This window comes from Aminivibrio pyruvatiphilus, assembly GCF_004366815.1.
GTDB lineage: Bacteria > Synergistota > Synergistia > Synergistales > Aminobacteriaceae > Aminivibrio > Aminivibrio pyruvatiphilus.
In genome coordinates, this window is sequence record NZ_SORI01000003.1 from 173,015 (window position 1) to 229,367 (window position 56,353).

Consider the following 56,353-nt stretch of genomic DNA (forward strand, 5'->3'; position numbering starts at 1 on the left):
AGCGGTGGCATTCGTCGGTCACCACAAGGTCGAAGTATCCGTGGCCGAAACCGTTGCCTCCAAGCTGGGAGGAAATGGTGTCGAGGGTACCCACGACGATCTGCCCCTCCAGGCTGCGCTTGCCTCCATACAGGATGGTCGTGGGCCAGCCGCCCAGGTATTCGTCGAAGGTTTCCCGGGCCTGCTTGGCCAGCTCGATGCGGTCCGCCAGGAAGAGAACCCGGGAGATAACCGCCGCCTGAAGCCACCGTTTCATCAGCATGGCGATGGTCAGGGTTTTGCCTGTTCCGGTGGCCATCTCGAATAGCATCCGCCGGCGGCCGGAAATCAGGGCTTCATCGGCCTTTTTAAGACATTCGATCTGGTAGGGCCGGGCCTCTATTTCCTCGCCCCGGAAATGGAACCGGTAGGGCATCGGATGCAGCGAAAGACTCTGCCCGAGATCCCCCTTGCGGTGAATCCGGATGTTCGCCCGCCGCTCCAGGTCTGCCCGGCTTGGGAACCCCATTACCGGGCGGGCGTCACCGTCGGTGTAGTCCCAGAAATAGTGCTCCTGGCCGTTGCTCAGCATCACGAAGGGCGCCCGGAGCGACAGTGCATAAGTCCTGGCCTGCTCCTTGGCCGAGTAGGGATCGACGGTAAATCGCTTGGCTTCGAGGACGGCGAGGGGACGGCTCCGGGTATCCTTCAGAAGATAGTCGGCACGCCCATCGGCGGCGGCCTCTTCCGTGGAAACCTGTGCCTTGTCTGCAATATCCCAGCCTGCCTGCTCAAGCAGCCTGTCAATCAATATTCGGGCATCGGCTTCTGTGGTCATTTTTCCCCATTTCCACTCGGCTGTTTTTCCAGGCTGCAGGGACGCTGGAAAGCTCAAGGACACCGCAATTACTCCACCGCCGGGCATTCCGGAAGAAGACGTCACTCAGTCTTTTTTTTCTTTTTCGGGTCAGCCACCTGTCTCTCACATATTGACTCGTCCACCCGATAATATCAAATTCTATCAAGTATAACACCAAGAATCCGAACATTTCGTCAACCTTCTGTTATGAATGTCTACTGCCATTCTCGGATTTCCGGTTGACAGAAACGGAGCGCTCCGTTACCATAATTTTATACAATATTACGCCGAAGCAGGGGGATCCGCCCATGACATCGCACTTTAACGCCGCAGTGTTCAACGCTCTTTTCGTCATAATGATGCGCAGCGACCCTCCTGGAGCCGCAGGCGCCTGATTTTGCGTGCCTTTGAGCTTCAGCCGGGGGGCTTCGGAACATCGAAGGTCCCCGGCTTTTTTATGACTGAAAAAACGACAGGGAGGGATTTTCCATGCAGAATTTCGGATTCCAGATCGGCGAAGATACCGTCCGGCAGCTGAATGCCTTTCTTTCCGACCCGGGGAACGGGGCAATCGGCGACCTGAAAAGAGTCGTGGCCAAATACGGCTCGGTGAGCGAAATCAACGAACGGGCCCGGGAATCGGGAAAGGTGGAAAGCCTGGTCAAAAAGCTGGAGCGGATGAACTCGCCCTACGTGAAGGACCTCGAATGGCTCGCGGAGATCCGTGACGAGGGGAAGCTGGTCTCCCTGTCGGACTACCGGGCACGGGTCAATCCCGGCCGGCCTTCGTGGGACTACGACCATTCCAGGGCGGCGACCCTGGAGATCAGCGCCATGCAGTATTTCCCGTGGCTTCTCGCCGAGGTGCGGCAGTGCGTGGAAAAGGGGGAGGTGCTCCCCGGCAGGTTCATCCGGGTACGGAAGATGAAGGAGCAGGAAGCGGACGGAGGCGACCTTCCCGCCGTGCGTGCCGCCACGAAAATTCTTGGCGCCTCCTGCGTGGAAACCCTGGATACGAAGGGCGTGGACGGGTCGAACATCCACCTCGGCGGGCCCGAGACCATCACAGGCTACTTCGGCGGCATCGGCCAGCCCAACAGCCATCCTCTCCGGTGGGTGGAAGAAGCCCTGTACTACTACGTGAACTACGGCGTGGACGAGGTGCTCAACATCAACCCCGGAACGGTGTTCCTGGGCTACCTGCTCTACCGCATGGGCGTGGACATCCGGTTCAAGATCTCCGTCTTCATGGGGAACGACAACCCCTACGCCGTGCTCTGGACCCTGCTGGCAGCCCGGATGTTCGCCCGGGAGGACGGAAGCACCCCCCTGGCGGGCTTCAACCTGTCCAACTCCATCGACGACGCCCATCTGGCGAAATCCGCGGAGATCCGCAGATCCCTCGGCCTGGAGGACCAGGTGCGGATCGAACACCATATTACGGAGACCTGGAAGAGCATCGTCCGCCAACCCTACAACCGCCGTGACGGACTTCTGGAGCTGGTGAAGACGGTACCCAACATTTCGGCGAAACACGAGGGAGGCAACCCGGAGGACGAGCAGACCCTCGCCCATCCGTCGGATATCCTCGACTACTTCCGGGAGAAGAAGGAGATCGAGTCGTCCGGGGAGATGGACGCCCTGACCCGGAATTACCTGCTGAAGCACAAGGCGGTGAACGACACGGCGGCCGCCCTGACGAAGGCGGGACTGTCCTTCGTGGCGGCGGGAGCCCACAGACTCTAGAAACCGACGGCTATTCGGGGGGGCGGCAGAGTCCGCCCCCTCTTTTTTCCCCTTCCCTGCTTCCGGCCTGTAAATCCTTTCTTTCCTTTTACAATGATCAGAATTGACAGAATCAAATCGATTTTATATGATGCCTTCCGTCATATCCTGACAGCGATCTGTTCATCAGATGACCGGACGGGAGGGCGATACGACGAAGAAAAGCCTGGCACCACCTGCGGAACCATGTTGTGATTCTCACGGGAACTGTTTCGGACAACACGCCGGGAGGTGAAGCACGTGCAGGTAACGTTCGCTTTTTACTGCGTCATAGCCTATCTGCTGGTCATCACAGTCGTCGGAATTTATTACGGGAAAAAGGTCAAAACCCAGGAGGACTATTCCGTGGCGGGGCGGTCCCTTCCGACTCCCATCCTCATCGGAACCCTCATGGCTACCTGGATGGGAGCGGGAACGGTCCTCGGCGGACCCGCCGCAAGCGGATACCAGTACGGCCTCATGGCCGCCATCGCCTTTTCCATGGGGTCCCCGGTGGGCCAGTTCGTCCTCTCCTTCGTCGCGAAGAAGATCCGGCGGATGAACGCCCAGACGGTACCTGAAGTTATCGAGAAGGTCTACGGCAGCCTTGCCCGCGTCCTCGCCACAGTCATCATCATGCTCGCCTACATCGGGATCGTCGCCTACCAGTACAAGGGCGTGGGTCTCATCCTGAACTCCATACTCGGCGTTCCCGAGAACATCGGGACCCTCATCGCCTTCGGCGTCATCGTGGTGACCGCCCTTTTCGGAGGCCTCTACTCGGTGGCCTACACCGACTTTCTGAGCTGCTGCATGATGATGGCCGGCCTCTTCATCGGCGTGCCCATGGCGATCTCCATGGCCGGGGGCTGGAGCTGGGTGGCGGCGAACATCCCTCCGGGACATCTCGGATTCGGCTCCATTTCCTTCCCCCAGCTTCTCGGTTTCTTCTTCCCGGTGTTCTTCTACGTGATGGGCGACCAGAACATGTACCAGCGCTTCTTCGCGGCGAAGGATGAAAAAACGGCCATGCAGAGCGGCATCGGCTGGATGATCGGATGCACGGCCACCTACTTCTTCGTGGCCGCCGCCGCCATCGCCGCCCGGGCCCTCTATCCGAACATCAACGCGGCCCAGTCCTTCGTCCACCTGGCGACCCACGGGATGCCCACCATCATCGGGGGCATCTGCGTGGCGGCCATCACGGCCTTCATCGTGACCACGGCGAACTCGTTCCTTCTCTCCGTGGGAGTGAACATGAGCTGGGACGTCTACGCCCGCTTCGTCAATCCGGATGCGCCCACGGAGAAGAAGCTCTTCGTCTCCAGGGCCAGCGTGCTGGGCCTGGGCATACTGGCCTACGTGGTCATCCAGTATTACCCTGAACTCCTCATCCTCCAGCAGTACACCTACACCATGTACGGCGCCGCCATTACGCCGGCCCTTCTCGCTGCGGTCATGTTCCCCGAGAGGATCACCCCCCTGGGAGGGGTCGTCTCCATCTTCACCGGCGGAGCCGTCACCATCGCATGGGAAACCGCGAAAACCGCGGGCTGGGCCGTGGCGAAAACCTATCCGCCGGTGCTCATTGCGGCTCCCCTTGCCATACTGGCGCTGATCATTTTCAGGAAGAACGGGAAAAAGTAACCATAAGGAGGAAAAAGCAATGAGCCTCATTCTTTTTACCAACGCGACGCTTCTTGACTGTACGGGAAGCGACCCGGTTTTTCCTGCGTGGGTCGTTGCGGAGGACGGTGTCATTCGGGAAGTCGGGACTGGCTCCGCCCCGCACATCGCCGGAGCGGAAAAGACGGACTGCGGGGGAAAAACCCTGATGCCGGGCCTCATCGACGGGCACATGCACGCCTCGCTCTTCACCAACGACCTGGGGGAGCTTCATCGGAAAATCCTTCCCTCGACGGCGTGCTTCAGGGCGGCAAAAATTCTCGAGGATACGCTCATGCAGGGCTTCACCACCGTCCGTGACGCCGGGGGCATCGATGCCGGCTTCCGGGAGGCCCAGAAGCAGGGGCTCATCACCGCCCCGAAAATGCAGGTATGCGGCCGGGCCATCTCCATGACCGGCGGCCATGCGGATCCCCGCCTTCCCACCGAGATAGCTCCTCCCGTCACTGTGGGAATGCTGGGCGTCATCGCCGACGGCGTGGACGAGGTGAGGAAGGCCGCCCGGGAACAGCTCCGCCTGGGGGCCGACTACATCAAGGTCATGGCCGGAGGGGGCTGCGCCAGCGCCGCCGACGAGCCCGACACGGTCCAGTACTCTCCCGAGGAGCTGGCAGCCATCGTCTATGAAGCGAAGGCCGCGGGCAAAACGGTGCTCACCCACAACTACTCCACCCGGAGCATGAAGATGTGCGCCGAGGCGGGAGTTCACAGCATCGAGCACGGCAACTACCTCGACAGGGAGACGGCCCGGATTCTCAGGGAACACGGATGCTGGCTTGTGCCCACCATGGCCACCTACGAGATCATGGCCGCACGGGGGGAGGAGTTCGGCATCCCCTCCTACTTCCTCAGGAAGATGAAGGAAGTGCAGAAGCACTCGGAAAACGCCCTTGCCATCGCCTTCGAGGAGGGACTGAAGATCGGCTCGGGTTCCGACATGGTGGGCTCGGGACAGCCCTTCAAGGCCCTCGAGATCGAACTGAAGGCCCGGGTCATGGGCCCCATGAAGGCCATCCTCTGCACCACCCGGGACAACGCGGAACTTATGGGACTGTCCGACCGGGTGGGGACCATCGAGGCGGGCAAATGCGCCGACTTCATTCTCGTGGACGGAGACCCCCTGAAGGACGTCAGAATTTTCCAGAACAGGGAGAAGATCCTGGCCATCGTCCAGGACGGGAAATTCATCAAGAAAACACTCTGAGGGCTGTTAGAAAGCGCTTCCGGGGGCGGCAGGATCCGCCCCCTCTTTTTTTGCCGCAGTCCCGGGCAGAAAGACTGTCTCCCCGGCTTCCGCCGCCCAAATCCGAAGCTTTTGCTAGCAGAGGGAGTGTCGCTGGGCACAGCGCCCGGACCGAGAAACCGACAAGGATGTCGGTTTCAGGTGCAGTTGTCAAGGACGACAATCTGCACCGGCGGCCCAAGCGAGCACCGGTGACGCTCCCCGCTGCCTGCGGATTTGGGCGCCGCAAATGCACTTGATTTTCTCTCTGCTTTGCTAAAAATGTGAAGTTTTCCCGTTGACAGGGGGCCTTTCGGGGCGTATCATCCTTGTCAATTTCAGCCTGACCGGAAAGGAGACGCCGCCGTGAGCATGAAACCAGCAGTTCCGCATCATCCCGCAGCCTGTGCCATGACGATGACTAGCGGCGACCCTCCTGGAGAGGTCGGCGCCTGATCCGTCGTGCACCGACAGCTTCAGCCGGGGGTCTTCGTACAGAAGGCCCCCGGCTTTTTTTATTCTGCGAAAGGGGGAAAGCCCGTGTGGAACAAGGGAGAAGGCGTAGTGCTCAAGTTCGGGGGAACGTCGGTGGCGAACCCTGAAAGGATCAGGGCCGGGGCAGGCCGGATCGCCGATTTTTTCCGCTCGGGTCTCAGGGTGGCCGTGGTGGTGTCCGCCATGGGAAGCACCACCAACAGCCTGATCGCTCTCTCGGGTGAAACTTCGGGCGGGACGCCGGACAGAAGGGAGCTGGACCAGCTTCTTGCCACGGGGGAGCAGCAGTCGGCGGCCCTTATGGCCATGGAGCTCGGAAGGCAGGGATGCCCTGCGGTTTCCTTCACCGGCGCCCAGGCGGGATTTCTTGCCGAAGGCCCCTGGGGGGAGGGCCGCATCCTGTCCGTGAACCCGGTGCGGGTTGAGGAAGCCTGCGCTTCGGGACGGGTGGCCGTGGTGACGGGCTTCCAGGCGGCTACAGCCTCGGGTGACACCATCACCCTGGGGCGGGGTGGGTCGGACCTTTCGGCCATCGCCCTGGCGGGAGCCCTGGGAGCGGATTCATGCCGCATTTTCACCGACGTGGACGGGGTATTCTCGGCGGATCCCCGGAAGGTCCCCGGGGCGTTGAGGATCGGGCGGATCTCCTGGGAGGAATGCCTCGAAATGACTTTCCTCGGGGCGAAGGTGATGCAGTCCCGGAGCATCGAGATGGCGGAACGGCTGGAGCTGCCCCTGTGGGTGGGCTCCGGCGAAGGGGAGGGAACGTGGATCATGGGAAGAACGGTGGATGAGGCATTTCGGGCGTGTGCTGTGGTGTCGGACGAAAATATCGCCCTTCTTTCAGCGGAGGGATGCGGGAACGGAGGCTGTGACGTGGCGGAGGAGTTTTTCCTGCGGGGCATCCATATTCTGGCCGCCGCGGAACGGGGGTGTCCCTTGTTTTACATCCGCCGGGAGCGGCTGGAGGAAGCGGCGGAGATATGCCGTAGGATGTCGGGGAAATCTCCATCGGTGAACCCCGGTGCGGCGAGGGTCTCCGTGGTGGGGCCCGGGGCGGGAAACCACCCCGAGATCGGCAGGGCCATGCTGAAGGTCCTCGGCCGACTCGGCGCTCCGGCGCACCTTCTGACCTCTTCGGGGCTCTCCGTAAGCTGTTTTGTGGATGAAAAGGACGCGCAGCCCGCTCTCCGGGCCCTGCACGCAGAATTCATCGAAAAGAAAGGGGGATTTCAATGCGCGTAGAAAAAGAATGGGGGCTGTGCTTCGTGGGGTTCGGCAACGTAGGGCAGGGGCTGGCCCGGCTGCTGGTGAAAAAGGAGGAGGAACTCGCCTCCAGGTGGGGCTTTTCCTGCCGCACCCTGGCCGTGGTGGGAAAGACAAAGGGCGCCCTGGTCCGTCCCGAAGGGATCGGCATGGCTGACCTGCTGGCCCGGGTCGGCAGGGGAGAACCCCTGGGCTCTGACTCCGTCTCCCCGGTGGAGGCGGCGCTGCTTCCGGGAGTGGACATGGTGATCGACGTGACCCCCACCAACCTCTCGGACGGAGAGCCGGGGCTGTCGCTCACCCGGGCCGCCCTGGAGGCGGGACGGCACGTGGTCACCTCGGACAAGGGGCCCGTCTCCCTGGCCTTCCCGGAACTGAAGAAACTGGCGGAAGCCCGGGGCTGCAGCTACCGCTTCGAGGGCGCGGTGATGAGCGGGACCCCCTCCCTCAACCTTGCCCTGGAATCCCTGGCGGGCTGCGATGTCCTGGAGGCCAAAGGAATAGTGAACGGCACCACCAACTACATCCTCACCCGCATGGAGGACGGGCTCGAATACGGCGAGGCCCTCCGGGAAGCCATGGAGAAGGGGTATGCGGAGGCCGACCCGTCCGGGGACGTGGACGGGTGGGATGCGGCCGTGAAGGCCCAGATACTTGCCGGGGTGGTGCTCGGATCTCCCCTTTCCCTTGCGTCGGTGGACCGCCGGGGGATCGCGGGGATCACGAAGAAGGACGTGGAGGACGCCCTGGCCCGGGGACACCGGATCAAGCTGGTGGCCAGGGCCTCCTGCAGCGGAGGAACCGTCCGTGCGTCGGTGGCGCCGGAAGAGATCCCTCTTTCCCATCCGCTGGCGGGAGTGACCGGTGCGACAAACGCCCTCACCTTCACCACCGACACCCTCGGCGACGTGACCATCATCGGCCCGGGTGCGGGAAGGGAGGAGACGGGGCAGGCCCTCCTGTCGGACATGCTCGCCATCGCCGCGGGCGCGCGAAAGGAGGAGGAATGCCTAATAAAACAAAGCCATTTCCATTGACTTCCTTTTTATTTTAAGTAAAATAACGAATTATGACGAATAAACAAATTACACTCGACGAAACGGACATCAGGCTGCTGAACGCCCTCTGGAACAGCGGCCGGGCAACCCTTGCCGAATTGGGGAAGGACTGCGGCCTGTCGGCCCCCGGAGTGGCGGACAGGCTCCGCAGGCTGGAGCGGAACGGGGTCATCCTGGGGTACGCCCCCCGGATCGGCCTCGCCGCCGCCGGATTCGGCCTGACGGCCTTCGTGGAGATTACCCTCGGGCATCCTTCCTTCAGGGAAGCGTTCCTTGACCTGGCGGCATCCCTTCCGGAAATTCGGGAATGCCACCACGTAACGGGCAGCTCCGACTACCTGCTGAAGGTGGTCTGCTCAGGCACAGCCCACCTGGAGGAGCTGATCTCCGAGAGGCTGAAGGGATGCCCCGGCGTGGCGGCCAGCAGGACGTCCGTGGTCCTGTCCACTCCCAAGGACCGTCCCGACGCCCCTCTTCCTGACCGGCCATGACTGTTCCCGGCGACGTCCTGCTGTTCTTCCGGGGGGCCATACTGGGCTTTTCCATCGCGGCTCCCGTGGGCCCCATCGGCATCCTCTGCATCCGGCGCACCCTCGAGGGGGGCTTCCGCTCCGGTTTTCTTTCGGGTCTGGGCGCGGCGACCGCCGACGGTCTCTATGGCCTGGCCGCGGCTCTCGGGCTTGCCGCCCTGTCGTCCTTTCTCCTGGAATGGAACGGGCCTCTCCGTACCGGAGGGGGGCTTTTCCTGCTGTATCTCGGCCTTCGGAGTCTCCTGGACCGCTCCGCTCCTCCCGCGGAAGGGCAGCATGCCCGGAGCGCCCCGGGAAAAGGCGACTATTTTTCCACCTTTTTCCTCACCCTCACAAATCCCATGACCATCCTGAGCTTCTCGGCCATCTTCACCGGCCTTGGGCCGGTCCTGTCCCCCTGGGTGCTCGTGGCCGGGGTGTTCTCCGGCTCGGCCTCCTGGTGGCTCATCCTCTGCGGAACCGCCGACAGGCTGGGGACCATGATATCCCCGGCAGCTCTGCTGTGGATCCGCAGGGGATCCGGCATTCTTCTCGCTTCCTTCGGCCTGTCCGTTCTCCTTTTCTGATACACCCCAGGTGATCCGGAAAGGGTTTTTTGCATTTTCCTCTTTTTTCCAGTGAACAAAATGGACGAAAGTCTTTCCCTCACTCTTTTTCAAGGTATACTACTTTTAAATTGGCGATAAATTTACTTTTGAGAGGCCGCCATGTCCTTGCGGAAAAAGGTGTTTCTGTACATCCTGGTCACCATTCTGTTCCTGATCCTGCTGATGAGCCTCACCTCCAACTTTCTGGCCATGAAGGCTTTTGAAGGCGTGGAGCGGCGGTTTTTCGAGCAGGATATGGCCCGCGTGCGCAGCAGGCTGGCCGAAGAGCTCCACATCGTCGGCAGATATGCCTTCGACTGGGGGGCCTGGGACAGCATGTACTTGTTCATGGAGAGAAAGGAACCCTCCCGCTTCCAGGAAATGCTCGACCCCATGAGCCTCCGGGCTCTCGGTCTCGACATCCTCGCCGTGGTCGATACGGACCTCTCGCCGGTCGTGGCCTACTCCGTCACCGAGACGGGGGGAGAGAAAAAGCTTTCCCCGGAAACCATCGCCGGTTTGAAGGCCCTGGCGCCGGATCTTCTGAAAGCCGCTTCGGACGGCTACCTCAGGGACATCCTCTTGCTCGGGGATGATCTGTACCTGGCGGGAGTCAGCCCCATCCTCCTCACAAACCACATGGGCCCTTCCAGGGGCTTTCTTCTCACTGGGTCGGCCCTGAAGAAAAAAATACCCGAGATCGCGGCGAGCCTGGGAACCGACTTTTCAGTCGTTCCGGCTCCCGGGGCCGCCCCCGCAGAGGGAAGTGTCGAGATAACGACCGATTCTTCAGGCATGGCGACGGTGCGGCAGCGCTGGCAGAAATTCCTGGACCAGGCGCCTCCCCTGGAAATACGGCTCACCGAACCGAGGGAAATCTACACCGAGGGACGGCGGGCGATTTTTCACTCCTACCTCTGGATTTTCCTGAGCGGGGGCGGCATCCTCTTGGTGGTCATGGTCCTGATGGATTCCCTCGTGCTGCGCCGGCTGGACAGCCTTCGCTCCGTTTCCGACAGGATCGTCAGCGGCGGAGGCATCGGTATCCGGGTGCCCGTCTCGGGAGACGACGAAATCTCGGTCCTGTCGTCCTCCTTCAATACCCTCCTCGATACTCTCGAAAACCTCGTGGCCGAGATTCCCGACCCCCTGTTCATCTGCGATCCCGACGGCCGGATTCTCACGGCCAACAGGGAGGCCCACCGCGTCCTTGCTCTCGGGAAGCCGGGGGAACTCTCAGGCAAGGACGTCTCTTCGATCCTGAAGCCTGCGGAGAACCCGAAAGAAACGGGGGAGGATTCCAGGACCGGCGTTATATTCAGCAGCGCCGACATGTTCGAGGCGACCTTCGAACGACGGGACGGCACATGCCTTCCGGTGGAGATCAGGAGACAGGAGATCCGGTACGGAAAACGGACTCTCGTCCTCCTCCTCGCGCGGGACCTCACCGAGAGAAAAGGCTTTGAACAGCGCCTCGCCAGGAAGGCCTATTTCGACGACCTTACCGGTCTCCCGAACCGCTCCGCCTTCATCGAGGACCTGAACAGGGCCCTGAAGGGCGGGGAAGGTTCCGGAGAGGTTCTCTGTGCCGCCTCGCTCAACCTCGACCGGTTCAAGCTCGTCAACGAGCAGGTTGGGAACGTCAACGGGGACAGGATCCTGCTTATCATCGGCCGAAGGCTCGAGGAGACCATAGGGGAGGACGCCCGGCTCTACCGCACGGGCGGGGACGAATTTTCCATCCTGACCCCTCTGCCTGCTCCTCCGCGGCTCAGGGAGGAGGCCGAAAAACTCATGGACAGTATCCACAAGTCCGTGGGAGTTCCCTGCCCCGTGGGGAGCGACACCATATTCCCCAGTGTGAGCATCGGCGCCGTTCCGGACATTTCCCGGTGCACCTCCCCTTCGGATGTGATCAACCGCGCCCACCAGGCCCTGAAGGAGGCCAAGAGGGCCGGCCTGGGTTTCACCTCCTACCAGTACGGCGACAATGAAGACTCTGTTCCCGAGACGGTGAACATCCTCCGCCTGAGCGCCGAAATGCACTCCGGGCTGGAGAAGGGAGAGTTCATCCCCTTCTACCAGCCCATCTACTCCGTCTCCGACGGCTCCATCGCCGGCTTTGAAACCCTTGCCCGCTGGATGCACCCTGCCAGGGGACTCCTTCCCCCGTCCGAATTCATTCCCATGGCGGAGCACACCGGTTTTGTGGGGAAAATCGACCTGAACATGATGGAGCACGCCCTTGGAGCCTCAGAGGTGATGCGGAGGCTCACCCCCTCCGCCCCGCCCTTCTTCTCGTCCAACGGGTCTCCCCTTTTCTTCCGGATGCCCTACACCGAGGAGATCCTGGAGACCTTCCTGAACAGGACGGGAGCCGATCCGGCTCTCTTTACCCTGGAAGTCACCGAGAGCCTGCTGATCGAAAATCTCGGGGAGGTGTCCCGGAAGCTGCACCGGCTGAAGGAAATGGGAATCAGCATTGCCCTCGACGATTTCGGCACCGGCTACTCGTCCCTCCAGTACATCAACCAGCTCCCCTTCGACTACGTGAAGCTGGACAAATCCTTCGTCGCCAGGCTTTTCGACTCCGAGAAGGACATGCGCCTTCTCCGGACGATCATCAACATGGCCGGTGAACTCAGGCTGGAGGTCATCGCCGAGGGTGTGGAAACCCGGGAACAGCTTGATTGGCTCACCGGGGCGGGGTGCGGGAAAGTGCAGGGGTACCTGTTTTCGAAGCCCGTTCCCTGGGAGAACGTGAAAAAAATGATGGGAGGTGAAGAAGGACTGTGATGCGGTACGGAAAAATGATTCGTTTCCCTGCGCTCCTTCTTTCGGCGGCTCTCCTTCTTCTTCCCGCTCCTGCCCCGGCGGCGGGATCAACCGCTCGGGTACCCGTACTCTTTCTGGGGGATCTCCACAGCCAGATCCTGCCCGTCTCCCTGAAGGCGAACAAGACCACGGTCCTCTTCGGCGGGCTGGTCAACGGCGCATCTCTCCTGGCAAAGGAGCGGGCGGCGGAACCTTCTGCCCTCATACTCCAGGGAGGGGACGCCGTCTCGGGCATCATGTGGCTTCATTTTGCCGGGGAGCCCGAGTTCACCACCCTGGAAGCCGCAGGTGTACAGGCCTTCCTCCTGGGAAACCATGAGTTCAACTACGGCCCGGACCACCTGAAAAAGGGGCTGGGAAGGACGTCCATGTCCGCCCTGGCATCAAATCTGTATTTTGACGATCAGGATCTGGCGGAACGGGTTTCCAGATACGTGATCCTGGATTCGGCGAAGACGAAAGTGGGGGTCTTCGGCATCGCCTCCCCCAATCTCTTCGCCCAGGCGAGTCCGGGGCCGGGAGTGCACCTCAACCGGAACGTGGAAGCCGTCTCCGTCAAGATGGTCCAGGAACTCCGAGAAAAAGGAGCGGAAGTCGTCATCGCCCTCAGCCGGCTTTCCAGAAAAGAGAACAAACGCCTCGCGGAGTCGGTGGAAGGGATCCACGCCATTCTCGGGGGCTCGTCCCACGAAGAGACCCCGGAACCTCTTTTCGTCCGGGGACCGAACGGATGGGAAACCCTTCTGGCGGAATCGGGCGCCTACGGAGCCTTCATCGGAAAACTGCTGCTCGACGTAAGGAACGGCCGGATCAGCAGGCAGGGGACGTCATGGAATCTCCTCCGGGTCACTCCCGAAGCCGGAAGCCATAAGGAAGTGGAGCGCATCGCCAGGACCTTCGAGGGCAGACTGAACGAAGCGCTGATTTCCACGGTGGGGATCTTCGAAAACAATGCCGACGGCAGGTCTCTCACGGTGAGGTCGGGAGAAAGCTCCCTTGGGAACTTCATCGCCGACGCCCTGCGGTGGCGGTTCAATACGCACATCGCCATGATCAATGGCGGAGGCGTCCGGGGAGACAGGATTTTCCCCGCGGGGAAGGTATCATGGAAGACGCTGCTGGAGATACTCCCCTTCAACAACCCCATCCATGTCGTCTCCCTGAAGGGAACGCAGATCCGGCAGATCCTCGAACTGTCCGCCGGGGCCCTGAAAGGCGGACCGGACGACCAGTACGACCCGAACACCCGTCCCCACACCGGGGCGTTCCTCCAGCTCTCCGGCTTGCGGGTGGAATACTCTCTCCGGGGCATTCCTTCCCTCGTGGACGCAAACGGCGGACTGATCCGTTGGGGGAACCGGCTTCGGAGCGTGTCCGTCCTCAGCGGCGAAGAGTGGGTTCCCCTGGAGGACGACAGGGTATACACCGTGGCGGTGAATTCCTGGACCGCCGGGGGAGGCGACAGGCTCTTCGTCTTTGCGGAAGGAACGGCGGAAAAAACGGACATCAGGGACATCGACGCCGTGGCGGAATATCTCATGAGCAGGAAGGACACGCAGGTCCGCTTCGAAAAGGACGGGAGGATCACCATCAGCGATTTCTGAGGAAAAACAGGTCCTCCCTTCCGGGGATGCTTCGCGATCCGGCTTCGCCGTTGGGAATGACAAAACGCGAGATCCCTCGCATCCGCTCGGGATGACAAACCCCGAGTCGTCCTGAGCGAAAGCGAAGGACCTGGTTTTTGCTGGTGCAACCAGGTCCTTCGTTACTGTGCTCCTCAGTATGACAGCGTTTCCGCTTCCGGTCCTACCAGACCGCCGCGCAGCCGTCGGTCCGCGACTCCGTCGCGCCGCCCAGGGTTCCCTCGGGCGTCCGCCAGATGATCTCTCCCCTGCCGAAAGAATTGGACTCCAGCTCGAACTTCATGGCGTGTCCCCTCCGGGCGAGGCTCTGGGCTATGGCCGGCGAGAAACCGGGCTCCACGGAAACGTTCATGCCGCCCATCCACTGCCACCGGGGGGCGTCCAGGGCCTGCTGGGGGTTCATCTCGAAGTCCACGGTGTTCATCACCACCTGGACGTGCCCCTGGGGCTGCATGAAGCCGCCCATGACGCCGAAGGGACCCACGGGAACGCCGTCCTTCGTGAGGAACGCCGGGATGATGGTGTTGTAGGGGCGCTTTCCCGGCTCGAGCATGTTGGGGTGTCCCTTCTGCAGGGAGAAGCAGTGTCCCCGGTTGTTCAGGGCGATGCCCGTCTCCGGGATGACCACGCCCGAACCGAAACCCATGTAGTTGCTCTGGATGTAGGAGATCATGTTTCCCTCGCCGTCGGCGGCGCAGAGGTAGACTGTGCCTCCGGGCATGGGATTTCCGGCCTTCCTGTCCTCAGCCTCCTCGCCCAGCAGTGCCCTCCTGGCGTCGGCATAGGCATCGTCAAGAAGCTCCTTCACAGGAACGGCGGCGAAGCGGGTGTCCGCCACGTACCGGTGGGCATCTGCGAACCCCATCTTGATGGCCTCGATCTGCCGGTGCACCGTGAGGGGGTCGTCGTGGGACGAAAACCGGAAGCCCCTGAGGATGGAGAGGGCGATAAGGGCCACGATGCCCTGCCCGTTGGGGGGAATTTCCCAGACGTCGTATCCCCTGTAGTTCACGCTGATGGGCTCCACCCACTCGGGGCGGAAGGATCCCAGGTCGCCGGCCGAGAAGTACCCGCCGGTTTTTTGGGCGGCGGCCACGATTCTGTCTGCGATCTCACCCTCGTAAAAGGCTCGGGCGTCCGTGGCCCCGATGAGTTCCAGGGTCCGGGCGTGGGCTTCTGAGGACCAGACCTCTCCGGCCCGGGGGGCCAGGCCGGAGGGAGCGAAGGTATCGAACCAGGCCTTGAATTCCTCTCCCTTCTCCCGGGCGTACTTTCTGTAGGCGAGTTCCCAGTGGTGGGCCGTGGTGACCGAGACGGCGTGGCCGTTCCGGGCGAGGAACACGGCTGGGGCGAGATTTTCGGCCAGGGAGAGCTTTCCCGCCGTCTTCGTCAGTTCAGCCCATGCGGCGGGGGCGCCGGGAACCGTGGCGGGCGTCCAGCCGTAGGGGGGCAGGTGCCCGTCCGACGAGGGGGCGGTCCATCCCTTCGCGTCGGCCACGTCCAGAGAAAGGGCCCGGGGGATGGGCCCGCTGGAGTTGAATCCCCTGAGTTTTCCGTCCTTCCAGAGGATGGCGAAGGCGTCGCTGCCGATGCCGTTGGCCGTAGGCTCCACCACCGTCAGGGCCGCCGCGGTGGCCACGATGGCGTCCACGGCGTTGCCGCCCTTCTTCAGCACATCGAGTCCCGCCTGGGCCGCCAGGGGGTGGGACGCGCAGACCATTCCCCGGGAGGCGTACATCATGTTCCGCCTCGAGGGATAGGGGTAATAATGGGGATCGTATTTCACCATGACTGTGTCCTCCTTCTCATTTCACCTTGTGGCAGGCCACGAAATGGCCGCCGCCCCTGTCCGTCAGGGGAGGTTCCTCCCTGGAACAGATGTCCATCTTCCAGGGGCAGCGGGTATGGAACCTGCACCCGGACGGGGGGTTGATGGGGCTGGGAACCCCTCCGCTGAGGATGAACCGCTCACGCTTCCGGTTGAGCTTCGGAATGGGCACCGCCGCGAGCAGGGCCTGGGAATAGGGATGGAGTGTGTTGCTGAAAAGTTCCAGCGAAGGCGACGATTCCACGATCTTCCCGAGGTACATGACCGCGATGCGGTTGCTGATGTGCTTCACCACCGACAGGTCGTGGGAGACGAAGAGATAGGTGAGCTTCATGGTCTCCTGGAGCTCCTTCAGCAGGTTGAGTATCTGGGCCTGGATAGACACGTCGAGGGCCGAGACGGGCTCGTCGCAGACGATGAAACTGGGCGACAGGGAGAGCGCCCGGGCGATGCCCACCCTCTGGCGCCTGCCGCCGTCGAGCTCGTGGGGGTACTTGTAGAAGAGGCGGGGGCTCAGGCCGACTTTTTCCATGAGAGCGTCCACCATTTCCTCCCGCTCACGCTTCGACCCCATGCCGAAAATCTCCAGGGGCTTGCCGATGGTCTCCCCGATGCTCTTTCTCGGGTCGAGGGAGGAGAAGGGGTCCTGGAAGATGATCTGCATTTCCTTCCGCATGTCGTGGAGGGTCTTTTTGTCCGCCGAGGCGATGTCCCGGCCGCGGTAGAGGATCCGGCCGGACGTGGCCTCGATGAGCCGGATGAGGAGCCGGCCCGTGGTGGACTTGCCGCAGCCCGACTCGCCCACGAGGCCGAGGGTCTCCCCTTCCCTGATGGCGAAGGACACGTCGTCCACGGCGTGGACGTTTCCCGCCGCCACGGGGAAGTACTTGACCAGGTTTTCGACCTTGATGAGATCAGGCATGAGCGGCACCCCCCTTCCCGTAGAGATGGCACATCACCCTGTGCCCGCCGTCGTCCAGCACGCCGGGAACGACGGTCCGGCAGACGTCCATGCACTGGGGGCACCGGGGATGGAAGGGGCACCCCGACGGCAGGTCCAAGGGATCGGGCATGAGGCCTTCGATGGGCCGTATTTTCGACGTCTCCTCCTCGATGTCCGGAATGCACCGGAACAGGCCGAGGGTGTAGGGGTGCCGGGCGTTGCCGAAGATCTGTTCCAGGGAGCCCGTCTCCACGATCCTGCCGGCGTACATCACCGCCACATGGTCGCAGACTTCCCCCACCACACCGAGGTCGTGGGTGATCATGATCATGGCGGTGGAAAACTCCTCCTTGAGGCTCCGCATGAGGTCCAGCACCTGGGCCTGGATGGTCACGTCCAGGGCTGTGGTGGGCTCGTCGGCGATGATGAGCCCGGGGTTGCAGGCCAGCGCCATGGCGATGACCACCCGCTGGCGCATGCCGCCGCTGAATTCATGGGGGTATTCCCGGTACCGCTGACCCGGGATCTGCACCTTTTCCAGCATCTCCATGGCCTTTTTCTCCGCCTCCGCCTCCGACAGATTCTGGTGGGCCACCAGGGCTTCGGAAATCTGGATTCCCACCGTCACCACGGGGTTCAGGGATGTCATGGGGTCCTGGAAGATCATGGAGATGTGGTTGCCCCGGATCTTCTTCATCTCCTTCTCCGAAAAGGAGAGGAGGTTTTTTCCGGCGAAATTGACGCTGCCGCTGGTGATGATGCCCGGAGGGGACGGGACAAGGCCCATGATCGACAGGGCGGTGGTGGTTTTCCCCGCGCCACTCTCCCCCACGAGGCCGAGGGTCCTGCCCGCTTCGAGGGAGAACTCCACGCCGTTCACGGCGGCCACCGTTCCTTCGTAGGTTTTGTAAATGACGTTCAGATCTGCTACTTCCAGCAAGGGACCATTCATGAAAAAACCTCCCGGCGGACTACTGGCGGAGCTTGGGATCCAGCGAATCCCGAAGCCCGTCGCCGAAAATGTTCAGGGCGAGCACCACCACGGAGATGGCCAGCCCCGGAAAAAAGGTGAGATAGGGAGCGTTCCGGAGGAACTGCCGTCCCGAGCTCAGCATGGAGCCCCACTCCGCCGTGGGGGGCTGGATGCCGAGGCCGAGGAAGGAGAGGGCCGCCGCCGAAAGGATGGCCTGGGCCACTCCCAGAGTGCTCTGCACGATGATGGGTGCCATGCAGTTGGGGAGGATGTTCTCCAGGATGATCCTGGCGTCGCTCGCTCCCACCGCCCTGGCCGCCTCCACGTACTCCTGCCCCCGGACGGTGAGGGCCGATGCCCGGACCACCCTGGCGTACCGGGGAAGCTGGCTGATCCCCACGGCGATCATGAGGTTCAGCAGACTCGTTCCCAGGGCGCCCACGATGGCAATGGCCAGGATGATCTGGGGTATGGCCAGGAGCACGTCCATGCACCGCATGATGAAATTGTCGAGCCGTCCGCCGTAGTAGCCGCCTATGGCCCCGAGGATGCCGCCGAACACGGCGCCGATTCCCACGGCGACGAAGCCGACATAGAGGGAGATCCTGCTGCCGTAGATGATCCGGCTCAGCATGTCCCGGCCGAAGTTATCCGTCCCCAGGGGGTGTTCCGACGACGGTCCCTGGAGGCGCATTTTGATGTTCGTCTGGTTCGGGTCGTAGGGGGCCAGGACGGGGGCGAGGACCGCCACCACCACCAGCAGGATGACCACCGACATTCCCACGACGGCGGCCTTGTTGCGCCGCAGGCGCCGCCAGACTTCCCACCAGGGGCTCCGGCGCTTCTCCCTTTCCTTCGTCTGGACGGAAGAGGGAGCAAACAGGGTACCGTTTCCGTTATTCATGACGTTATCCCCCTCTCCGTCATTTCGCCGCCCGGTACTGGGCCTTGATCCGCGGGTCCAGCACTGCGTAGAGCAGGTCAACCAGAAGGTTCACGATCCCCACGCAGAGGGCGAAGAACAGCACGCCCCCCTGCACCACAGGGTAGTCCTGGGCGCGGATGGCGTCCACGATAAGCCTCCCGAGGCCCGGAATGGAGAAGATGGTCTCGGTGATGACCACGCCGCCGAGCTGGTGGCCGAAATATATCCCCGCTATGGTCACCACGGGAATCAGCACGTTGCCGAGAATATGCCTGGTGAGCACCAGCCGGTCGGAAATGCCCTTTGCCCGGGCGGTGCGGACGTAGTCCTGGCGGATAACCTCGAGCATACTGGACCGGGTCATCCTGGCGATGACCGCCATGGTCTGGATTCCGAGGACGATGGTAGGCATGATGAGGTTCTTCCATGAATCGAAGCCCGACGAAGGAAGGACGGGAATGTAGATGGAGAGCAGCAGCATGAGCATCAGGCCGACCCAGAAATTCGGTATGGAAAAGCCCACCAGGGCGAAGAAACTGCATAAGGCGTCCACCCAGGTGTTTTGTTTCAATGCCGCCAGGATTCCCAGCGGCAGGCCAATGACGATGGCAAAGATCATGCCCAGCACCGCGAGAGTGAGGGTGGCGGGAAACCGTTCCATTATCTCGTCCACCACCGGGGCGTTGCTCTTTATGGACCGCCCGAGATCGCCCTTGAGGGCGTTGGTGAGAAAAATGCCGTACTGCACGTATAAAGGCTTGGTGAGTCCGAGCTGTTCCCTCAGGTTGGAAATTTCTTCCTGGGTGGCGCTCGGGCCGAGCATGACCTCGGCAGGGTCTCCCGGCGCCAGGTGGACAATGGAGAAGATCACCACCGAAACGCCCAGCAGCACCGGGATAAGGAACATGAGCCTCTTGAGAAAATAACGAAGCATGGATCCTGTCCTCCGAAAAATGAAGTCCGACGGACCGCGTTGTGGGGCGGCCCGCCGGCGTTCTGTCGATTGGGGTTACTCGGCGAGGGTGACGGAATACAGGGGGCTGATCATGTTGGGGTAGAGCTTGAACCCCTTGACCTTGCTCGTGGACGCTCCCAGCAGCTCCTGGCTGATCATGAAGACCAGGGGGCATTCCTCGACGATGAGTTCCTGGGCCTCGGCATATACTTTCTTCCTGGCTTCCTGGTCGAGAGTGGCGGTGCCTTTCTCGAGAAGGGCGTCGAGGGCTTCGTTCTTGTAGCGGAACCGGTTGGAGGAGCCGATGTTGGCCGAGTGGTAGACAGGGGTCAGTCCGCCGTCGGCGTCGCCCGTGCCGGTCCAGCCGAGCATGAAGCCGCCGCCGATGCCCTTGGCGGAGGTGGAGAGCAGGGCGCTCCACTCCATGAGCTCTATCTGGGCGCGGATGCCCACTTCGGCGAGGTAGGCCTGGATGAGCTCGGCGGCGCTGCGCCGCTCGGTCCGGTTGTCGGAGTAGATGGTCATGTCAAAGCCGTCGGCGTAGCCGGCCTTCTTCAGAAGCTCCCGGGCCTTCTCGGGGTTGTAGGCGTAGGCCTCCTTCCTCTCGGGGTCGAATCCCCAGATCACCGGGGAGAGGGGACCTCTGGAGGGAGCCGCGTAGCCGAAGTACACGGCGTCCACTATGCCCTGCTTGTCCACGGCATAGTTCATGGCCTGGCGAACGAGCTTGTCGCCCAGGGGCTTCACTTCCGTGTTCAGGCCCATGTACAGGGTGGACATGGCGGGAACCTTGTAAGTGAGGTACTTGTCGTTTTTTTCGATGTTCTCGAACTCCTGGTAGGGGAAGTTTCCGGGGATGACGTCGATGCCGCCGGATTCGAGCTCCACGAGACGGGTGGCGTCCTCGGGGATGCCCCGGTAGATCACCGTGTCAATGGCGGCAGCCCCCCGGAAGTAGTCGGGGTTCTTCACCAGGACCACCTTGTCGCCCCGGGACCAGCTCTCAAACTTGAAGGGCCCCGTGCCGACGGCGGCCTTGCTGCCGTAGTCCGCGCCCGCGGCCGCCACGGCCTTCTCGCAGAGAATGGAGGTCTCGTAGCGGGTCAGGCTCATGAGCATGGGGGCGAAGGGGCGCTTCGTGACGATCTTCACAGTATAATCGTCCACTGCTTCCACGGAGGCCACTTCCTTCAGGTGAGTGGCTCCGGGAGAGGCCGTCTTCGGGTCCCGGATCCTCTCGACGGTGTACTTCACGTCGGCGGCGGTGAAAGGCTCGCCGTTGTGGAACTTCACACCCTTGCGGAGGTGGAAGATCCACGTGAGGTCATCGGGGTTTTCCCACTTTTCTGCAAGGTCGGGAACGATCTCCATGTTCTCGTTCACCTGCACCAGGTTGCTGTAGATCTGGCGGATGACGTTCGCCGAGTAAATGTCGCTCACTTTGTGGGGGTCGAGGCTCGACACGTCGGCCACCTGGGCGAGCCGCAGTTCCGCCGCCATGGCGGGCAGGCAGAACGCCAGGGCAAGAACGAGGGCGAGTGCTGCTGTTCTGAACTTGTTCATTTCCTTTCCACTTCCTTTCTTTCCTCCGCTTGATTTGTCTATCGCCACCGGCCGGACCGCTCCGGCCGGGAAATTTCGCTCCTACGCCGGGGAGAGCAGCCTGAGTGCCGTGGGGGACGCCGAGGTGATCACTTCACACCCCCCGGACAGGACAATCACATCGTCCTCGATCCGGACGCCGCCGAGCCCTTCCACGTAGATGCCGGGCTCGATGGTCACCACCGCACCGGCAGGCAGCTTCTCCTCGTTCAGGCGGTTCACCACGGGCAGTTCATGAAGCTCCAGGCCGATGCCGTGCCCCGTGGAGTGGGTGAAATGAGCTCCCCAGCCCTTCGAGGCGATGTAGTCCCTGGCCGCGCTGTCCACGTCCCGCCCCGTCGCCGCGGACGATACCGCCGCCACGGCCCGCTTTCGGGCCTCCTCGACGATATGGTAGATCTCCACCAGTTTCGGGTCCGGTTCCCCGAGGCCCACCGTGCGGGTCATGTCGGAGACATAGCCGTCGAGAACGGCCCCGAAATCCATGGTGATGAAGTCGCCCCGTTGGAGCACCCGCTCCGAAAACACTCCGTGCGGTCTGGCTCCCCGGGGGCCCGAGGCCGTCACAAAATGCCCCTTGGCCATCTGCTGGGCTCCCCGTGTGCGTATTTCGTGCACCAGGTCGGCGGCGATTTCCGCCTCGGTGCGCCCCGGGCGAATGGCCGGGAGAAACGCCTCGAAGGCTTCGGCGGCTATCCGGGCGGAACGGCGCAGAACGTTCAGTTCCTCCTCATCCTTCACCGCCCTGATCCTCCGGACCAGCCCGGACGTGCCCACCACGGAAGAGGCGATCTTCCCGAGGGCACGCCCCCGTTCCAGGGTCAGCCTGTCGTCCTCCACGGCGAGCATTTTGACATCGAGCTCCCGGAGGGCCTGCCCCACGGCGGGCCACGGGTCCCGGTCCTCCATCGCCACAAGGGGAAAGAAGGATTCCTCCTCCGCCTGGAGGAAATACCGTGAGTCGGTGACGAGCCTGCCCCCGTTCCGGCCGAGCACGAGCACGGCGAAAGATCCGGTGAAGCCCGAAAAGTACTGAATTCCCGGCCGATTGTCCAGCTCGCTGCTGAAGACCATCAAAGCATCGGCGCCGATTTTCTCCAGCTCCTCCTGCAGGCGGGCAAGACGGCCGGAGAAACAGCGGTCTGTGGTGTCGGTCATTCTATCACCCCGTATTCTGCCATAGTCAAACACAATGTATTATACTAAATCGATAGTGTCTTAGGGAAGCTTTTTTTTCACGGCAATTCCTGGTTTTCTTCAGCTTTTCCGGAATTCCCGCTGCCGCCTTTTCTTCCGCCCGGCGGGATCCGAAGGGCTTCTTCAACTTTTTCCCTGTGCATGGCGGTAAAGGCACAGCCCGGTTCTTCTCCGCACTTCCGGCACTTCAGGTCATAGGCTGAGTTGAGGGTGCCGCACCGGGGACAGGAATAGTGTTCCCTTTTTTCAGCCATCCACTCCCTGTACCCCACCTCGCGGATTCTCTCCAGGTCCTCCCAGAGTTCGGCCCGGTGGGGACGCTCCGCCTGGAAGGCTTTCAGGGTGTCGCAGGGATATTCCGCGCATTCGCCGCAAAACTCTATCCCCCGCTCAGCGGCACACGGGGCCATTTCACAGGTCCGGCAGTACGGCCCCCTCTTCTCCGAACGGCATCCGTAGCAGCGCATCTCCTCCTCCGGCAGCTGAAAAAGCTTTGCCAGCGCCGTCAGCCGTGCCGGGTCTTCCGTCGTGGCGATGTAGAGGGAGCACGCCTCGCAATACAGTCCGCAAACGGCAGCAAGCTTCTTGTCCGGTTCTTTGGAGCTCAATCCGTCCTTCATGGTTTTCCTCCTTTTCCTTCCATGAAACAGTTTCGGCCTTCTTTTCCGCTGCAGCTCTCCGGATTTCCGGCAGGACAGCCTTTCAAAAAAGTTTCACGGAGTCCGCACCACGGCTTTCCCGATCACCGGAAGAAGGTCGTGGATGGTCTCCGCCTTTTCGGAAAAGGCCTCGAGGGCCTCGAAGCTCAGGGCCCACACGTCCATGGGTATGGCCGGGCGGATAAGGTCCTGCCCGAAGGGAGCCAGAAGGGAAACGCACCGCCCGGCCTCCTCCTCCCTTTCGAAGAGGAAGACCAGCCAGTTGATGCCGTCCTGGTCATGGCTGTCCAGGTCCATGTACCCCGGCAGGACCATACGGCGAAGAACCTCCAGGGCTAGGTGGAACCGGCCGGCGGTTCCAAGGAACCATTCAAGACTGCTCTTTTCTGGAGAAGGGGAATCCATGCAGAAAAAGCGGTCGGCGTTCAGCAGCCCCCACCGGTCGCCGGGCAGAGGGGCAAAGGAGGTATAGGCCTGGAAATCGTACCGGCTGAGGTAGAGCAGATCCGCCTCGAAGACGGCGGGAGCCTCGCCCAGGGTTTCAAACCAGCGGGCTGCCGCGTCGGCCGGCGGGGGTGCCGTTTTCCTGGCTGCCAGTCCCGTGACGGGCCAGTCGCTCCTCATCCGTTCCACCGCCGGGGAGGAAGGCCATTTCCATTCCAGCCCTCCGTCATGGGAGAACAGCAGGGCATCCTCCAGGTCCGGGACGGGAAAACGGGCTCCCGGTACGTACTCTTTCAGCCCCCACCGCTGGATATGCTTCCTGTCGAGCAGCAGCCGCAGCCGCGTCCGGAAGAGATGCTTCCCGAGGTCCAGGGCGGGGATTCCGGGTTCCGCGGGCAGGAAGCTTGCAGCGGCCTCCTCCCGGAAGGCCGTCCTTCCCGCGCCGGTCAGGACGCATATCTCTCCCTTTCTCTCGGCCAGGCCGTCCCGGACCATGTCCGACAGAAGCGCCGGGTCCTCTTCGGCCAATTTCACGAGCTTTTCCGTCCAGCAGGGGTTTTCCCCGTCAAACAACAGCAGAAGGCTTCCGTATTCCATGCTCTTTTCCTCCTCTCACACTGCGTGCAGTGTATCGTGCAGCGAGTGCCTCCGAAAGGCCAATGGTTTTCCTTGGTAGACCTATCCAGAAGCATATCCCCAAACCGCTGTTTCTTCCAGAGTTTTTTCAGACCGGCAATTGGGCCTTCAACGCCTCCATATCTTTTCACACGCTCCGGCTGTCAGCAGCCAAAATTGACAGAGGTCTTCAAATCTGATACTTTGCGCTCATTTCGTACTCCGTCGAGTACTTCCAGAAAAGGGGAGGAAGAAGGCAACATGAGATATTACGTCGTGGACGCGTTTGCGGAGAAGGTGTTCGAGGGAAACCCGGCCGGGGTCTGCGTTCTGGACAGCTGGCTGCCGGACGGGCTGATGCAGAATATCGCCATGGAAAACAACCTCTCCGAAACGGCCTTTACGGTGAAAGAGGGGGAGGCCTACAGGCTGCGGTGGTTCACCCCCGGCGGGGAGGTTGACCTGTGCGGCCATGCCACCCTGGCGACGGCCTACGTTCTGTCCAGCTTCGTGGAAACCGGTGCCGACCGCCTTCTTTTTGAGACCCTGAGCGGCCGGCTGACGGTCAGCCGAAGGGGAGACCTGTACGAACTCGATTTCCCCGCCTATACCCTGACCCCGGTACCGGTCACCGGGGCCATGGAAGAAGCCGCCGGCTTCCGCCCCACTGAGGCATGGATGGCCAGGGACCTGGTCTGCGTGCTTGAGGACGAGCGGCAGGTCCGGGAAGCAGCGCCGGATATGGCCAGGGTGACGGCACTGGACGGTCTTCTCCTCCACCTGACCGCCCGGGGAAAGGACTATGACTGCGTTACCCGCAGCTTCGCCCCGAAAATGAACGTGCAGGAGGACCCTGTCTGCGGCTCCGGACACTGTCACGTTGTTCCTCTCTGGAGCCGGAAGCTGGGAAAAAAGGAACTGGTCGCCCGCCAGGCGTCCCGCCGGGGCGGAACACTCTTCTGCAGGGACTGCGGCGAAAGGATCCTGCTGGCGGGCAGGGCCGTCCTCTACTCCGCCGGGGAAATTTACCCCGGAAATCAGGGCTGAAAAACGCAGCCCTCCTTCAGTTTCAGGCGGCCGGACCTCGTGTCCGGCCACCGCTGTATATTCTTTTCCTTCCAAAAAATCCCCTTCTTTGCTCCATTCAGAGAGAGATTCACTTTACCCTGTTTTTATTGAGCCTTTTCCATTGACAAGCTTGCTGAGTTATGAATATAATCAGGCTGCACTTATTTGGTAACCATGGTATACCAGAAACTCGCCCGGGAGGTTTCCTTTTCCCGAATGGATTTTCCCATGACAGGAGAGTGAGCACTATGACCTACAGAATGCGTCCGCCGCGGGATGTGGTTTCCGGAAAAGGAAGCCTGGAGCAGATAGGGGAGATCGTTTCTTCCTACGCTCCAACGTCCGTCGCCTTCCTCGTGGACGGAAACGTGCGGAAAAACGGCGGAGCGGACAGGCTTCTGGCGCTGCTGGCCGTTCAGGGGGCGGAACTCCACGTTTTCAGCGATCTGCCAGTGGAGCCCGAAACAGGCCAGGTGAAGGACCTTTTCGGAAAACTGAGCGGCCTCGGGGTGGACCTGGTGGTGGCCATGGGGGGCGGAAGCGTCCTCGACAGCGCCAAGATGGTGGCCGTGCTCCTCCGGAATCCGGCCTACCAGGACAACCTGCTGGACGCACAGCTCATCAGGGAACGGGGCGTTCCCCTGATCGCCATACCCACTTCGGCGGGAACGGGCTCCGAGGCGACCCCGAACTCCATCGTGGTGGTGCCGGAACAGAAGCTGAAAGTTGGGGTGGTCCATCCCTTCTTTATTCCCGACTGCGTTGTCCTCGACCCCTCCGTCACGCTGACCCTTCCGCCGAACGTCACCGCCGCCACCGGCCTGGACGCCTTCTGCCACGCCATCGAATGCTTCATCTCGAAGAAACGGAATCCCTTCTCTGACCTGTATGCCCTGGAGGCCATCAGGCTCATCAGCCGCAGCCTGATGAAGGCCTATAGAGACGGATCGGATCTCCAGGCACGGGAAGACCTGCTTCTCGCTGCCTTCTACGGGGGCATGTGCATTGCCTCCTCCAGCACCGTGGCCGTCCACGCCCTCTCCTATCCCCTGGGCGGCCGGTACCGCATACCCCACGGCATCTCCAACGCCATACTCCTTCCCTGGGTCATGGAGTTCAACCGGGATACTGTGACGGACAGGTTCGCCGAAGTTGCCGCCGCCATGGGCATCCCTCCGGGAGCCGATGACGGGGAGACGTCCAAAAAGACCGTGGAGGGCATTTTCTCCCTGGTGCGTTCTCTGGGCATCCCCTCGGACCTCAGGGAACTGGGGGTCCGGAAAGAAGACCTGGACGAGATCGTCGCAGCGGCGATGAAGGTAACCCGCCTGCTCGACAACAACCCGAAGCCCGTCACGCCGGAGGACGCCCGGAACATCTACCTGAAACTGCTGCCGTAGAGGACCTTTGGGCCCTGTACAAGACCACATTGAATGGAGAGTAAGCCCATGATTGATATTCACGGAGTCATACCGGCACTGGTCACACCCATGAACCCGGACGAAAGCGTCAATGAAAAAGAGCTCCGGAACCAGATCCGCCGCCAGATAGCGGCGGGAGTCCACGGTCTCTTCGTCTTCGGGACGAACGGCGAGTTTTACGCCATGAGCGAGGCCGAAAAGCTCCGGGTGCTTGAAATCACCGTGGAAGAGAACAACGGGCGCCTTCCCGTCTATGCCGGAACGGGCTGCCCCGGAACGGCGGATACGGTGCACCTCTCCAGGGAGTGCGAAAAGATCGGCGCCGATGCCCTTTCGGTCATCACGCCCTATTTCGCCGCCCTCTCCCAGAAGGAGCTCATCACCCATTACGAAACCCTCGCCGGTTCGGTCTCCATTCCCGTGATTCTCTACAACATCCCCGCGCGCACCAACGTTTCCATGACGCCGGACACGGTGGGAAAGCTCTCGAAGATTCCCGGCATCGCCGGTGTGAAGGATTCCAGCGGCAATTTCGACACTATCCTCCAGTTTCTCGAGCACACTGCGGGCAGTGATTTCGCCGTCCTTTCGGGGAACGACTCCCTGCTCCTCTGGGCACTCCAGGCCGGAGGCAGGGGCGGCGTCTGCGGCATCGCCAACCTCTTCCCCCGGACCCTGGTGTCGGTGTACGAACTCTGGAAAAAAGGCGACTTCGCAGGGGCCAAAAAAGCCCAGGACTCCATCCGGGCCATACGGAACTGCTTCCGGCTCGGAAACCCCAACTCAATCGTCAAAATGGCGGCCAATCTCCTCGGCTACCCCGTGGGACCATGCCGGAAACCCTTCTGGAGCGAGGATCCGGCTGTGGCGGAAGAAATCGCCAGGGTGCTGAAAGAGCACTACGCGGGCACAGAATGAAGACAAGGGGGGTGAAATAACCGGACGACGGACGAAAGGCGCTCTTTCCGGCGGAAGAAGGTGCCGGGGAAAGCGGGGAAACCTGCCGGAAGACCGGGGCAGGGCGTAACCCGCCGGACACATCTTCGGTCCGCAGGCTTTCGGGGCAGTGAAAGCCCGGAACAGGGAAAACACACTATCACAGGAGGGAAACAGGTATGAAAATCTCGAGAAAAGTGATTGCGTTTCTTATGGTTCCCGCTCTTCTGCTTGCCTTCACCGGCGGAGCAGCCCTCGCCGCGCTTGACCAGCCGGTGAAACTGACCTTTGCCACCCAGAGCGTCGGGTCGGCCATGTACATGTACGCTTCCGCCATCGTCAACGTCTGGACCCCTGCCCTTCCCGCAGGCTCCCAGGTCGACGTGACCACCACATCCCCCGGCGGCGTTGGCGCCCCGGTCATCCTTGAAAAGGGTGCCTGCGACATCGTCCTCGGCAACTCCGCTCCCGCCAAGTGGGCCTACGAGAGCGGCATTCTCGGCAGCGAGCCCACGAAGAGCGTCCGGTCCATGGCCGGCGGGCTGGGCAAGGACTTCGTCAACGTCATGTTCACCAAGGAATTCGTTGACAGGACGGGCATCACCACCGTGGAAGAGGTTGTCGCCAAAAAGCACCCCGTCCGCATCGCCATCAAGGCCAACGGCTCCTTCGGCGAACTTGCCTGCAACAAGGTGCTCGAGGTTCTCGGCGTCGATTACGACACCGTAAAATCCTGGGGCGGCAGCGTGACCCAGACCGGAACCGCCGCCATCGTCAGCCTCCTGAAGGACGGCAAGGCGGACATGACCATCGACCACGTGGGCGCCGGCCAGTCCGCGACCACGGAACTCTGCCTGACCACCGACATGTTCTTCCCCGAGCTTTCCGCCGAAACCAGGGCGAAGATGAACGGCCAGGGCTTCGACAACATCGCCATCCCCGCCAACACCTGGAACGGACAGACGAAGGAGATCCAGTCCGTGGGATCCCCCCAGGTCGTGCTCGTCTCCGCGTCCGTTCCCGACGATGTGGTCTATGTTCTCACGAAGGCCCTCTGCGAAGGCAAGGAGAAGCTCGTCGAGGCCAACGCCACACTGGCCTCCTTCGATCCCGCCACGGCCCACGACATCCTGAAGACCGGCGCTCCGCTCCACCCCGGCGCAGAGAAGTACTACCGCGAAATGAACTACATGAAGTAAAGAAAGTTCCTTGCGGAGGAGCCGCCAGCGGAATTCCGGCTGCGGCTCCTTCTTTTCCGGGGCGGCGGCGCCCGCCCGGGAGAGCAGCAGAAAGAGCGGAACGCACGACAGGAGGAAACAGAAAATGTCAGAGTACACTCCGGCAAAAATGACGGCGAGACAGGGAATCATTATAGCGGTGAGTTTTATCTGGATTTCATTCCAGTTCTATCTTGCCATCTTCACCCCTCTTCACCCCATGCTTCAAAGCCCGGTACACCTGCTTCTTGCCCTTCTCGTGGTCTTCCTTTACCGGGAGGCGGAACAGGGAGGCAGCCTCGGAAAGATAGGGGACCTGGCCTTTTTTGCCGGAATCGCCTTCCTCTTCTACTACTTCATTTGGGAATCTCCCCGGCTGACGACCAGGGTCGCCTTCATCTCGGACGTACTGACCATCGACATCGTGGCCATGGCCGTCTGCGTCGTCGTCCTCATGGAGGCCGTCCGGCGGACCATGGGAAAGATCCTCTTCTTCTTTATCCTTTTCTTTATTTTTTACGCATGGTTCGGCCACCACTTCCCGTCCATCCTCCGGTACCGCGGAACGAACCTCGAAACCTTTACCGAACTCATGACCATGGGGCCTGACGGAATTCTTGGAACGCCGCTGTACACTTCCGCCAACAGCCTGTTCTACTTCATCGTCTTCGGGGTCTTCTTCTCCGCCTGCGGCGGCGGCCAGCTCCTTATCGACATCGGGCTGAAATTCTCCAACAAGAGTTCCGGCGGCCCCGCCAAGGCGGCCATCATTTCATCGAGCCTCATGGGAATGATCAGCGGCAGCGCCGTGGCCAACGTCTCCACCACCGGCGTCATGACCATACCGATGATGAAGAAGGTGGGCTACACTCCCGAGCAGGCCGGGGCCATCGAGGCCGTGGCATCCACGGGCGGGCAGATCATGCCCCCCATCATGGGCATCGGGGCCTTCATCATGGCGGAAATGCTGGGCGTCCCCTACAAGACGGTCGCCTTCTCGGCCATCATACCGGCCGTCGCCTACTACCTGTCCATTTTCCTGTTCGTCACCTTCATCGCCCAGAAACAGCGGGTAGCCAAGGCCTCCGCAGAAACGGCCATAGAGGTGGATGTGATCATTCCCCGGCTGTATATGCTTCTCCCGGCCATCATCCTCGTCTATTACATGGTGTCCGGCGCGTCGCTGATGCGCAGCGGCATGATGGGCATCTACGCCGCCATCGGGGTCAATGTCGTCAACCGGTTCGTCCTGGGCGGCAAATACTACGTCAGCCTGAAATCCCTCTTCGAGTCGGCCCTCCAGGGAGCCCGCCAGGCCGCAGACATCGCCATACCCACTGCCGCCTGCGGTATCATCATCGGCATCGTCATCCAGTCGGGCCTCGCCACGAAGCTGTCCACCATCATCGCCGGAGTGGGCGTGAGCAACCTGCTCATCGCCCTCCTGATCACCATGGGCGGCTGCATGCTCCTCGGCATGGCCCTGCCCACGGTGGCCGCCTACCTGGTGGCCAACATCCTCTTCGTCCCCACCCTCGCCGCCCTCAAGGTGCCCGCCCTTCCCGCGAACATGTTCGTCTTCTACTTCGGGATTATGGCCCAGATCACCCCGCCGGTCTGCCTGGCATCCTTCACCGCGGCGGGAATCGCCGGGGGCAACGCCTGGAAGACGGGATGGCTCGGCGCCCGGTACGCCCTCGTGGCCTTCCTGATCCCCTTCATCTTCGTCTACGATCCGGCGATCCTGCTCATGGGATCCGGTTTCGAAATAACCAAGGCCACGGCCGTGCTCTTCGTGGGAACCTTCCTCCTTGCCGCCGGCATGGCGGGGTACGTCATCATGCCCCTGAGAGCCTATGAGCGGGCCGCTCTCATTTCCGCCGCCGTACTGATGATCCTGCCGGAGAGAATGACCGACATCATCGGCATTTCGGTCGGGGCTGCCGTGATTCTCCTGTGCATCCTCAGACGACGGAAAGCGCTCACGGAGGCAAAACAATGAATACAAAAGACACCGCTGCGTTCGACGCCATCATCGCCGGCTCCGGCATCGCCGGCCTCATCGCCGCCTGCTCCCTCGTGGAGCGGGGCGCGGGCAGGATCGCCGTTCTTTCGCCGGGCTACGGGGGCGCCCCCTACATCGCCGCCTTCAACGCCGTCCTGCCGGACAGCCCCTCGGGAGACAGCCCGGAGCTGTACTGTTCGGACATGCTGGCGGCAGGCTACGGCTTGGGCAACAGGGAGCTCGTGGAAGCCCTGGGAGCCCTGACGGGCGAATGCGTGGCCCTCCTGGAGCGCTGGGGGGTATCCTTCGCCAGGCTGGAGGACGGCCGGTACCGGCTGCGACGGGCTTCGGGGTCGAGCTGCCCCAGGTCACTCTGCCGCACCGACATGCTCATCGGCGGTCACATCGTCAGCGTGCTGCGCCGGGAACTGGAAAAGAAAGGCGTCCTGTTTTTCGACAACACATCCTGCGTTCACCTGCTGGTCAGCGGCGGCCGCATCGCCGGAACGGCCTGCCTGACGGCAGGGGAGCCCCTGAAGACACTCCGGGCTCCTGTCGTCCTGGCGGCCTGGGGAGGCGTGGGCAACCTGTACGGCAAATCCACCTATCCCGCCGACATCGACGGGCGGACCCTCGCCATGGGCTTCGAGGCCGGGGCGTCCCTCATCGACCTGGAATTCGTCGAATTCGAACCCATGGTCTGCTACGGGCCTCCCGATGCCGTCGGGGAGCCCTGTCCCACCGCCATGCTTGGGGAAGGCGCATACCTTCTCAACAGCAGGGGGGAACGATTCCTGCTGAAAGTCCGCCCCCAGGGCGAGGCGGGGGCGCCGAAAAGTCTCATCAACAACGCCATCCGGGAAGAGCTGAAGGCCGGAAACGGCACTCCCCTCGGCGGAGTCTACGCTGACCTGCGCCATCTCGACCAGAAGGTGCTCGAGGCCTATCCCTGGTTCTACGAACGGGTGAAAAACGCCGGGCTCGACGTGAAGCACAGCCTCCTGGAGGTGGGCCCCATGGCCCACAGCCATTCGGGGGGCCTGGAAATCGACTCCCGGTGCAGAACAAACATTCCGGGCCTCTTCGCCGCGGGAGAGGCGGCGGGAGGCATGCACGGCGCCTGCCGCATGGCGGGCAACGCCGCCACACAGGCGGCGGTCTCCGGGCTGATGGCGGCGGTCTCCATGGCGGAGTTCCCCGCAAAGGACCTCCCCGGACTGCCGGAAATCCCCCGGTTCTCCGAAAACCAGTCCCTCCGGGCAGCCCTCCTTCCCCACATCAGGGAAACCGTGTCAAACTACGTGGAACGGGAGCGGGACGGCAACGGCCTGAAAAAAGCCCGGGCCGCCCTCGCGGAACTCCGTACCCGGGCCGCGGACGACACCTTCACGGAACAGTGCGCTCTTTCGGGCCTGCTGCTCGCAGAGGCGGCCCTCGCGAGGGAAGAGACCCGGGGCACCCACAACAGGACGGACTTCCCCGAACAGAGGGAGGAGTTCACCTGCTCCATCCGCCTGAAAAACGCAGACGGAAAAGTCTTCATGGAACATATCCGAAGATAGACTGAACAGGGAAGGGATCCTCCATGTGGAATCCTCGGGCCGCTCGGTCTATAATTTTCCGTGCGGAGAAGGAAATCATGGGAAAAGTTCGCCGGAAAAAACCTGCGAAGGAAACCGCAGAACGGGGCAGGGATCACGATGACTGACAGAAGACGAGCTCTGGCAAAGGAACTCTACGACCATCTGAATTCGGGGAAGATACAGGTGAACCCGGAGGGGAAACTCCCTTCAGAGCGAGACATGGCCTCAGCCCTGGGTGTCACGCGGCCCCTGCTGCGGCAGGCTATCGCCGTGCTCGAAGCCTTCGGGCTGCTGGAAATACGGGACCGCCAGGGAATTTTCATGCCCCGGCACGAACTGCCGGAGCTCATTTTTTCGGGTGACTGGCCGCCTTCCATGATGCTGGAGATCTTCCAGGTCCGCATGATGATCGAACCTGAAGCCGCGAGAATCGTGGCGGAAAACCGCACTCCGGAGGACCTGCGGAAAATCGGGGAGTCCGTGGCCCAGATGGCGGCCATCATCGAGTCAGGCAGGGACGACATGGAGTCACTCCTCTCCAAGTGGAACAGGATCTTCCACGCCCAGATCATGGCGGCGACCGGGAACCAGTTTCTCTGCCGCATCTACGAAACGGTCTCCCAGGCCTACGAGACGGCGAGCACATCCCTCATCTTTCGGCGGGAGGAACTCCGCTTCGACGAGATTTTCAGCGAGCACAGGCACATCCTGGACGCCATCAGGGAGAAGAACGGCGAAAGGGCCGCAGAACTTGTGCTCCACCACATCCAGGCCTCGGTGGAACGGGCTTCGGAAAGCCTTGTGAGCTCCGGGTTCAAGATCTGAAAGCACGAAAGCCTCTCCGGCATTGAACCGGGGAGGCTTTTTTCACTTGGGAAGCATTCGTCTGCATTCCCCTTCCCGGAGGAGCATCGATTCTGCTTACGCGCCGCCCCCGTCCTGCAGGGAGACAAAAGTCCCCCCGCACACCGCCGCCAGGTCACAGGGAGCTATTTCCATATCCAGCCCCCTTTTCCCCGCGCTGACGAAGATCGTCTCAAACCCTTCAGCCGAAACGTCGATGAACGTCCGGAGGCGCTTCTTCTGCCCGAGGGGGCTCACACCGCCGAGAACGTAGCCTGTGGACCGCTCCACGTCTGCCTGGGGTGCCATTTCGGCCTTCTTCGCCCCCGCCGCCTTCGCCGCAGCCTTCATACTGAGCATGGAATTCACCGGGATCACCGCCACGGCCAGCTCTCTGCCGTCAAGGCGTACCACCAGTGTCTTGAAGACCCTCTCAGGCGGAACGCCCAGCTTCTCCGCCGCCTCCATGCCGAAGGACGGCGCCGACGGGTCGTGGTCGTATTCATGCACCGTGAACGGCACGCCGGCCTTTTTCGCCGCAAGAATTCCCGGGGTCATTTCTTTCCCTCCCCTGTTCCGGATTCTGCTTTTCCCTCATCACATCCTGCCCCGTTGAGAATGCCGCCCCTCCGGCAGAACTGGCTCCTTTTGTTGTAGAGGGTATGATATCCGAAATGGAGGGAGCCGAAGACGGACAGACAGACCGCCGAGCAGTTGGCCACCATGATGGAAATCTGGTAGAGAATGGCCGTTGTGGGGAGGGTGCCCGAAAGGATCTGGCCCGTCATCATCCCCGGGAGGGAAACAATGCCCATGCCCACCATGGAGTTCAGCGTGGGAAGAATGGCCGTCTCCAGGGCCTGGTTCACGAAGGGCAGCAGGATGCTCTTCGGGCTCGCCCCGAAGTTGAGAAGGGCCTCCATCCTCTCCTTTCCCGCAGCCGTGCTCTCCCTGAAGGTCTTGACCCCCAGGTTCACCCCTGTCATGGCGTTCCCGAAGATCATGCCGCTCAGGGGAATCGCGTACTGGGGATTGAAAAGGCTCTGGTTCACCACGGCAGCGACGTAATATATCAGCACCGCAAAACCCGAAAAGGCCAGGGAAAGTCCGATGGAAAGCTTGAACCCCCGGTTGAGGTCCCGGTTTTTTGACAGCACCCTGTGGATCGCGAAAGACATCATGGCGGCCAGGTAGCCCACGGTCAACAGGGGATGGGGGTTCTCAAAAATGTAGGTCAGCACAAAACCGGCGAGGACAAGCTGTACCGTCATCCGGAGGCTTGCCGTCAGCAGCAGTTTTGTCTGGCTGATCCTGCTCCGTTTCATGAGTGCCAGCACCAGCAGCAGAAGAAGGTAGATGACCAGGAAACGCTGGATGCCTATGGCCGCGGCGCCGCTCATGATACCGCACCTCCCAGGTCCACGGTCCGTTCGGCGAATTGTTCCGTCAGGTGCCTGTCGTGGCTCACGACCAGGGCGGCGACGCCGTGGTTCCTGCAGTACTCAGTCAGGTTGGCCATCAATGCCTCCGCCGTGGTCCCGTCAAGGGCCGATGTGGGCTCATCCAGCAAAAACACCGCCGGGCGGAAGCTCAGCGCTATGGCCAAAAACACCCGCTGTTTCTCGCCGCCGGAAAGGGTGTCGCAGGGTGTGTCGAGGGGGAAGGGAACCCGGCAGGCGTCAAGGCACGCCTGCATGGATTCGCTGTCCGGAGGAACGGAATCCCTGTACTGGTGATACTGAAGAAAATTTGCCCTCACCGTGCCGGGGAAGAGGTAGGCCGACTGCCCGGCAAGGATGACCTCCCTCCGGAGAAGGAGGGGATCGATCTCAAGGATATCTTTGCCCCCATACAGCACCGTGCCGCCCGAAGGGGAAACGGTACCGTTCAGAAGCCGCAGAAAGGAGCTTTTCCCGCTCCCGCTGGGCCCCTGAAGAAAAATGATCTCTCCTGCGCACACTTCCATGTCAGGATAGGCGATCCTGTCCAGAAAGACGAGGGATGATGTGCGAAGAACTGCTTCCATGACTCCACCTGGCCTTCCTGCCTGTGTATCAGGCATTCTGGAATGGTATTATCTCATGTTGTCTGCCCATTCTGGACATATCCCCTTGAAAAAAGGACCGAAAACGACATCCCCAAAAAAACGGGGTTCCCCTGGTGTTTTTCCCATGGAACAGCTTGACAGGCAAAATTATCGGAGTATCCTTGTCTGCGTACTTATTTAGTAAATAAGTAATTTAGTAATTATCACAGGATTTCCGGGAGGGGAAACAATGAACATACCGACGACGCTGAAGCACAAGCCGGTCATCACCGTGGAGAACTACGAAAACGTGGACGGGCGGCAGGCCTACAATTCCGACGCCAAAGGGCTGTCCCTCGGGCTTGCCCAGTGGAACGACAGGGGAAAGGTGGAAATTTCCGCCAAAGTGTGGCGCTACACGGGGGAAAAATGGTCACGACAGTCGGAGGAGATGCCCCTCCACCGGGTGCTCGACCTGGCCATCCTGGTGTGCAAGGGAAAGCAGCACTTCCAGGAGGCGTACCGCCATCCGAAGCTCTATGACGAAAAGAACCCCCGCATCGACCGGGTGGGGCTCCAGGGGGACGCCATGACCGTGGAGATCTGCACGGGCAATCCCAGGATCGACGAGGATATACAGCTCTTTTCCCAGGCCCTCGGCCGGGACGACGAACTGCTGTCGGAGCGGCTTCACCTGCTGGCGGACCTGCTCCGCGACATGGGGTACGGCAGGGGCTGAAAGAAACCGGGAGCTACTCCGCCGCCCGGATGACCCCCTCCGCCCAGAAGGTGTCGAAGGTATTGGCCGCTCCGCCGTGCTCGATGATCCTGCCGCCGGCGATCCTGTCTATGTTGACCGCCGTGATCCGGATCTTCTTTCCCGTCGGCCTGATGCCGAGCCATTCCCCGCCGTGGGTGCCCTCCATCAGGACTTCCGAGATGACGAAATCGCCGTCCTGGTGCTGGCGGATCACCCGGATCCGGAAATCCGGGTAGGTCTTCCGGACATCCTCCAGATGCCGCCTCATCCCCTCCAGTCCGATGGGGATGTTCTCCTCGCCCGTTCTTAAGGTACAGTCGGGGTGGACATAGCGTTCCACCTCATCGACCCGGTTATTGGATGCGACCTGCTCGTAAAACTCTTTGACCATCGCCTTGCAGTCCACGAAAACCACCTCCGGTTTGACACGGGACCGACGAACCTTAAAGCCCGCCGGTGCGCAGCCGCCTTGGTAAAATGCCCGCCGGTTTCTCTTCCCTACCTGGAGCGGGCGAGTTCCGCTGTCACCTGCTCTTCGAGCTCCGGAGACCAGGGGAAATGGTAGCCCTCGTCCGGAATGACGGGGCGCCCCTCTTCCAGAACAAAGCTGACGATGTGGCGGCTGCCCTTTTCCGGGGACGGGAACTCCGTCTCCGTGGTCCGGAAATATTCCAGGACCTCCCCGGGGGCGTACCCTCCCTTGAAGGAGCGGATCACTTCCGCCGTAATCCTCCATCGGGCGTACCCGCCGAGGGTGCTCACCCGTTCCGATTCCCTGACCTCCAGGATGACCGTGACATCCGTTCCCCTGATATTTCCTGCGATGAGGGCGGGCAGAAAGTCACTCTCCAGCCCGTCGGAGGGAACACAGGCCATGAAGAGCCCAATACCCAGGCACATCAGAAGTATTCTCTTCCTGAAAAAACTCATCATTTCCACCTCCCGAACCGGAATCACTCAAAAGGGCAGCCCCTTCGCCAGTCCCTCAAATACTGCATCTTTTTCTTCCATGGTGCTATTCTACAATGAAGGGCAGTCTTCAGACCGCATATTCCCATTGAAATTGACCGGCCCGGCCTGCCGGCTGAGCGGATGCAGCCCTTCCCGTCCCTGGAGACACCAAACCTGTACAAAGGAGGTCCTTTCGTGCTGTTCGATGAGCTTGAAGCGATCAATTCCCGTCCTGAACCGTTCGGGTTCTATACTGCCCGGGATCTGTGGACCGACGGCCATATCTCGGAAAAAATGCTGTCATTCCACCTCGACGGAAATGTGGACGTCGCGTCCAGGAAGACGTCGTTCATCCGGAGGTCCGTGGAATGGATCACATCCCACTTCGGCTTGTCGGAGAAGTCTTCCGTCATCGACTTCGGATGCGGACCGGGCCTGTACACCCTGCCCTTTGCGGAGCGGGGGGCAAGGGTGACGGGCGTGGATTTCTCCGGACGGTCAATTCAATCCGCAGTCTCAGCCGCCGGAAAGAAAGGGCTTTCGATCGACTACGTGCTCTGCGACTACCTCGGATTCGAAACGGAGGAAAAATTCGACCTGATCCTGATGATCATGTGCGATTTCTGCGCCCTCAGTCCTCTGCAGCGGCGGACGATGCTGCGGAAATTTGCCGGCATGCTTGAACCGAAGGGACATGTGCTGTTCGATGTATACTCTCTTGAGACCTTCGACCGGAGGGAAGAAATCTCCCGCTTCGAACGGAACCTGATGAACGGCTTCTGGTCGGCGGAGGACTATTACGGCTTTCTGAACACCTTCAAGTACAGGGAGGAAAAAGTGCTGCTCGACAAGTACACGATCGTGGAATCCCGCCGGATACGGACCATATACAACTGGTTCCAGTGCTATTCTCCGGAAACCTTGGAAGCGGAGTGTGCCAGGAACGGGCTGAAGGTGACCGGGCTGTATTCCGACGTGGCGGGAACGCCCTTCGATCCCCGGTCAGCGGAATTCGCGGCCGTTGCAGAGCGTCTCTGAACCCGGTCAGGGAGAAGGTCCTCCTGAAAAAGCAACCCGGCGTGCTTCTCCGTCTTTAGAGAAACTCCAGGGGGCAGAAGTCCTTCAGGAAGGATTTCACCCCGTACTGCCCGAACGCCACCGTGTAGGTTTCCTCATCCTCCGATTCCACGACTCCCTCGCCGTATTTCGGGTGGCGGACTCTGACCGGAAGCCCTTCCGGAGACGGCGGCGAAGGCGAGCTGTCTTCCGCTCCCCCGAAGACGGTCCCCGCTCCGCCCTTTTCCCTGTTTTCCAGCAGCGTCCTGCAGTATGCCCGGATATCCCCCCGGCCCGGCCCGTCGTCGCCGCCTTCAAGCAGGCGGGACGGGATCATGGAGAGGAAGCCGCTCTTCCCTGGAAGAACCCGGACTTCGCCGGGGTCGGTGTAGCAGGAGAGTTCGAGGTAGTCCTTCGCCCGGGTGATGCCGACGAAAAAGAGCCGTTTTTCCTCCTCCCGCCCCTCCGGGGAATAGGTGTGGAGGGGGATGAGCCCCTCGTTGACCCCGATGATGAACACCACGGGAAACTCGAGACCCTTGCAGGCGTGGAGGGTCAGGAGCCGGACCGTATCTCCGCTCCCCTCTTCGCCACCGGGGGAGAAAAACTCCGTCCCGTACAGGGCCGAGGAGTTGAGAAACTCCGCTGCCTTTCCTGCGAAGCTCCCCTCCCTCTCCCTGCAGAAGGCGCCCAGTTTCTCCAGAAATGCCAGGACAAGCCTGCGGTTTTCCGGAAAGGAGGCCGACGTGGGGGACAGCCGGTGTTCCAGCCCGAAATACTCGTAAATTTCGAGGGGGCCCCGTCCCGTTCCGGCCCATTCCGGGAAGGAGCGGACCCTGTCATACAGCTCCGATTCAGCCCCGGCAGGATCTTTCGCCTCCGCGGGCGCCAGGCCGTCCCCGAAGCGGCCGTCGGTAAGGGCGGAGACCAGGCCGTTTCTGTCGGCCCCGTTCACCGAGGCGCTCAGCAGGCGGGCGAGCCACTGCAGCACGGGGATGTCCTTCAGGGTCTTCCGGACCGAGAGCGTGAAGGGAATCCCCTTCCGGCGGAAAACGGCCTGCAGGGGGCCCGACTGGCGCTGCATCCGGTAGAATACCGCCATGTCCCCCCACGGCATTCCCCCGTCATGAAGCTCCCGAATCCTGTCAGCCAGGTATTCCGCCTCGAGGAAGGGGTTGAAGTGGTTTCGGACCACGATCCCCGCCCCCCGCTCCCGGGTGCCTTCAAGGTCCGAAGAATCATGGAGGAAGCACCGGGCCGCCTCGAGGATGGTGGAGCTGGACCGGTAGTTGAGGGGAAGGGAAATTTCGGTCGCGCGGAACTCCCTGGCGAACCTGGAGAAGATGTCCCTGCTGCCACCCCTCCAGCTGTAGATCACCTGGTTGGGGTCGCCCACGGCGAAGAGCTTCGTCTCCTCCGACGCCAGGGCGCGGATGAATTCCATCTGGGCCCCGTCGCAGTCCTGGAACTCGTCCACGATGATCCACCGGGGGGACCACCCGCTTTCCCCCGCCAGCGCCGCGGCGTTCCGGATGAGGTCGTCGAAGTCCATGGCGTTCTGGAGCACTTTCTCCCGGGCGAGCAGCTCCACGAGCGCGGAGATGCCGTCTTCCCGCTTCATCCGGCCAAAGAGCGTCCTTCCGGCGGCGCAGGCTTCCAGGCGCTTCATCAGCCTGTTCCGGTACTTTATGGTCAGCCCGTGCTCCACCACCAGCCGTTCGGCAATCTCCAGCAGCCCGTCGGGGTCAAGGACCGAGAAGGACGGGGTGTAGCCCAGGGTCTCCACAGGAAGAATACGCTGGAGCATCCTCATGGCCACGCTGTGGAAGGTGCCGAACCAGGCGGTGCTCTCCAGGGCGGCGCCGGGAGCAGCCGCTGCCAGGCGGCTCCGTATCTCGTCCGCCGCCTTGTTCGTGAAGGTCAGCACCACCATGTCCTCCAGGGGAACCCCGTTCACCGTGTGCTCGTAGAGGGCCTTGCAGATAAGGACTGTGGTCTTGCCGCTGCCCACGCAGGCATTGACGAGGGTGGCCCGGCCCTGCTCGAGCACCGCCTGCCGCTGGTAGGGGTTCAGCCTCTCCAGGAGGGATCCGGCGGACGTCATGGCCCCTCACCGCCTCCCGCCGACAGCACATCCCCGGGAGGAGGAAGAGTCTCGAAAAGACTGCCGATCGCCCAGAGGACCACCCTCTTGTCCAGGTGGTAGTCTCCCACGCAGGCAGGACAGCCGCCCCTGCACGGGCATCCCCGGATCATCCGGTCCGCCCTGCGGAGAATGTCCCGCACCAGGGAGAACCCCTTGCGTGAGAACCCGAGGCCTCCGGCGTACATGTCGAAGACACACACGGACATTCTGCCCCCCTCGGGGCCGTCCCCGGCCAGGAGGGCGCTGCCCATGTCCTCCGGTGTGGCCATGGCGGCCATCATGGCGGCGTTCAGCAGGGCGAAGCTCAGCCCTTCGGCGTAGGTCTTCCGGAACTGGAATCCCGGCATCGGGGCAGGGGCCAGGGAGAGAAACAGCCGCCGCACCTCGCCGGGAAGGGCGATCCAGAATCCCTCCGTATCGAAGGATTTGCCCAGCGGGCGGTCGAGCATTTCCATGCCCAGGTTCTGGTGGTTGTGAAACTGCTGCCGCCGGAAGCCCACCGTGGTGTAGGCCACCCGCACGTCCCCGAGGCCGCAGAGGGTCCTGCCCAGGGGTTCGGTCTTCTCGTCCCTGATTTTGTGCACTTCGGTCATATCGCAGGAGACGGTATAGTAATTTCCCTCCGTGGGCCGGGCCAGGGCCTCGGTGTGGTTCAGGTCCAGGCTCTCCACCAGGTACTGGAGCCCCTCGTGGAGGTAGATGGCGCCCCGGTAGATCTCCCGGAAGGCCTGGAGCTCGTCCATCTCCGTGAGAAGGGATCCGTCGGCGGCGTTCTTGAGCTTGTACCGGGTCCTGTCCATGTTGCGCAGGCTGATGTCCCCCGCCGGGTAGGCCCCTCCGGACCAGAAGTACTTTCCCTGCTCCTTCCGGAGCTCCTTTCCGGGAAGGAGGACGGGCACGATCTCCCCGAGGTCCGGGAAAAGGGCCCCGTCGTCCGCGGAGAGGGGCAGCTCAGCCGCCGCGGCACGCACGTGGGCCACCTGGATGAAGAGGTTGTCCGGGTCCACCACCGCGCTTTCGCTTTCTCCCGAGAAGAGCCACTCCGGATCGATGGCGAGATACTGGTCCAGTGGCAGGTTGTCCAGCAGCAGGACCACCGACGCGCTCCTTCCCTTCCGCCCCGCCCGTCCGGCCTGCTGCCAGAAGGAAGCCCGGGTGCCGGGGAACCCCACGAGCACGGCCGTGTCGATCCGCCCGATGTCGATTCCCAGCTCCAGCACGTTGGTGGCCACGAGGCCCCGCAGCCTGCCCGACGCCATTTTCTCCTCGATGTCCCGCCGCTCCAGGGACCTGTATCCTCCCCGATAGCCGGAGACCAGGGAGGCCATGTCCCGCCCTCCGGACTCCGGGGCTGATTCCTTCAGCCTGTCCCGGACTTCCTTCAGGACGACCTCCACGGCGTTCCGGGATTTGCAGAAGGCCAGAAAGGGCGAGTTTTCCCGGACAAGCCGGGCGAGAAGCCCCGTGGCCTCCCGGGCCGGTGAGACGCGGAACTCCGTCCCCCGGGCGGTGGGGGGCTGCCAGAGGAAAAAGCGCTTTTCCGGCGACGGGGAGCCGTCCCGGGAGACATGGGAAAAGGGACGGCCGCAGATGTTCTCCGCGAGCTCCACGGGATTGGCTATGGTGGCGGAGCTGCACAGGAAGCGGGGCGAGGAGCCGTAGTACCCGCAGATCCGCCCGAGGCGCTTCATCACGTTGGCCAGATGGGAGCCGAAGGCCCCCCGGTAGGAATGAAGCTCGTCCACCACGATGTACTTCAGGTTGGCGAAGAAAAAGCTGAAGCCGTAGCTGCCGTGGTTCGGCAGAAAGGTGGCGTTGAGCATCTCGGGGTTGGTGAGGACGATGTTCGCGCTGCTCCGGATGCGGCCCCGCTCGGCGGAGGAGGTGTCCCCGTCGTAGATCCCCGCCTGGAGGCGGGACGGGCCGAAGAATTCCAGGAGAGGGACGAAGCTCCGGAACTGGTCGCTCGCCAGCGCCTTCGTGGGGTACAGGAAGATCGCCCTGGCCGCCGGGTTCGTCAGTATCTCCTGCAGGACGGGGAGCAGGAAGCCCAGGGTCTTGCCGCTGGCCGTGGAGGTGGTGACGATCACGTTTTCGCCGTCCACGGCCCGGTCGAACATCTCACCCTGGTGAGAATAAACCATGCTGATCCCGCTGCTCTCAAGGAAGGCGCGCAGTTCGGGCAGCATTCTGTCCGGGAAGGGAGTGTACACCGCTTCCCGCTTCGGGAATACCCGCTCGTGGACTATCTTTTTGTGAAACTCTTCCATGCCGGTCATGGAAACGCCCCCACCAGCCCGCCGGATATGGATCCTCCGGATATGCCGGAAGACGGAACGGGCCAGGAATCAATAATGGGACGTGGCCCTCCGGCTGTCAAGGAATGAATGGGGTCCCATGCTGGCTCTACTATTTCCGGGTCCGGAAACTCTAAAACTCCGCCAGCGCCCCCAGGATGGCCTTCCAGTCAAAGGTCCTGGCCAGGTCGAAAAGTTCGTCGTCACCGTTGATGGAATTCATGGTGAACACGATCATTTCCGGTGCGCTTCTGGAAAGGCTGTAGGGAGGCAGAAAGACATACAGCGTGGCCTCGGGGACTTTCCTCTCCGGAGAGACCCTGTAGACGATCTCCGCATAGCGGATCCCGTCGATGACCCCCTGACGCATCCGTTCCGACGAAACATCGAGCACAGTTTCCTCGAAATCGTCCTTTCCGTCAGGGTTTCCCGGCGTCTTGAGGGCCTGTACCACGAGGCTCCTGCCCTGGTGGTACTCTCTTGTGAAAACAGCGGCCCTGCCCTGTCCGGAATCGGGCGTCACGATGGGGACCATCTCCATACCTTCCCACCCGGGGAGATCCTTGAGAAGGTGACCCATCCTGTCCGTCATCGGGTCGGCACCCGAAGGAGAAACACAGAAAAGCAGCACTGCAGCGGCAAAAAACAGGAACAGCGTTTTTTTCATCTCGGCAGCCCCTTCCGGATATCTGAAATTCAGGAATTTCCTGTATTATATATGTCCATCCGGGACGCTTTTCAAACCTCCCGGAGCGTTTTTTCGTCTATCCGGAAAAAGGGCTGTTTTCCGGCATGGCCCGGGAATAGCCTGAAAGATGGCCGGCAAGGCGGAAAGCCTGTCCGGAAGAGGGTGATAGCATGTTTCTTCTCAAAAACAGAGAAAAAGCCCTGCGCAGATACGATTTCTTTCTCATTTTTCTGGCCGTCGCATCCGTGGGGCTGATCATCGCCGAGGAGAGGATGGACTTCACGGAAACCGAAGAAGGGATCTTCGGTTTCGTGGACACAGCTATATGGCTGATTTTCGTGGCAGACTACTTCACCCGGTTCTACCTCGCTGCGGATAAAAAGCACTACGTGAAAACCCACATCATCGAACTCATCGCCATACTGCCCTTTGACGCCCTGTTCAAGGGGCTCCGGTCGCTGCGGATCTTCAGGATGCTCCGCTCGACCCGTGCGCTCAGAGCCCTTAGACTTCTCCGGCTCGCCGCCTACTTCGGCAGGGCCCACCGGTACGCCTCCCGGTTCCTGAGGCAGCACAATTTCCAGTACGTCCTCTTTTTCACGGTGCTCACGATCCTCATCGGTGCCGCGGCGGTCCGCTACTTCGAGCAGATGGGCTTTTACGACGCCCTCTGGTGGGCCTTCGTGACGGCGACCACCGTGGGGTACGGCGACATCTCGCCCTCCACGGCAGGGGGAAGGATTGTGGCGATCATGCTGATGCTGGTGGGGATCGGCTTCATCAGCACCCTCACCGGGACCATCGCGTCCTTTTTCGTCGCTCCCGCCCCGGAGCCGGAGGCGAAACCGAGAAATGAATTCCTGTCGCTGGCCCTGCGGAGGCTGGAAGACTTCCAGAACCTCAGCCCGGAGGAAGTCCGGGAGATCTGTGCCGTCCTCCAGGGGCTCAAGGAAAAACAGTAACCCTTCTTTTTCCGGCCGAGGTCATGCCTCCCCGGCGGACACTCCTCCGGAAACAGGAAGGGCGGCGCCGTTCCTTTTCAGGATGAAGTCCAGCCCCTCCGGAGAATAGTTGAGCACCAGCTCCGGGGGAAAATCCATCTCCCGGAGAAGGGCTCTGCATCGGCTCATCTCCCCCACGTCGTACCAGATGTGGGCGTCGCTTCCCAGCACTACTGGCACGTCGAACCGGCAGCAGTACTCCAGCATGGTGCGAGCGTTCCTTACGCCGTTCTGCCGGCCCGAGCCCGGGCAGAAGCTGGAATTGTTGACCTCGAGGGCCACCTTCTCCCGCTTTGCGGCCAGGACCAGCTCTTCGTAGTCGAGGGGGTAGCGGTCATCGTCCGGGTGGCCGATGATCTTCACGTACGGGTTCGCCATGGCTCCGGCCAGGGCCCGTGTATTCTGCTCCGTGGTCCCGAAGGGGATGCAGGGCGGGTGGAGGCTGGCGATGACATATTCCAGCCTGCCCAGGATGTCCTCCTCCACGTCGAGGGTGCCGTCATAGTCCATAATGTTCGCCTCGATGCCCTTCACGATCCTGATCCCCAGGAGGGATTCCCGGATCACCTTGTAGTTCCCGAAATGAAAGGAATGGCAGGTGCCGGGCATGGCGGGGGCGTGGTCGGAAATGCCGAGGGCGGTGAGGCCTCGTTCCGCGGCGGCCTCGATGTTTTCCTTCAGCGAGCTGTAGGCGTGCCCGCTGGCGATGGTGTGGGTGTGCAGGTCAAATAGAGGTTTCATTGGTTCTCCTTGAGTTTTTTTCCTTAATAATTGTTCAGATTTCATACAGTTCTTTCGTTCTTTTGTACACCAGGGACGGCCCCCTGTCCAGACCGAGCCCTGCACAAAAAGAACAAAAGGGCGAAGTGAAAGAGGAATACAAAACCCACAGTATTTCCGTCGGAGGGAGGAGTGTTGCCGCTGCCTGCGGATTTGGGAAAAAACGGGGATGATTTTTTCCGCCCTTTGAGCCACAATAGACCAAAATGAAACACCACGGGAGGAGTGAAACCATGCTGTACGTGCGGGAAACGATCGTCGGCCCCATGGCCATCGGAAGCGACGGAGAATTCATCACCCACCTCTACCTGCCGAAAAACACGGCGGAACTGGTCGGTTTCGGCAAAAAGGAGCCCCCCGTTGTGAAGGAGGCCTTCCGGCAGCTGGAGCTCTATCTGGCCGGAAAACTGAAGAAGTTTGACCTTCCTCTGAAGGCCGAGGGGACCCCTTTCATGAAAAGGGTGTGGAAAAAGCTCGTGGAGGTCCCCTACGGGAAAACGGCGAGCTACAAGGATCTCGCCATCGCCTCGGGAAACCCGAAGGCTGTCAGGGCCGTGGGGATGGCCAACGCCCGGAATCCCATCGCCATTTTCATTCCCTGCCACCGGATCATCGGGGCCGACGGAAAGCTCGTGGGATACGGCGGCGGGCTGGAATTGAAAACGTGGCTCCTCGACATGGAGGCTTCCCACTCCCTGGAGGAGCTCCCCGGCCGGTGAACCGGAGGCGCCCATGATCGTCAGCGCCAGCAGGCGGACGGACATCCCGGCTTTCTATGTCCTGTGGCTGGAGCGCCGCCTGGAGGAAGGCTTCGTTCTCGTCCGGAACCCCCGGAACCCGGCGCAGGTGAGAAGAATATCCCTCGCCCCTGTTGATGTGGACTGTTTCGTCTTCTGGACGAAGGATGCCCGTCCCCTGTCCGGCCTTCTGGACAGGCTGGACGGGGCAGGGTATCCCTATTATTTCCAGTGGACCGTCACCCCGTACGGTTCCGGTCTGGAGCCGGGGATCGCCCCGAAGGAGGAGATTCTCGCCGCCTTCCGGACCCTGGCCGGAAGGCTCGGGCCCCATAGGGTCGTCTGGCGGTACGACCCGGTGATCGTCTCGGAGGAATACCCGGCGGAACGGCACAAAGAGGAATTCGCCCGGATGTGCGCCTTTCTCGAGGGCAGCACAGAGCGATGCGTCCTGAGCTTCGTGGACATTTACCGCAGGAACCGGGGCAGGGGTTTGCGGGAAGCATCGCCGGAGATCATGCACAGTCTGGTCCGCTCCTTTGCCGAAAGCGCCGCCGGAAGAGGGATTTCCCTTCAAACCTGCTGCGAGGCGGAAGATTTCAGCGGGGAGGGTGTCCCCCGGGGAGCCTGCATCGACAGAATCCTGGCAGAGAAGCTCGCCGGGCGCCCTCTTGACGCCGGAAAGGACAGGAACCAGCGCCTCCTGTGCGGATGTGCCGCAAGCGCCGATATCGGAGCCTACGACACCTGTCCGGCGGGGTGCCTCTACTGCTACGCCGTCCGGGATCACCGGACAGCCGCAGCGAACCGCGCCCGCCACGACCCGGCCTCCCCCTTTCTCGTTCCCTGGTAAAAAAAAGCGGCCCCGAAGGGCCGCTGCATCACGAACTGCCGGTATTACGCCCTCAGGATCACCCGGTCCATTCCCGTCCGGAGAGCTTTCCTGTTCATCTCGAGCAGCTCGGGCCGCTTGCCGAGTTTTTCCTCGATGGCGTCCAGCATCTCCTGTTCCGACAGGGCCCCGCTCAGTTGGATATAGGCTCCGATGACCACGATGTTGGCCACCTTGGGTGACCCGATCTCGAGGGCGATGGCGTCCGCCCCTATCTCCGCAACCCGGACATCGGTCCGCTTCCCCTCCCACCGGCAGAGGGAACTGTTGAGCAGAACGATGCCCCCCGGCCGGACGGAGCCGACAAACTTCTCGAGAGACGGCTGGTTCATGGCGATGAGGGTATCCACGTACCGCGACACGGGAGCGCCGATCTCGCCGTCGGAAATGGTGACGGAGCAGTTCGCCGTTCCTCCCCTCTGTTCAGGCCCGTATTTCGGCAGAAACAGTGCGTTCCGCCCCGCCTTGCAGGAGGCATACCCCAGCATCTGCCCGATGACCATGACACCCTGTCCGCCGAACCCCGCCACGGTGATCTTCTTTTCCATGATCATGCCTCCCCGTCCCGGAACACGCCCAGGGGAAAGACCTTCAGAGTGTTCTCCCGCATCCAGTCCAGACACTCCAGAGCCGGCATCCCCCAGTTCGTGGGGCAGTTCGAGAGCAGCTCCACGAAGGTGAAGCCTTTCCCGGCCATCTGCATCCCGAAGGCCTTCCGGATGCCCTTCTTCGCCTTCAGGATGTTCGCCGGGCAGTCAAGGGCGAAGCGGGCGATGTACTTCGGGGCCTCGAGCTGGGAAAGGATTTCGCACATCTTCATGGGGTACCCCGACTCGGCGGGGTTTCTTCCCAGGGGGGCGGTAGTAGCCTTCTGCCCCACGAGGGTGGTGGGCGCCATCTGGCCTCCCGTCATGCCGTAGGTGCTGTTGTTGATGAAGATGACGGTAAAGTTCTCTCCCCGGTTGGCGGCGTGCATGATCTCCGCCATGCCGATGGCGGCCAGGTCGCCGTCGCCCTGGTAGGAGAAGACGAGCTTCCCGGGGGCCGCCCGCTTCGCGCCCGTGGCCACGGCGGGAGTCCGGCCGTGGGGAGAGACCACCACGTCGGTGTTGAAGTGGAACATGCCCAGGGTGCCGCACCCCACGGCCAGGACGGCCACGGTGTTCGTCCTCTGGCCCATCTCGTCCAGCAGCTCGGCGATGAGGCGGGTGGCCACGCCGTGAAGGCAGCCGGGGCAATAGGCCAGCCCCCGGTCGGTGAGGGATTTCGGCCGCTCGTATATCTTCTGCATGTCAGCGCGCCTCCTTTGCGATGGCCTGTTCCACGGCTTCGGCGATTTCCTCGTTGGTGAGGATGACCCCGCCGGACCGGCCGCAGGAATGGACCGGGATGGCGTCCGCCACCGCCAGGCGGATATCGTCCATCATCTGGACGGGGAGGGTCATCTCCGTGTCCAGCAGGAACTTCACCCTGCTCCTGTCGAGCCTCTTCAGGTGCTCCACCGGGAAGGGGTACAGGGAAACGGGACGGATCATGCCCGCCCGGATGCCCCTGCCCCGGAGCTCGCCGATGGCGGTCCTGGCGGCCCGGGCTGCGGTGCCGTAGGCCACGATCACGTACTCTGCGTCGTCGAGAAGGTATTCCTCGGCGAGGACTTCCTTTTCCTTCCACTCTTCGTACATTTCCCCGGCGCGGATGTTGAGGAGCTCCTGGTACTCCGGCTCCAGCAGGCAGGAGGTCACCACGTTCACGCCGACACCCGAGGGATTGAAGTACTTCGCTCCCCAGCCGGTGTAGGAGAAGGTCACCGGCTCCTTCGCCTCCGGAAGAGTCACGGGCTCCATCATGGAGCCGATCCAGCCGTCCATGAGCACCATCACCGGGTTCCGGTACTGCACCGCAAGATCGAAGGCTTTATAGGTGAGGTCGATGGCCTCCTGCACAGTGGAAGGAGCCAGGACAATCACCCGGAAGCCGCCATGGCCCAGGGCCTTCGTGGCATGGAGGTAATCCGACTGGGCTGCCTGGATGGCCCCGAGCCCGGGACCTCCCCGCATGACGTTCACGACCACCGCAGGCAGACAGGCGCCGGCGAGGGTGGAGATTCCCTCGGCCTTCAGACTGATCCCCGGGCCCGAGGAAGAGGTCATGGCAAGGGTCCCCATGGCCGCCGCCCCGTAGACCATGCAGACGGAAGCCGTCTCGCTCTCCCCCTGCAGGAAGACGCCGCCCACGGAGGGCATCCGCCGTGCCATGTACTCCGGTATCTCGTTCTGGGGCGTTATGGGATACCCGGCGAAAAACCGGCACCCCGCCAGGATTGCCGCTTCCGCGACAGCCTCGTTTCCTTTCAGGAACTGTCTTTCCATGATCCCTTCCTTTCCCGCGGGAACCAAGCCGGATCCCGCGATTTCCTCTATTTCTTCAGGGATATGACATGCAGGGGGCACACGGCGATGCAGAGGCCGCAGAGGACGCACTTCTCGGGATGGACCACGATTACAGGCCTGCACCCGCAGGCGTTTTCCCCCTCCCGGACCTCCATCACGCCCCTCTTGCAGACATCCATGCACAGGCCGCAGCCCCTGCACTTTTCCGGGTCCAGGAGGATGTGTACCGGCGGCTTTTTCATCCTGCCGACAGCCGGAGGGCAAGCCCCTCCACGGGACAGTCCGCCCACTCCGATGCTGCCTCCAGGAGGGGGGCCCGGACGGTAAGAAAGGCGAGGGAAAGGCCGTTCCTCTCCAGGATTTCCAGCAGGCGGCCGTGCCCCTTCTTCACATCCTCGAGGGTCGTCTCCCCGCCGAGGTTGGGATTGCTTACGATGCAGGGGGACGAAAGGCGGGCGGCGGCGGTGATGGCCGAAAGATCCCCGAGGAAGCACCTCTCGTCGGAGAAGGGGCGGTAGACGTTGACCACGTAGAGCGCCCGGGTGAGCCCCCCCGCGTCGGGGAGGCACTGCCCCAGGGATCGGGCACCGCTCACGCTGCCCCCCATGTCGAGAAAGCAGCGGACCCCTTCGTCCCGCAGATATTCGCTGACGCCGTCGGGCGGCACGGGCGAGTCGAGAAACTCGAGGCCCGAATGGAAGACCGCCCCGCTGCGCTCCACGGCATCCCTGGCCTCCCGGGAGCGGAAGAGGGGCTTGGTCTGGTCCATGTCGAAGAAATGGACAGGCGCCCCCCCGCCGCAGGCGGCCCGGATCGCCAGGTTCAGGGCAATCTCCGACTTGCCGCTGCCGGAGGGGCCGAGAAACACATAATTCTTTGCCTGCAGGCCCCGAAAGCTGCACACTTCGCCGGAATCCGTCACGTGTCCATCCCTTCGAGAAATTTCACCAGCAGACCGTTGAAGCGGTCCGGCTGTTCCATCATGAGGAAGTGGCCCGTGTCGGTCCATTCCACGTAGGTCAGGTCCGGAAAGGTCTCCCGGAGTTTCTGCTCCGTCTCCGCCGGAAGCTCGGGAATTTTGGAGTACACCGCCAGGGAAGGCACGCTGAAGCTGCGGCGCACCCAGTTCTCCCGCCGGATGAATTCGGCCATGGAACTGTTCGCCGCGTATGGGTCCGCCGATGCCATGACCCCGGTGATCTCTTTTCTCAGGTCTTCGGGGGTTCTGCCGTAGAAGGTGGCGTTGATGAACCAGAGGACGAGGTTCTCCCGGTCCGGGCCCGCCAGCCCGTCGGAAAGGCCCTTCATCTCCGCCTCCCATGGCGGGACCGCCCCCGGGTCGTCGGGAAGCCAGAAGAAGGCCCCGTCCGCGTTGCAGACGCCCCGGGCCTCGCCGGGGTAGTCGGCGAGGAACTGCACGGCCACCCCGTAGCCCATGCTGTGCCCGGCGAGCACCGGCCGCTTCACCCCGGCATGGTCGATCACCGCCTTCACGGCCCGGGCGAAGAACTGCAGGGTATAGGGCCTGTCATGGGGCTTATCGCTTTGCCCGAAGCCGGGAAGATCCAGGGCGATCACCCGGTACCGGTCCCGCAGGACGGAGGTCTGGAAACGCCAGAAGTCCCCCGTGCAGGCCCAGCCGTGGATGAAGACCACCGGCAGGGCGTCCCCGGCGCCTTCGTCCAGGTAGCTCACCTCGACGCCGTCGAAGGAGGCCGTCCGCAGGCGCTTCTCCGGTTCAGCCGCCGTAGGGACGGTTGCCGTCAGCACGATCAGGGCGGCACAGAACAGCCACGCCAGTTTCTTCATTGTCCGGATCATTGATACCAGCCTCCGCGATTAAAAGGTTTTTTTCCGGGTCTTGAACGCCCCTATTCTACATCCGCCAGAGAAAGAAGGGGGAACTTCACCCTCTCATTCCCCCGGAAGGGGCTATTTCATGTCGTGCAGTATCTGGGCCGAGGCATGGACCGCCTTCTGCAGGAGGTCCAGGCGGAAGTTCTCGTTCGGGGCGTGGCCCCCGCTGTCCTGGTTGGCGTAGGGAATTCCCAGGGCGGGAACGCCGAGAATATCGGTCCACACGTAGCTCGGCAGGCTTCCTCCCAGCCCGAGGGAGAGAGCGACCTTGTCGGTGTACACTTTTTCCAGGGCTGAAACCACCGTTCTGCACACCGGAAGATCGCCGTCGGTCTTCGACGGGTGCATGAAGCCGTGCACCGTCACCCGCGCATCGGGGGCATGGCGGGCGACATGCCGCCTGATTTTTTCCGCGATGTCAAGGGGGTTCTGGTCCACCACGAGCCGGGCGTCCATCTTCACCGAGGCTTTCGCCGGATTGATGGTCTTGGAGCCCTTCCCCTGGTAGCCGCAGGTAATCCCGTTGATGGTGAGCGTGGGCAGGAGGTTGAGCTTCGTGTAGTACCCGTTCTTGTCGAGGCCGAAGGAGGGCACGCCGTAGAGGTTTTTGAGGTTCTCTCTGTCGAAGGGCAGCCCGGCGATGATCTCCATGTCTTTTTCCGTTGGCGTCCGGACCCCGTCCATGAATCCTTCGATCAGGATGCTGCCCTGCTCGTCCTTCATGGTCCGGAGGAGGCGCAGAAGCTCCCACCCGGCGTTGGGTATGATATCCCCGCCGCGGCCGGAATGGCAGTCGAACCGGGCCGTTTCCATCTCGATCTCGAAGTTCAGCACCCCCCTGCACCCAAGGCAGACGTTGAGCACGTCCCCTGAAAGCATGGGACCGTCCACGGCGAGGGCGATGTCGCAGGCCAGCCTCTCCCGGTTCTGTTCCACGAAGGGGGCAAGGCTGGTGCTCCCCGACTCTTCCTCCCCCTCGAAGACAAACTTCACGCTGCAGGGAATGTCCGTCCCCGTCTCCCGGAAGGCCCGAACAGCCAGGATGTGGGCCATGAGCTGTCCCTTGTTGTCCGCAATTCCCCGGGCGTACAGCCTGCCGTCCCTGACGGCGGGCTCGAAGGGCCGGGACTCCCAGAGCTCCAGGGGCTCCGGAGGCTGAACGTCATAATGGCCGTAGAAAAGGACGGTCTTCCCATCCTTCCGGCCCGACGGGATCTCGCCGTACACCACGGGATTGCCTCCGGTTTCCAGGATTTCCGTCCTGATCCCGGCGGAGGTCATCATGTCCGCGAGAAGCCGGGCGCACTCCCGCACCCCTTCCCCGGTGGCGCTGATGGAAGGCTGCCGGACCAAATCCCCCACCGCCGACAGATAGTCTTTAAAGTGCTCATCAATATGCCTGTGCACGTGCTCCATTCTCTCGTTCCCCTTTCCCGGCGAATGCCATGTGGACCTATTCTATTGCATCCCCGCCTGAGATGTCCAAACCTTCCATTCCATCCGGCAGGGGAAAGGCCGAAAATTCCCCCGAAAGCTATCATTTCAACGGAATGGTCATGATATAATTCAGACAATACCCTCTCCCCCGGGAGAATTCCATCTGGGAGGCTTTCCTTTGAACGAAAAAACTTATTCCGTGCTTGTCTGCGACGACTCCGCGGTGATCCGGAAAACGCTCAGGTTCATTCTGGAAGAGTGGGGCGTTAAAAACATATTCGAGGCCAGGGACGGCAGTGAGTCCGTGGAACTTTACCGGGAACACCACCCCGATCTCGTGTTCATGGATATCGTGATGCCTGAAAAATCCGGCCTTGATGCCCTGGTGGAAATCCGGGAAGAGGATCCTTCGGCCCGGGTCGTCATGGCGTCGTCGACGGGGACGAAGAAAAACCTCATGACAGCCATCGATGCGGGAGCCTTCGATTTCATCCAGAAACCCTTCGAGAAGGACGTCATCCACACGCTCCTCCGCAGAATACTGAAAGGGGAGCTTGAATAATGTTCTCCCGTCATTTCGGCCAGTTTCTCCTCCAGGAGGGCATCGTCACTCCGCAGACTCTTTCCCGGGCGCTCGCCAGGCTGAGCGATGTCCGCCCTCTGGTGGGAATTCTCGCCCTGGCCAGGGACTTCATGACCCCGGCCCAGGTGAGGGAAGTCAACAGGATCCAGAAACGGGAGGACAAGCGATTCGGCCAGATCGCCATCGAGAAGGGCTACCTCACGGCGGAAAAACTCGAAGAACTTCTTTCGGCCCAGAAAAACGAACACGTCCTCCTGGGGCAGATACTCGTGGAGGACCGGATTCTCTCCCATGAGGGACTGGTCAGGGCTCTCGAACTGTACAGGGAAAAATCGGGCCTTTCTCCGGAAGGGTACGAAGCCATGACAGGGGGCGACACCGACAGGGCCGTGGCCTCGGTCCTCGCGGGACAGCCCGGCGGAAAAAACTCCCTCGTCAGGGCCTGGGCGGAACTCTTCGTCAGGAACGTCATCCGCTTCGTGGACCCCGCCGCAGCCCTCGATCCTCTGGCCGAGAAAGGAAACGGAGAGCTCATCACCTTTCTGCAGCCCATGAAGGGCGACCGTGAACTTGCCGTTTTCATCTCCGCGGAGAAAAACGTCCTGGCCGACCTGGCCCGGAGATTCTCCGACCTCGCTTCCGGCTCGTACGATGAAATGGCCCGGGCGGCAGTGGAAGAATTTCTCAACGTGAGCAACGGCCTCTTTACCGTCAACTGCTCCGACAGGGGCATTGAGCTCGATCTCCTTCCCCAGGAAGAAGTTCCCCGCGACGACCCCCGCCTCCGGAAAAAACCGGACGGCCTGCTGCCCCTGCTTCTGCCCGAAGGGATCCTCTGGGCAGGGATTCTCTGCTGATCCCGGAAGAGAACACTGAAGGGGCGCCACGGAACGAGCCGGAGGCGCCCCTGAATGTTTGCCTGAACATTTCCCCTTGACAAATCTCCCCGGAAGACTAGAATAGTCCACCAATACCACCCTGCGGAACATCGCAAAGAAAGGAGACGGCCCTATGACGAAGCTGACGGTTTTCACGAACAGCCATTTCAACGGCGGATTTTTCCAGTTCGCGTTTACCGGCGGCCTGTGGCTTTATTGCGCCACCGGCCCGGCTTTCCGTAGAGATCCGTCTTCGGCCTCTTCGTATCCGCACTCCCCGGGAGCAACCCAGGCCTAGGGAAGCACCGGAACAAGAAAAGGAACAGTCGCCGGAACCGGGTTTCTACACCCCGGTTCCGGCGTTTTTTATGGGAACGCATACTGAAAGGGGGCAGGAAGAATCATGATAGTGGTCGAAATGGCGCAGAACAGTACGGGAATTGACCTGGAGCGGGTGCGCGAATCAGTGGAACGGAGCGGAAAGAGCTGCCGGGTCGTGTCCGGGAGAGAGGCATCCTATATCGTGGCGTCCGACGGAACGGACACATCAGGCGTCAGCGCCCTTCCCGGAGTCCGGAAAGTGAATGCCGTTTCCTGCTGCTACCCCCTCGCAAGCCGTGCAGTGCGTCCCGGGTCCAGGCCGGTGGAGATCGCCCCCGGCGTGGTTCTCGGAGAGGGTGATCCCGTTGTCATGGCCGGTCCCTGCGCCGTCGAAAGCAGGGATCAGCTTCTGGAAACGGCCCTGGCCGTCAGGAAGGCGGGAGCCCGCATCCTCCGCGGCGGGGCCTTCAAACCCCGGTCCCACCCCTACGCTTTCCAGGGGCTCGGAAGCGAGGGGATCGCCCTCCTGAAGGAAGCCCGGAAAGCCTCCGGGCTCCCCGTGATCACCGAAGTGATGTCCCCCGAGGAGGCGGAATGGGTGGCTCCCCACGTGGACATCCTCCAGGTGGGGGCGAGAAACATGCAGAATTTCAGCCTTCTCAAGGTACTCGGCCGGCTGGACAGGCCCGTGCTCCTGAAGCGGGGCATGGCCGCCACGGTAGAGGAATGGCTCCAGGCAGCGGAGTACATCCTCGCGGGAGGCAACGACCGGGTCATCCTGTGCGAACGGGGCATCCGGAGCTTTGATCAGAACACCCGGAACACCCTGGACCTCGGGGTTATCCCCCTGCTCAAGTCCCTGACCCACCTCCCCGTGGTCGCGGACCCGAGCCATGCCACAGGCCGGAGAGACCTGGTGCTCCCCATGAGCCTCGCCGCCATCGCCGCAGGCGCCGACGGCCTGCTCGTGGAAGTTCACTGCGACCCCGGGGCCGCCCTCTGCGACGGCCCCCAGTCCCTCGACCCGGAAGAGTTTTCCCGTCTCATGACGGCGGCGAAAAGAATCATGGAAGCGGTCCGGGAGGAGGGAACTCCGTGGGAAAGAATGCTCGCCAGGTAACCGTCCGGACGGAAACCGGGGAGCAGGGAGACATCCGCCTCCGGTGCGGCTCCTTTCCCACCGGTGTCGTCGTCGGCCGGGGACTCCTCCCCAGGCTGAACTCCCTGACCGGACGGGATGAATGCCCCTTCGTAGTGGCCGATGAGATCACCGGGCCCCTTTTCGGAGACTATCCTGGAAAGAGAAAGGGCATGCATCTCCTCCCCCGGGGAGAAAAAGGGAAAAGCCTTTCCAGTATCGGCGGGATCTACGCGTCCCTCGCCGGATGCGGAATGGAGCGCACGGACACGATTCTCGCCCTGGGAGGAGGCGTCACGGGCGACGCGGCGGGCTTCGCGGCCGCCACCTGGATGCGGGGCATCCGGCTCATCCAGTGCCCCACCACCCTCCTCGCCCAGGCGGACAGCGCCATCGGCGGAAAGACAGGAGCGAATCTCCCGGAGGGGAAAAACCTCGTGGGGGCCTTCCATCCCGCCGAATGGGTCCTCTCGGACGTGGAATGCCTCCGCTCCCAGAAGGAGGAGGACTTCCGGCAGGGTCTCGCCGAAGCGGTGAAATACGGGGCGGGAGAGGACTGGCGCTTCCTTTCGTGGCTCGAGGAAAACGCAGGCCCCATCCTGAGGCGCGACTGCGGGGTTCTTCTCCGGCTTGTTTCGGAATGCTCAAGAATGAAACTGACGGTGGTCTCGGAGGACGAACGGGAGCAGACGGGCGCCCGGGCCCGTCTGAACCTCGGCCACACCGTGGGGCACGCCCTTGAGGCGGCCTCGGGGTTCGGCCGCTGGAAGCACGGCGACGCCGTGGCTGCGGGAATGATGGTCGCCGCGAGGCTGGCTCTCCGGCTCGGGGAGCTGCAGGAGAACACCGTCCGGAGAATCGGGAGACTGCTCCGTTCCTTCGGCCTTCCCCTGACGCCGGACATCCCCTGGGAAGAAACGGCTCCGTACCTGGCCATGGACAAAAAATTTACCGGAGGCTCCCCCCGGCTGGTAATCCCCGGAGAGGGAAAACCATGCCGCCTCAGGGACGACATCCCCCTTTCCCTCCTCCGGGAGGCCTACGAAGAAAGGATTGCCGCACTGGACGGAACATCCCTTTCCATGTACTCTTGAAAGAAGAAAGGAGGTGGAAAAATGGGCAAACTGACAGGAAAAAAACTGCTTCTCCTCGGTGAGCGGGACGGCGTTCCCGGACCCGCCATGGAGGCATGCCTGAAGGGGAGCGGCGCTTCCATCGAATTCTCCGTGACGGAGTGCTTTGTCTGAACCGCCGCCGGAGCGATGGACCTGCAGAAT

The 56,353-nt window shown here is 62.0% G+C and carries 53 protein-coding genes (2 of these 53 cut by a window edge); 27 read left to right on the plus strand and 26 right to left on the minus strand.

The window, feature by feature from the left end; genetic code table 11:
• Positions 1–817 carry the 5' end (the start) of a type I restriction endonuclease subunit R gene (locus tag C8D99_RS03855; protein ID WP_166669991.1) on the minus strand. 1,526 nt of this gene lie to the left of the window's left edge, so only the first 817 of its 2,343 coding nucleotides appear in the window; the start codon lies at positions 815–817; its stop codon lies beyond the left edge, outside the window.
• Between the two features lie 510 nt (positions 818–1,327).
• Here C8D99_RS03855 and C8D99_RS03860 point away from each other — a divergent pair.
• The 9 genes from C8D99_RS03860 to C8D99_RS03900 all read left to right on the plus strand — a co-directional run bounded on the left by C8D99_RS03860 (position 1,328) and on the right by C8D99_RS03900 (position 13,885).
• Positions 1,328–2,584 carry a hypothetical protein gene (locus C8D99_RS03860; protein ID WP_133956564.1) on the plus strand — a complete coding sequence of 419 codons (1,257 nt, stop codon included), beginning with the start codon at positions 1,328–1,330 and terminating at the stop codon, positions 2,582–2,584.
• Positions 2,585–2,863: 279 nt separating this feature from the next.
• Positions 2,864–4,249: a sodium:solute symporter family protein gene (locus C8D99_RS03865; protein ID WP_166669992.1), complete on the plus strand. Its 1,386-nt coding sequence runs from the start codon at positions 2,864–2,866 to the stop codon at positions 4,247–4,249.
• Between the two features lie 19 nt (positions 4,250–4,268).
• On the plus strand, positions 4,269–5,492 hold the full coding sequence (locus C8D99_RS03870) for a metal-dependent hydrolase family protein (RefSeq protein WP_133956568.1): 1,224 nt from the start codon (positions 4,269–4,271) through the stop codon (positions 5,490–5,492).
• Positions 5,493–6,050: 558 nt separating this feature from the next.
• On the plus strand, positions 6,051–7,250 hold the full coding sequence (locus C8D99_RS03875; protein WP_133956570.1) for an aspartate kinase: 1,200 nt from the start codon (positions 6,051–6,053) through the stop codon (positions 7,248–7,250).
• Positions 7,241–8,308 (plus strand): homoserine dehydrogenase, encoded by a 1,068-nt coding sequence (locus C8D99_RS03880; RefSeq protein WP_133956572.1) that lies wholly within the window; start codon positions 7,241–7,243, stop codon positions 8,306–8,308. The genes C8D99_RS03875 and C8D99_RS03880 overlap by 10 nt, the downstream gene beginning before the upstream one ends.
• A 32-nt stretch (positions 8,309–8,340) precedes the next feature.
• On the plus strand, positions 8,341–8,820 hold the full coding sequence (locus C8D99_RS03885; RefSeq protein ID WP_133956574.1) for an Lrp/AsnC family transcriptional regulator: 480 nt from the start codon (positions 8,341–8,343) through the stop codon (positions 8,818–8,820).
• The gene (locus C8D99_RS03890) at positions 8,817–9,425 is read left to right on the plus strand and encodes a LysE family translocator (protein ID WP_133956576.1); all 609 of its coding nucleotides are present in this window, start codon (positions 8,817–8,819) and stop codon (positions 9,423–9,425) included. The genes C8D99_RS03885 and C8D99_RS03890 overlap by 4 nt, the downstream gene beginning before the upstream one ends.
• A gap of 141 nt (positions 9,426–9,566) precedes the next feature.
• Positions 9,567–12,242, plus strand: coding sequence for a bifunctional diguanylate cyclase/phosphodiesterase (locus C8D99_RS03895; protein ID WP_133956578.1), 2,676 nt, complete (start codon positions 9,567–9,569; stop codon positions 12,240–12,242).
• A 14-nt stretch (positions 12,243–12,256) separates the two neighbouring features.
• Complete coding sequence (locus C8D99_RS03900; protein WP_208321067.1) at positions 12,257–13,885, plus strand: bifunctional metallophosphatase/5'-nucleotidase; 1,629 nt, start codon at positions 12,257–12,259, stop codon at positions 13,883–13,885.
• A 202-nt stretch (positions 13,886–14,087) separates the two neighbouring features.
• On the opposite strand, the gene C8D99_RS03905 is transcribed toward C8D99_RS03900, so the two are convergent.
• From C8D99_RS03905 to C8D99_RS03945, 9 genes are all read right to left on the minus strand, one after another.
• Positions 14,088–15,713, minus strand: a complete 1,626-nt coding sequence (locus tag C8D99_RS03905; RefSeq protein ID WP_133956582.1) for a gamma-glutamyltransferase family protein — start codon at positions 15,711–15,713, stop codon at positions 14,088–14,090.
• A 16-nt stretch (positions 15,714–15,729) separates the two neighbouring features.
• Complete coding sequence (locus tag C8D99_RS03910; protein WP_133956584.1) at positions 15,730–16,674, minus strand: ABC transporter ATP-binding protein; 945 nt, start codon at positions 16,672–16,674, stop codon at positions 15,730–15,732.
• The gene (locus C8D99_RS03915; RefSeq protein WP_133956586.1) at positions 16,667–17,647 is read right to left on the minus strand and encodes an ABC transporter ATP-binding protein; all 981 of its coding nucleotides are present in this window, start codon (positions 17,645–17,647) and stop codon (positions 16,667–16,669) included. The genes C8D99_RS03910 and C8D99_RS03915 overlap by 8 nt, the downstream gene beginning before the upstream one ends.
• A gap of 19 nt (positions 17,648–17,666) precedes the next feature.
• Complete coding sequence (locus C8D99_RS03920) at positions 17,667–18,572, minus strand: ABC transporter permease (RefSeq protein WP_133956588.1); 906 nt, start codon at positions 18,570–18,572, stop codon at positions 17,667–17,669.
• 19 nt (positions 18,573–18,591) lie between these two features.
• Entirely contained in the window at positions 18,592–19,527 is a 936-nt protein-coding gene (gene nikB / locus C8D99_RS03925; RefSeq protein ID WP_133956590.1) for a nickel ABC transporter permease, read from the minus strand.
• 75 nt (positions 19,528–19,602) lie between these two features.
• On the minus strand, positions 19,603–21,111 hold the full coding sequence (locus C8D99_RS03930; RefSeq protein ID WP_133956592.1) for a glutathione ABC transporter substrate-binding protein: 1,509 nt from the start codon (positions 21,109–21,111) through the stop codon (positions 19,603–19,605).
• Positions 21,112–21,192: 81 nt separating this feature from the next.
• Positions 21,193–22,308 (minus strand): M24 family metallopeptidase, encoded by a 1,116-nt coding sequence (locus C8D99_RS03935; protein WP_133956593.1) that lies wholly within the window; start codon positions 22,306–22,308, stop codon positions 21,193–21,195.
• Between the two features lie 77 nt (positions 22,309–22,385).
• Entirely contained in the window at positions 22,386–22,967 is a 582-nt protein-coding gene (locus tag C8D99_RS03940; RefSeq protein ID WP_133956595.1) for a DUF3795 domain-containing protein, read from the minus strand.
• A gap of 93 nt (positions 22,968–23,060) precedes the next feature.
• On the minus strand, positions 23,061–24,047 hold the full coding sequence (locus tag C8D99_RS03945; RefSeq protein WP_133956598.1) for a hypothetical protein: 987 nt from the start codon (positions 24,045–24,047) through the stop codon (positions 23,061–23,063).
• Between the two features lie 279 nt (positions 24,048–24,326).
• Here C8D99_RS03945 and C8D99_RS03950 point away from each other — a divergent pair, with 279 nt between their 5' ends.
• From C8D99_RS03950 to C8D99_RS03980, 7 genes are all read left to right on the plus strand, one after another.
• A complete protein-coding gene (locus C8D99_RS03950; protein WP_133956600.1) occupies positions 24,327–25,112 on the plus strand; it encodes a PhzF family phenazine biosynthesis protein in 786 nt (261 codons plus the stop codon).
• 269 nt (positions 25,113–25,381) lie between these two features.
• Positions 25,382–26,533, plus strand: a complete 1,152-nt coding sequence (locus tag C8D99_RS03955; protein WP_133956602.1) for an iron-containing alcohol dehydrogenase — start codon at positions 25,382–25,384, stop codon at positions 26,531–26,533.
• Positions 26,534–26,581: 48 nt separating this feature from the next.
• Positions 26,582–27,472 carry a 4-hydroxy-tetrahydrodipicolinate synthase gene (dapA, locus tag C8D99_RS03960; protein ID WP_133956604.1) on the plus strand — a complete coding sequence of 297 codons (891 nt, stop codon included), beginning with the start codon at positions 26,582–26,584 and terminating at the stop codon, positions 27,470–27,472.
• Positions 27,473–27,669: 197 nt separating this feature from the next.
• Complete coding sequence (locus C8D99_RS03965; RefSeq protein ID WP_133956606.1) at positions 27,670–28,689, plus strand: TAXI family TRAP transporter solute-binding subunit; 1,020 nt, start codon at positions 27,670–27,672, stop codon at positions 28,687–28,689.
• Between the two features lie 124 nt (positions 28,690–28,813).
• Positions 28,814–30,709 (plus strand): TRAP transporter permease, encoded by a 1,896-nt coding sequence (locus C8D99_RS03970; RefSeq protein WP_208321068.1) that lies wholly within the window; start codon positions 28,814–28,816, stop codon positions 30,707–30,709.
• Complete coding sequence (locus C8D99_RS03975) at positions 30,706–32,274, plus strand: FAD-binding protein (protein ID WP_133956609.1); 1,569 nt, start codon at positions 30,706–30,708, stop codon at positions 32,272–32,274. Before C8D99_RS03970 ends, C8D99_RS03975 begins: the two co-directional genes overlap by 4 nt.
• A 138-nt stretch (positions 32,275–32,412) precedes the next feature.
• Positions 32,413–33,120 (plus strand): FadR/GntR family transcriptional regulator, encoded by a 708-nt coding sequence (locus C8D99_RS03980; protein WP_133956611.1) that lies wholly within the window; start codon positions 32,413–32,415, stop codon positions 33,118–33,120.
• A gap of 96 nt (positions 33,121–33,216) precedes the next feature.
• Here C8D99_RS03980 and ybaK read toward each other — a convergent pair whose 3' ends face one another.
• The 3 genes from ybaK to C8D99_RS03995 are packed head-to-tail and all read right to left on the minus strand — an operon-like array spanning position 33,217 to position 35,164.
• On the minus strand, positions 33,217–33,696 hold the full coding sequence (gene ybaK / locus C8D99_RS03985; RefSeq protein WP_133956613.1) for a Cys-tRNA(Pro) deacylase: 480 nt from the start codon (positions 33,694–33,696) through the stop codon (positions 33,217–33,219).
• A complete protein-coding gene (locus C8D99_RS03990; protein ID WP_133956615.1) occupies positions 33,693–34,538 on the minus strand; it encodes an ABC transporter permease in 846 nt (281 codons plus the stop codon). The genes ybaK and C8D99_RS03990 overlap by 4 nt, the downstream gene beginning before the upstream one ends.
• Positions 34,535–35,164 (minus strand): ABC transporter ATP-binding protein, encoded by a 630-nt coding sequence (locus C8D99_RS03995; protein WP_133956617.1) that lies wholly within the window; start codon positions 35,162–35,164, stop codon positions 34,535–34,537. The genes C8D99_RS03990 and C8D99_RS03995 overlap by 4 nt, the downstream gene beginning before the upstream one ends.
• 250 nt (positions 35,165–35,414) lie before the next feature.
• Here C8D99_RS03995 and C8D99_RS04000 point away from each other — a divergent pair, with 250 nt between their 5' ends.
• Entirely contained in the window at positions 35,415–35,903 is a 489-nt protein-coding gene (locus tag C8D99_RS04000; RefSeq protein ID WP_133956619.1) for a DUF6530 family protein, read from the plus strand.
• 13 nt (positions 35,904–35,916) lie between these two features.
• Here the strand turns inward: C8D99_RS04000 and C8D99_RS04005 are convergent, their stop codons facing one another.
• A complete protein-coding gene (locus tag C8D99_RS04005; RefSeq protein ID WP_133956620.1) occupies positions 35,917–36,330 on the minus strand; it encodes an ester cyclase in 414 nt (137 codons plus the stop codon).
• 92 nt (positions 36,331–36,422) lie between these two features.
• Entirely contained in the window at positions 36,423–36,854 is a 432-nt protein-coding gene (locus C8D99_RS04010) for a hypothetical protein (protein WP_133956622.1), read from the minus strand.
• A 216-nt stretch (positions 36,855–37,070) separates the two neighbouring features.
• On the opposite strand from C8D99_RS04010, the gene C8D99_RS04015 reads away from it, so the two are divergent.
• Complete coding sequence (locus C8D99_RS04015) at positions 37,071–37,913, plus strand: class I SAM-dependent methyltransferase (protein WP_208321069.1); 843 nt, start codon at positions 37,071–37,073, stop codon at positions 37,911–37,913.
• 55 nt (positions 37,914–37,968) lie between these two features.
• Here the strand turns inward: C8D99_RS04015 and C8D99_RS04020 are convergent, their stop codons facing one another.
• The 3 genes from C8D99_RS04020 to C8D99_RS04030 all read right to left on the minus strand — a co-directional run bounded on the left by C8D99_RS04020 (position 37,969) and on the right by C8D99_RS04030 (position 43,041).
• Positions 37,969–40,035: an ATP-dependent helicase gene (locus C8D99_RS04020; protein WP_133956624.1), complete on the minus strand. Its 2,067-nt coding sequence runs from the start codon at positions 40,033–40,035 to the stop codon at positions 37,969–37,971.
• The gene (locus tag C8D99_RS04025) at positions 40,032–42,356 is read right to left on the minus strand and encodes a DEAD/DEAH box helicase (RefSeq protein ID WP_133956626.1); all 2,325 of its coding nucleotides are present in this window, start codon (positions 42,354–42,356) and stop codon (positions 40,032–40,034) included. Before C8D99_RS04025 ends, C8D99_RS04020 begins: the two co-directional genes overlap by 4 nt.
• A 151-nt stretch (positions 42,357–42,507) precedes the next feature.
• Positions 42,508–43,041 carry a hypothetical protein gene (locus C8D99_RS04030; protein WP_133956628.1) on the minus strand — a complete coding sequence of 178 codons (534 nt, stop codon included), beginning with the start codon at positions 43,039–43,041 and terminating at the stop codon, positions 42,508–42,510.
• Positions 43,042–43,232: 191 nt separating this feature from the next.
• Here C8D99_RS04030 and C8D99_RS04035 point away from each other — a divergent pair, with 191 nt between their 5' ends.
• Positions 43,233–44,024 (plus strand): potassium channel family protein, encoded by a 792-nt coding sequence (locus tag C8D99_RS04035; RefSeq protein WP_133956630.1) that lies wholly within the window; start codon positions 43,233–43,235, stop codon positions 44,022–44,024.
• Positions 44,025–44,045: 21 nt separating this feature from the next.
• Here the strand turns inward: C8D99_RS04035 and C8D99_RS04040 are convergent, their stop codons facing one another.
• Positions 44,046–44,804 carry a phosphatase gene (locus C8D99_RS04040; RefSeq protein ID WP_133956632.1) on the minus strand — a complete coding sequence of 253 codons (759 nt, stop codon included), beginning with the start codon at positions 44,802–44,804 and terminating at the stop codon, positions 44,046–44,048.
• Between the two features lie 272 nt (positions 44,805–45,076).
• On the opposite strand from C8D99_RS04040, the gene C8D99_RS04045 reads away from it, so the two are divergent.
• Positions 45,077–45,562, plus strand: a complete 486-nt coding sequence (locus C8D99_RS04045) for a methylated-DNA--[protein]-cysteine S-methyltransferase (protein ID WP_133956634.1) — start codon at positions 45,077–45,079, stop codon at positions 45,560–45,562.
• 13 nt (positions 45,563–45,575) lie between these two features.
• A complete protein-coding gene (locus C8D99_RS04050) occupies positions 45,576–46,433 on the plus strand; it encodes a DUF1848 domain-containing protein (protein ID WP_133956636.1) in 858 nt (285 codons plus the stop codon).
• A gap of 44 nt (positions 46,434–46,477) precedes the next feature.
• On the opposite strand, the gene C8D99_RS04055 is transcribed toward C8D99_RS04050, so the two are convergent.
• The 7 genes from C8D99_RS04055 to C8D99_RS04085 all read right to left on the minus strand — a co-directional run bounded on the left by C8D99_RS04055 (position 46,478) and on the right by C8D99_RS04085 (position 52,135).
• On the minus strand, positions 46,478–47,020 hold the full coding sequence (locus tag C8D99_RS04055; protein WP_166669994.1) for a 2-oxoacid:acceptor oxidoreductase family protein: 543 nt from the start codon (positions 47,018–47,020) through the stop codon (positions 46,478–46,480).
• A 2-nt stretch (positions 47,021–47,022) separates the two neighbouring features.
• The gene (locus tag C8D99_RS04060; RefSeq protein WP_133956640.1) at positions 47,023–47,763 is read right to left on the minus strand and encodes a thiamine pyrophosphate-dependent enzyme; all 741 of its coding nucleotides are present in this window, start codon (positions 47,761–47,763) and stop codon (positions 47,023–47,025) included.
• Between the two features lies 1 nt (position 47,764).
• A complete protein-coding gene (vorB, locus tag C8D99_RS04065) occupies positions 47,765–48,841 on the minus strand; it encodes a 3-methyl-2-oxobutanoate dehydrogenase subunit VorB (RefSeq protein WP_133956642.1) in 1,077 nt (358 codons plus the stop codon).
• 47 nt (positions 48,842–48,888) lie between these two features.
• Positions 48,889–49,104, minus strand: coding sequence for a 4Fe-4S binding protein (locus tag C8D99_RS04070; protein ID WP_133956644.1), 216 nt, complete (start codon positions 49,102–49,104; stop codon positions 48,889–48,891).
• Complete coding sequence (locus C8D99_RS04075; protein ID WP_133956646.1) at positions 49,101–49,784, minus strand: hypothetical protein; 684 nt, start codon at positions 49,782–49,784, stop codon at positions 49,101–49,103. Before C8D99_RS04075 ends, C8D99_RS04070 begins: the two co-directional genes overlap by 4 nt.
• The gene (locus C8D99_RS04080; protein ID WP_133956648.1) at positions 49,781–50,683 is read right to left on the minus strand and encodes an alpha/beta fold hydrolase; all 903 of its coding nucleotides are present in this window, start codon (positions 50,681–50,683) and stop codon (positions 49,781–49,783) included. The genes C8D99_RS04075 and C8D99_RS04080 overlap by 4 nt, the downstream gene beginning before the upstream one ends.
• 111 nt (positions 50,684–50,794) lie before the next feature.
• Entirely contained in the window at positions 50,795–52,135 is a 1,341-nt protein-coding gene (locus tag C8D99_RS04085) for a M20/M25/M40 family metallo-hydrolase (protein WP_133956650.1), read from the minus strand.
• Between the two features lie 199 nt (positions 52,136–52,334).
• On the opposite strand from C8D99_RS04085, the gene C8D99_RS04090 reads away from it, so the two are divergent.
• The 6 genes from C8D99_RS04090 to grdA all read left to right on the plus strand — a co-directional run.
• Positions 52,335–52,718 (plus strand): response regulator, encoded by a 384-nt coding sequence (locus C8D99_RS04090; protein ID WP_133956652.1) that lies wholly within the window; start codon positions 52,335–52,337, stop codon positions 52,716–52,718.
• Positions 52,718–53,596 (plus strand): cyclic di-GMP-binding domain-containing protein, MshE-related, encoded by an 879-nt coding sequence (locus C8D99_RS04095; RefSeq protein ID WP_133956654.1) that lies wholly within the window; start codon positions 52,718–52,720, stop codon positions 53,594–53,596. Before C8D99_RS04090 ends, C8D99_RS04095 begins: the two co-directional genes overlap by 1 nt.
• Positions 53,597–53,750: 154 nt before the next feature.
• Entirely contained in the window at positions 53,751–53,915 is a 165-nt protein-coding gene (locus C8D99_RS15135; protein ID WP_166669995.1) for a hypothetical protein, read from the plus strand.
• A gap of 105 nt (positions 53,916–54,020) precedes the next feature.
• Positions 54,021–55,058: a 3-deoxy-7-phosphoheptulonate synthase gene (gene aroF, locus C8D99_RS04100; protein WP_133956656.1), complete on the plus strand. Its 1,038-nt coding sequence runs from the start codon at positions 54,021–54,023 to the stop codon at positions 55,056–55,058.
• Positions 55,034–56,170 carry a 3-dehydroquinate synthase gene (locus C8D99_RS04105; RefSeq protein ID WP_133956658.1) on the plus strand — a complete coding sequence of 379 codons (1,137 nt, stop codon included), beginning with the start codon at positions 55,034–55,036 and terminating at the stop codon, positions 56,168–56,170. Before aroF ends, C8D99_RS04105 begins: the two co-directional genes overlap by 25 nt.
• A 21-nt stretch (positions 56,171–56,191) precedes the next feature.
• Positions 56,192–56,353, plus strand: the 5' end (the start) of a protein-coding gene (gene grdA / locus C8D99_RS04110) for a glycine/sarcosine/betaine reductase complex selenoprotein A (protein WP_133956660.1). The gene runs 315 nt beyond the window's last position; only the first 162 of its 477 coding nucleotides appear in the window; the start codon lies at positions 56,192–56,194; its stop codon lies beyond the right edge, outside the window.

What these genes read in the sequence shown, in the direction of transcription:
- C8D99_RS03905 (WP_133956582.1), bottom strand. Translation starts at nt 15,713, where the DNA reads ATGGTGAAATACGATCCCCATTATTACCCCTATCCCTCGAGGCGGAAC.
- C8D99_RS03965 (WP_133956606.1), top strand. Translation starts at nt 27,670, where the DNA reads ATGAAAATCTCGAGAAAAGTGATTGCGTTTCTTATGGTTCCCGCTCTT.
- C8D99_RS04060 (WP_133956640.1), bottom strand. Translation starts at nt 47,763, where the DNA reads ATGCAGAAGATATACGAGCGGCCGAAATCCCTCACCGACCGGGGGCTG.
- C8D99_RS04085 (WP_133956650.1), bottom strand. Translation starts at nt 52,135, where the DNA reads ATGGAGCACGTGCACAGGCATATTGATGAGCACTTTAAAGACTATCTG.
- C8D99_RS03890 (WP_133956576.1), top strand. Translation starts at nt 8,817, where the DNA reads ATGACTGTTCCCGGCGACGTCCTGCTGTTCTTCCGGGGGGCCATACTG.
- C8D99_RS04045 (WP_133956634.1), top strand. Translation starts at nt 45,077, where the DNA reads ATGCTGTACGTGCGGGAAACGATCGTCGGCCCCATGGCCATCGGAAGC.
- C8D99_RS04000 (WP_133956619.1), top strand. Translation starts at nt 35,415, where the DNA reads ATGAACATACCGACGACGCTGAAGCACAAGCCGGTCATCACCGTGGAG.
- C8D99_RS04055 (WP_166669994.1), bottom strand. Translation starts at nt 47,020, where the DNA reads ATGGAAAAGAAGATCACCGTGGCGGGGTTCGGCGGACAGGGTGTCATG.
- C8D99_RS03990 (WP_133956615.1), bottom strand. Translation starts at nt 34,538, where the DNA reads ATGAGCGGCGCCGCGGCCATAGGCATCCAGCGTTTCCTGGTCATCTAC.
- C8D99_RS04030 (WP_133956628.1), bottom strand. Translation starts at nt 43,041, where the DNA reads ATGAAAAAAACGCTGTTCCTGTTTTTTGCCGCTGCAGTGCTGCTTTTC.
- C8D99_RS03970 (WP_208321068.1), top strand. Translation starts at nt 28,814, where the DNA reads ATGTCAGAGTACACTCCGGCAAAAATGACGGCGAGACAGGGAATCATT.
- C8D99_RS04020 (WP_133956624.1), bottom strand. Translation starts at nt 40,035, where the DNA reads ATGACGTCCGCCGGATCCCTCCTGGAGAGGCTGAACCCCTACCAGCGG.
- C8D99_RS03945 (WP_133956598.1), bottom strand. Translation starts at nt 24,047, where the DNA reads ATGGAATACGGAAGCCTTCTGCTGTTGTTTGACGGGGAAAACCCCTGC.
- C8D99_RS15135 (WP_166669995.1), top strand. Translation starts at nt 53,751, where the DNA reads ATGACGAAGCTGACGGTTTTCACGAACAGCCATTTCAACGGCGGATTT.
- C8D99_RS04025 (WP_133956626.1), bottom strand. Translation starts at nt 42,356, where the DNA reads ATGACCGGCATGGAAGAGTTTCACAAAAAGATAGTCCACGAGCGGGTA.
- C8D99_RS04035 (WP_133956630.1), top strand. Translation starts at nt 43,233, where the DNA reads ATGTTTCTTCTCAAAAACAGAGAAAAAGCCCTGCGCAGATACGATTTC.
- C8D99_RS03920 (WP_133956588.1), bottom strand. Translation starts at nt 18,572, where the DNA reads ATGAATAACGGAAACGGTACCCTGTTTGCTCCCTCTTCCGTCCAGACG.
- C8D99_RS04040 (WP_133956632.1), bottom strand. Translation starts at nt 44,804, where the DNA reads ATGAAACCTCTATTTGACCTGCACACCCACACCATCGCCAGCGGGCAC.
- C8D99_RS03910 (WP_133956584.1), bottom strand. Translation starts at nt 16,674, where the DNA reads ATGCCTGATCTCATCAAGGTCGAAAACCTGGTCAAGTACTTCCCCGTG.
- dapA (WP_133956604.1), top strand. Translation starts at nt 26,582, where the DNA reads ATGATTGATATTCACGGAGTCATACCGGCACTGGTCACACCCATGAAC.
- C8D99_RS03950 (WP_133956600.1), top strand. Translation starts at nt 24,327, where the DNA reads ATGAGATATTACGTCGTGGACGCGTTTGCGGAGAAGGTGTTCGAGGGA.
- C8D99_RS03975 (WP_133956609.1), top strand. Translation starts at nt 30,706, where the DNA reads ATGAATACAAAAGACACCGCTGCGTTCGACGCCATCATCGCCGGCTCC.
- C8D99_RS03880 (WP_133956572.1), top strand. Translation starts at nt 7,241, where the DNA reads ATGCGCGTAGAAAAAGAATGGGGGCTGTGCTTCGTGGGGTTCGGCAAC.
- C8D99_RS03915 (WP_133956586.1), bottom strand. Translation starts at nt 17,647, where the DNA reads ATGAATGGTCCCTTGCTGGAAGTAGCAGATCTGAACGTCATTTACAAA.
- C8D99_RS03940 (WP_133956595.1), bottom strand. Translation starts at nt 22,967, where the DNA reads ATGAAGGACGGATTGAGCTCCAAAGAACCGGACAAGAAGCTTGCTGCC.
- C8D99_RS04050 (WP_133956636.1), top strand. Translation starts at nt 45,576, where the DNA reads ATGATCGTCAGCGCCAGCAGGCGGACGGACATCCCGGCTTTCTATGTC.
- C8D99_RS04080 (WP_133956648.1), bottom strand. Translation starts at nt 50,683, where the DNA reads ATGATCCGGACAATGAAGAAACTGGCGTGGCTGTTCTGTGCCGCCCTG.
- vorB (WP_133956642.1), bottom strand. Translation starts at nt 48,841, where the DNA reads ATGGAAAGACAGTTCCTGAAAGGAAACGAGGCTGTCGCGGAAGCGGCA.
- nikB (WP_133956590.1), bottom strand. Translation starts at nt 19,527, where the DNA reads ATGCTTCGTTATTTTCTCAAGAGGCTCATGTTCCTTATCCCGGTGCTG.
- C8D99_RS04070 (WP_133956644.1), bottom strand. Translation starts at nt 49,104, where the DNA reads ATGAAAAAGCCGCCGGTACACATCCTCCTGGACCCGGAAAAGTGCAGG.
- ybaK (WP_133956613.1), bottom strand. Translation starts at nt 33,696, where the DNA reads ATGACCCCGGGAATTCTTGCGGCGAAAAAGGCCGGCGTGCCGTTCACG.
- C8D99_RS03930 (WP_133956592.1), bottom strand. Translation starts at nt 21,111, where the DNA reads ATGAACAAGTTCAGAACAGCAGCACTCGCCCTCGTTCTTGCCCTGGCG.
- C8D99_RS03935 (WP_133956593.1), bottom strand. Translation starts at nt 22,308, where the DNA reads ATGACCGACACCACAGACCGCTGTTTCTCCGGCCGTCTTGCCCGCCTG.
- C8D99_RS03870 (WP_133956568.1), top strand. Translation starts at nt 4,269, where the DNA reads ATGAGCCTCATTCTTTTTACCAACGCGACGCTTCTTGACTGTACGGGA.
- C8D99_RS03955 (WP_133956602.1), top strand. Translation starts at nt 25,382, where the DNA reads ATGACCTACAGAATGCGTCCGCCGCGGGATGTGGTTTCCGGAAAAGGA.
- C8D99_RS03895 (WP_133956578.1), top strand. Translation starts at nt 9,567, where the DNA reads ATGTCCTTGCGGAAAAAGGTGTTTCTGTACATCCTGGTCACCATTCTG.
- C8D99_RS03900 (WP_208321067.1), top strand. Translation starts at nt 12,257, where the DNA reads ATGATTCGTTTCCCTGCGCTCCTTCTTTCGGCGGCTCTCCTTCTTCTT.
- C8D99_RS04010 (WP_133956622.1), bottom strand. Translation starts at nt 36,854, where the DNA reads ATGAGTTTTTTCAGGAAGAGAATACTTCTGATGTGCCTGGGTATTGGG.
- aroF (WP_133956656.1), top strand. Translation starts at nt 54,021, where the DNA reads ATGATAGTGGTCGAAATGGCGCAGAACAGTACGGGAATTGACCTGGAG.
- C8D99_RS03995 (WP_133956617.1), bottom strand. Translation starts at nt 35,164, where the DNA reads ATGGAAGCAGTTCTTCGCACATCATCCCTCGTCTTTCTGGACAGGATC.
- C8D99_RS03860 (WP_133956564.1), top strand. Translation starts at nt 1,328, where the DNA reads ATGCAGAATTTCGGATTCCAGATCGGCGAAGATACCGTCCGGCAGCTG.
- C8D99_RS04095 (WP_133956654.1), top strand. Translation starts at nt 52,718, where the DNA reads ATGTTCTCCCGTCATTTCGGCCAGTTTCTCCTCCAGGAGGGCATCGTC.
- C8D99_RS03980 (WP_133956611.1), top strand. Translation starts at nt 32,413, where the DNA reads ATGACTGACAGAAGACGAGCTCTGGCAAAGGAACTCTACGACCATCTG.
- C8D99_RS03885 (WP_133956574.1), top strand. Translation starts at nt 8,341, where the DNA reads ATGACGAATAAACAAATTACACTCGACGAAACGGACATCAGGCTGCTG.